We start from the raw sequence: 57671 nt of genomic DNA, 5'->3' as shown, positions 1-57671 counted from the left end.
TCGAGGTACGGTTCGCGCGCCACGGCCCGCTCGCGCAGCGCGACCTGCTGGTGCTGCCCGACACGCTGCTCGCGGGCGGCGTCGACGACGACACGATCGTCGGCCTCGTCGATCTCCATGCGGCGCGGGTCCGCTTCGGCGCGATCGATGACGTTGCCGCGCTGGCTTCGCCCGCGGTGCGCGCGATTGCGCAGGCGATCGACGACCGGCGCGCGGCCGCTTGCCTCGTTGCACACTATCCCGGCGCGAAGACGTTCCTGCTGCGGATGCGGGTGGCGTCGGCCGCCGACACGCTTCGAAAATGGCCGCAAATGGCATGGAGCGACAGGCTCGTATCGCGCATCGAACGTGCGCTGTGGGACGAACCGCCATCCGCCGTCGAGCGCATCCCGTCGCTCGACGCGACGCTCGCCGCGTCGGACGATCTCGTCGACGAAGCACGCGCCGCGGCTTCGACGGCCGACAGCATCCGTGCCGCGTACCGGATCGTCGAGCGCGTCCGCGCGCTGGCGTCGGCCGGTGCGAACAACATGATGTTCACGGCCGATCCGGGCAGCACGATCGACAGCGACAGCATCGCCGCCGAATTCGACTCGGACGGAACGGGCGCGCCGGACGATGCGCGTGCGCCGGTTTCGGCCGAGTCGGGCGCCGCCGCGATCGCCGACACGGAATCGTCCACGGCATCACCGACGCCGGGCGATGCGACACCCGGCACGATCCGCCTGTCCGCGGACCATCGGCCGCTGTTGTCGGTCCCGCTGACCACCGCATTCGACACGGTGACGGACTTCACCGGCAAGGGCGACGCGGCGCGCTGGCACCGCCTGCGAAGCGCGGCCCGCGCGCAGACCGAGCCGCTCAAGCTGCGACTCGAACGCGCGTTGAAAGTGGACGAGCAGACGCGCTGGAAGCGCGAACAGGAACGCGGCGAACTCGACCGGATGGCGCTCGCCCGCCTCGTCACGTCGCCCGGCTACCGCACGCCGTTTCGTGTCCGGCGTGCCGCGCCCGGGCGCGACGCGGCCGTCGGCCTGCTGATCGATTGCAGCGGGTCGATGGCCGGCAGGAAGATCGAGCTCGCCCGGCTGTGCGCGGCGGCGCTGTGCGATGCGCTGATGCAGCTCGGCTTCGCGTGCGAAGCGCTCGGCTACAGCTCCGTCGAAGACGCCGCGATGCGCGCGCATTACCAGCGCTGGATCGACGCCGGCCGCGACACGTTCGGCTACAACCGCTTCGTCGAACGGCTCGACCTGCGCGTCTACAAGCGGTTCGATTCCGACAACCCGAGCGGCCTCGCGTGCATCGAATGCGGCCACGAGAATCCCGACGGCGAGGCGTTGAGCTGGGCCGCCGAACGGCTGCTGGCGCAGCGTGCGCGGCGGCGGATCCTGATGGTGCTGTCGGACGGTTATCCGGCCACCGGCGACGGCAACCCGGCGATCCTGCGCACCGACCTGCGCGCACGCGTCGACGCGCTGCGCGAGCGGCGCGTCGAACTGATCGGCGTCGGGATTCTCGACGATTCGGTCGAAGCGTTCTATCCGGTCAGCAGCGTGGTAGAGCATCTGCACGAACTGCCGGCCGCGGCGTTCAGTGTCCTGGGCGATACGTTGCTGGACCGGCGCTAACCTCCGCCACGGCCGCGTTCTCGTTCGTGCCTTGGTTCACGCTTCCACCGGCCCGCCGGATCGGCAGCCGAACGCAGAACGTCGTGCCGCGCCCGGGCTCGCTCGTCACGTCGATGGTGCCGCGATGGCGCTCGACGATCCCGTGCGACACCGACAGGCCGAGCCCCGTGCCCTGCCCGACCGGCTTCGTCGTGAAGAACGGATCGAAGATCCGCCGGACGACGTCGGGCGTCATGCCCGTGCCGGTGTCGCTGATCGCGATCGACACCTGCTCGCCGTCGCTCGACGTGCGGATCGTGATCACGCCGCGCTCGGGAATCGCTTGCGCCGCGTTCACCAGCAGGTTCATGAAGACCTGGTTCAACTGCGACGGCAGGCATTCGACCAGCGGCACGTCGCCGTAGTCGCGCACGATCTCGGCCTTGTACTTGAGTTCGTTGTGGACGACGTTGAGCGTGCTTTCCAGCCCTGCGCGAAGATCGACCACGCTCCACTCGTCGCTGGCCGGACGCGAGAAATCGCGCAGGTCCTGCACGATGCGCCGCACGCGCAGCGCGCCGTCGATCGACTCGTCGATCAGCGTCGCGATCTCGCCGCGCACGTAGTCGAGGTCCGCCGCGCGGCCCAGTGCCGTCAGCGCATCGCGCGCGGCCGGGTCGAGCTGCGGCAGCGCGGCTTCATGCGCGGCGATCACATCGAGCAGGCTGCGCACCCACGTCTTCAACGTATTGAGGTTCGCGCTGACGAACCCGATCGGATTGTTGATCTCGTGCGCGACACCGGCCGCGAGCTGACCGATCGACGCGAGTTTTTCCGACTGCAGCAGCTGCACGTGGGTTTCCTCGAGCGCATGCAACAGGCGCCGCTGCTCCTCCTTCTCCTGTTCGAGCCGCGCCTGCGCGGCCTTGCGTTCGTCGATCTCGGTCGCCATGTTCTCGCGGGTACGTTGCAGCATCGCCGTCGTCTGTTCGTAGCGATGCAGCGCGCGTTCCAGTTCGGCGGTGCGCAAGCGCACGAGCCGCTCGAGCGTATCGGTCATCCCGCGCAGGAAGGTTGTGCGCGCATCGAATCGGCTGAGCAGCAGCGTGACGACCAGGGTTCCCGTCGTAAACAGCGCGACGGTCGTCGCGAGCCACGGCGTGTCGACTCCGTTCGCGGCCCCGCATCGCGCGTCCGGCGCGAAATGCGCGGCCGCCATCGCGGTGTAGTGCATGCCGGTGATCGCGACGCCCATGACGACGGCCGCGCCGACGCGCCGGGCGGTCGCATGGCTCGCCTGCCGCGCGCGCAGCGCCTGCGCGATCCACAACGCGGCGGTCGACGCGATCACCGCGATGCCGATCGACGCGGCGAACAGCACGGCATCGTAGCGAATCCCGGGCACCATGCGCATCGCGGCCATCCCCGCGTAATGCATGCCGGCGATCCCGCCGCCCATCAGCACGCCGCCCGCGAGCAGCCGCCGCCAGCCCAGCCGCGCGCGCGTGACGACATACAGCGCGAAGTACGACACGAGCACGGCAATCGCCAGCGACGCGCCCGTATCCGGCAACGCGTAGCCGAGCGGAATCGGCAGTGAAAACGCGAGCATGCCGACGAAATGCATCGACCAGATGCCCGTCCCCATCGCCGCCGCGCCGCCGCCCAGCCACATGCGCCTGAGCTTCGGGTTGTCGAGCAGCGAAATGAAGGCGGCGAGATCGAGTGTCGTATAGGAGGCCAGCGTCGCGATCGCGACCGACAGCAGGACGAGCGGAAGATTGTAGGTGCCGTGCATGATCGAGCGCCCGAATCGAGGTGAGTGCGTTGCCGCGGCGCGCGTGCGCACCGCGGCCGTCAGGCCGCGCGTCCGGGCTCAGGCGGGCGCCGCGCCCGCATTCGGCACGCCCTGCGCCGGCTTCGCCGCCTGGCCGGCCAGCACGAGGATGTCGAACGCCGTCCCTTCGCGCGTCTCGAAGCGGCGCACGAGCTCGATCTGGTGCGCGGACATCACGCTGCCCTTGGTCATCAGCAGCACGCCGCGATGCGTGCGCAGATCGTCGGCGAGCTGCATCCCCTCGCGCAGCTGCGCGGACTTGATCTCCGCGACGGACGCCGCGATGCCGAGGCTCGCCGGGTCCCGCATCAGTTCGACCAGGTTTTCGACGATGCGCGGGTCGTAACGCACGCCGGCCTGCGAACGCATTGCGTCGAGCGCCTGCTCGACCGAATGCGGCGCACCGATGTCGCCATTGCGCAGCCCCTCGAAATCGCGCGCGATCGCGACGATCCGCGAGCCGGGCGGGATCGAGTCGCCGGCCAGCCCGTCCGGCGTGCCGCGCCCGTTGAAGCGCTCGTACTGGTGCAGCACGATCGACGCGACCTTGTGCAATTGCGCGACCGGCGTCAGCACCATCTGCGCGCGCAGCGGATGCTGCTGGAACAGGCCGTGCTCTTCCGCCGTCATGCGTGTGAGCGGCTTGTGCAGCAATTCGTCCGGCAGCGACAGCTTGCCGATACCATGCAGCAGCCCCGCGAAGTAGACGTCCTGCGCATGCAGTTCGCTCATCCCGGAGGCCAGCGCGAGCCGTCGCGCAATCTCGCCGACCCGCATCGCGTGACCGCTGGCCGACCCGCAGCGCAGCTCGATCATGCTCGCGCACACCTGGACCATCGCGGTGAAGCTGCTTTTCAGGTCGCGCTGCGCGGCTTCGAGGAACATCACGGTCTGGCCGAGTTCCTCGGTGCGCGCGCGAACCTGCGTTTCGAGTTCCGTGTTGAAGCGGCGCAGCGCTTCGTTCTGCGCTTCCGTCAGCGCGGCGAGCCGCGCCGCCTCGTGCCGCAAACGGCGCTGCTCCAGCGCCTGTTCGATGGTCAGCAGCAGGTCGTGATCGTCCCACGGCTTGTTCAGGTAACGATAGACGCCGCCTTCGTTGACGGCCTGCATGACCGACGCGATCTCCGCATAACCGGTCAGCAGGATGCGCATCGTGTCCGGGTAGAGCGCCCGGGCACGGGCCAGGAACTCCGCGCCGCTCATGCCGGGCATCCGCATGTCGGACACGATCAGGTCGACTTCGGTCGACGCCAGCACCTCGAGGGCGGCTTCGCCGCTTTCCGCGGTCAGGATCTCGTAGCCGGCGGGCCGGAACACGCGCCGGAGCGCCGACAGCACGCTCGGCTCGTCGTCCACCAGCAGGATCGACGGCACGCCATCCGCGTCGTCGGATGTCGCTGCCGCTCCGGTCGTTTCAGGCGATACCGCATTCGGTCCGTTTGTTGCAGATGTCGTCATGATTGGCCTCGGATCATGTAGTTATATTCTCTCTGCATCATCGGCATGCGCCGCGCATTCGATATCCGGGAAAACGCTGATGCGCTCACCCGGATCACACCCCGCATGCGTCGTCACGACGCACGGGCATGTGCGATCTACGCCGTCGCCGAACCCGGTTCGCGCACGTAGTAGATGTCCCACTCCGCTTCGTCGGCCTGCACGAAGCCGTGCCGCGCATAGAAACGGTTCGAATCGCTGCCGCGCAGCGCGCCGACACGCACGGGCACGCGCTGCGCGTCCGCCTCGGCAAAGATCCGCTGCAGCACGGCCGCGCCGATGCCCTTTCCCTGGTGCGCGGGCACGATGTACAGATGGTCGAGCAACCAGTGGTCTTCCTGCGGCCGAACCACGAAAAAACCCGCGTTCACGCCATCGGCTTCGATGAAGCGGCATAGCGCCGGGTCGAACGACGCGAGAAAACGCTCGCGCGCACGCTGCGGATCGAAGCGGCCGATGCGCTCGAGGCTGTCGCGCATCGCGGCGATGCGAATCGCGACCAGCGTTTCGGCATCGGACCGGGTGGCGAGGGGAAAGGTCAGGTTCATGGGCAAGTCGTGCACACGTGGAGAAAACGCCCGGCGTCGCGGGGCAGCGCGACGCGACGCGGCCGCCAAAGCCTGCTCGCGATGCCGGCCGCCGGCCGGCACGCACGGCGCGCGTCAGGGCGTCTCGATGCCTTCCGCACGCGTGGCAAGGAATCGCAAGTACCTGGCATCCTCGTCCTCGAACAGCTCCGGCCCGCCCGCCATGTATGCGCGCATCAGTTCGTCGGCCGCGCGGTCGAGATTGCCCAGTTCGAACTGGCACTGGCCGAGCCGCAGATGCAGGAACGGGTTGCCGATCGCGTTGGGGAAGTGCATCGCCTGGCCGAGATTCTCGCACCCGGCCGCGTAGTCCTCTTGAAGGAAATTCGCGTCGCCGATCGCGGCCATCAACCACGTGCCGGCCTCCCAGTTCGTTTTCGGCTCGGGAAGCAGGTCGAATCCCGCGCGGAATTTCTCCAGCGCGCCTTCATAGTCGCCGTCTTCCATCAACGCATCGCCCGCGTCGCTCAGCGCGCCGATCCGCTCATACAGCTCGTTGTCCAGTTCCGCCATGTCGAATCCCTGTTCCTGAGTTGAAATCGGCCCGGTGCGGCCGGTGGTTGCGATGCGATCGCGTGTGGTGTGGCGTGCCGTGTTGCGGTCCTGCCTGCTCTTCCGCCCGGCATTCGTCCAGCATACCCGAGCCGTATGACGCGCGTGTCTCGACTTGCCGCGCACCTGTCCGGCATCTGCCGAACGATCCGCGGCGGCGTCGTGCGCGTGAATCCCGATGCCACGCCGACGGAGGCCTCGTGCCACCGTGCCCCACCCGTTTGCGCGGCCGACACGGCGATTCGCGGCGTCGGTGTCGCATGCGGCACGGCGATCTCGCGCGTGCCGCCCCGGCCGCCAAAGGCGGGGATAGTTGTGCCGCGACGACCACCGTGGCAGGATGCCGGGTTCATTTGCTCGGTGAAAGGGAGCTGGAAGCGATGTTGTCTTGCCGATTGAGGTGGTACGCACTCGCGACGTCGAACCTGCTGCGCAGGCATTGGCAGGCGCTGCTCCTGCTGGCCATGCTGTTGCTGCCGGCGATGCCGGTGTTTTCGCAGACGCGAATTCTGGGTGCGCCGGTACTCGCGGCACTGGCACCGTCGCATGGCATCGAATGGCGGTTCGCGTGGGTGCACCTGCTCGAAGCCGTGGGCATCCTGTGGGTGCTGGCGCAGCGTCGTGCGATCACCGGGGGGCCGTTCGTCACCTTCCTCGCGTCCTTGCCCGTCTCCAACGGCCGCCGTCGCGCCATCGACACGATCGTCGTGATCGTCGCGAGTACGCCGCTGCTGCTGCCCGTGCTTGCCGCCGCCATCGCGCTCGCCTTCCTGCCGCAAAAGGCGATCAACTATCTGTTCGTTCTCGACCTGTTCCTGATCACGCTCGGATGGCAATTGACCGCGCTGTCGCGCAACCTGCGCAATGCAATCGCGTTGATCGTTGCCAACGTCTTCCTGATCGGCGGCTTTCACGCCGAGGGCGCGTTACGTCCCGCGTGGCTGACCGTGGCATTGTTGCTCGCCGCTTTCACGATTGCGCATACGGCCCCTGCGCGGGCCGTCCGTTCGGAAATGCCGGGGGCGTTCTCGCGTCGTATCGCGGAAGCGATCCGCGTCCGCGTCCGGAGCGGGCTGCCGCCCATCGTGAGGCTGCAGATCGGCATCCTGCGGGACCGCGCCGCGAGCACCGCCGGGCACTGCCTGATGATGGGTGCGGTCACCGCTTCGACATGCTTCCTGCTTGCGCTCTGGGGGTTCGACCAGCGCGCCGTTCCGCTGACGCTGATCGCGCAGGCCGTCATCATGCTGATCGCGGCGACGACCTATCGCGATTTGCGAGCGGCGCACCTGCATGCGTCGCACTTCATGCGATCGTTGCCGCTGTCGACCTTGGCGAAGCGCCGGGCCGACTGGCTGACCGTTGCCGCGCTGGCGCTGCCGTTCGCCGCCGTCGCGCCGCTGTTGCTGGTGACGCACGGCGTGCTGTCATCGCGGATGGCGGCGGCGCTCGTGTGTTCGGGCGCACCGCTCGTCGCATTACACTATCTGCCGCAACGCTACGCGTCCCGACAATCCGTGTTGCCGGGCATCGCGCTGACCGTGGTCTGGGTCACGCTGGCCTGGCAAGTTTTCGTTTGATTACCCGATCCATGCTCCGCTTCGACAATCTCGGCAAGCGCTTCGACAAGCGCGTCATCTTCCAAGGGCTCAACTTCGCATCCGGCGCCGGGTGCGTGGCGCTGTGCGACGAAAACGGCAGCGGCAAGTCGACGTTGCTCGCCATTCTCGCCGGCACGATCGACGCGGACGAAGGCGAGGTCTGGCTCGGCGGCCATTCGCTGCGCACCGCGCCGCTCGCGGCGAAATCCGCGCTGGCGTACGTACCCGACGATTGCCTGACGTATCCGTTCCAGACCGGTCGCGCGTTTCTCGATCTCGTGGCGGCCGCCAAGAAAACCGTCGTCGACACACGCACGCTCGAGCTGGCCGATCGATTCGGGCTCGCCCCGCATATGGACAAGCGCTTCGAGCAGATGTCGCTCGGCACGCGCAAGAAACTGTTCCTGACGGCGACGACACTCGGCGCGCCCACCGTCGTGATCGCCGACGAACCGGGCAACGGGCTCGACGCCGCGTCGCGTGCGGTGCTCGTCGACCTGTTCAGGACGTTGGCTGCGGACCGTGCCGTCTTTTTTTCGAGTCACGACGTGGCGCTGGCGCGCGCATGCGACGCGAGGATCACCAGTTTCGCGGAACTGGGAGCGGCTGGGTAGGCGACATCGTCATGCGCGGTCGTGTGAAAAAACCGGCGCGGCTGCGTGACATGAGGAACGACGAGGAGAGGCGCCGGTAGCGTTCGCGGCAAGCTGCGGTATAGGCGGCTGGCAAGGACCTGGTGCCTGATTCGTGCGGTTACGCGCGATAGCACCTTCACACGGGACTGCGTTCGACCAGCACCATTCCGGAGGCCGGCCAGGCCCCGGCAATCGTCATGCCGATGATGGAGCCGCCGCCCGCTCCAACGGCATCATTGGCGTAGTTCTTCGATCCGCGCACCGACGATCGATCGCGCTTTTTTCCCGGAAGTGCGAAACACCCGATTCCGTCTCGCACTTCCGTGACCTTCCCGATACGCATGTCGGGCGTGCCGGGCCCCGATCAACCCGCCGTTCGACACCACGGCCGCTGACCGTTCGACCCGCGCACCCATGCGCCCACACGCCCGTGCGCCCCGATCGTCAGGCCTTCAACGCCCCGAAGACTTCGTCCAGCATCTTCTTGGCATCGCCGAACAGCATCCGGTTGTTGTCCTTGTAGAACAGCGGATTGTCGACGCCCGCATAACCTGACGCCATGCTGCGCTTCATCACGATCGAGGTCTTCGCCTTCCACACCTCGAGCACCGGCATGCCGGCGATCGGGCTGGCCGGATCTTCCTGCGCGGCCGGGTTCACGATGTCGTTCGCGCCGATCACCATCGACACGTCGGCTTCCGGGAAATCGCCGTTGATCTCGTCCATCTCCATCACGATGTCGTAAGGCACCTTCGCCTCGGCGAGCAGCACGTTCATGTGCCCCGGCATGCGGCCGGCCACCGGATGGATCGCGAAACGCACGTCGACGCCCTTCTCGCGCAGCACCTTCGTGAGTTCATGCACCGTGTGCTGGGCCTGCGCCACCGCCATCCCGTAGCCGGGCACGATGATCACGCTCTTGGCATCGCGCAGCAGCTCGGCCGTCTCCAGCGCGCTCACCGCCACCACTTCGCCGGCCGGCTGCGCGCCGGCGCCCGCCACCGCGGGCGCACCGCTGCCGGTGCCGAAGCCGCCCGCGATCACGCTGATGAAGTTGCGGTTCATCGCGCGGCACATGATGTAAGACAGGATCGCACCCGACGAGCCCACCAGCGCGCCGATCACGATCAGCAGGTCGTTGCCGAGCATGAAGCCGGTGGCCGCCGCCGCCCAGCCCGAGTAGCTGTTGAGCATCGACACCACGACGGGCATGTCCGCGCCGCCGATCGCCATCACCATGTGCACGCCGAACAGCAGCGACACCACCGTCATCACGATGAGCGGCGTCATGCCGTCCTGGATCGTCTCCGCATGCAGGAACGCACGACCGTAATAGATCACGATCAGCAGCGCGGCGAGGTTGAGCCAGTGCCGTGCCGGCAGCAGCAGCGGCTTGCCGCCGATCTTGCCGGAGAGCTTGCCGAACGCGATGACCGAGCCCGCGAAGGTCACCGCGCCGATCAGGATGCCTACGTAGATTTCCACTTCGTGGATCGCGTGCTCGGCACCCGTGAACTGAACCGACGTATCGATGTAGCTCGCGAAACCCACCAGGCACGCCGCCAGACCGACCAGGCTGTGCATCAGCGCAACCAGTTCGGGCATCTGCGTCATCTGCACCTTCTTCGCGGCGACGAGGCCGACGGCGCCGCCGACGACCAGTGCAGCCACGATATAAGGAATGCCCTCGGCCGACACGCGCGGGCCGAGCACGGTGGCGAGCACGGCGATCAGCATGCCGATCATGCCGAGCAGGTTGCCGCGGCGCGCGGTCTCGGGGTTCGCCAGCCCGCCGAGGCTCAGGATGAAGAGGATGGCCGCGCCGATATAGGAGACGGTAGTCAGGTTGGAAGTCATTGTTGTCGTCTCCTTACTTGCGGAACATCGCCAGCATGCGGCGCGTCACCGCGAAGCCGCCGAACATGTTGACGGCCGTGAGCGTCAGCGCACCCACCGCCAGGCCGAGGATCAGCCCCGAAGGACGGCCCTCCGCGGCGGCCTCGCCCAGCGGCGGCGCGACCTGCACCAGCGCGCCGATCGCGATGATCGACGAGATCGCGTTGGTGACGCTCATCAGCGGCGTATGCAGCGACGGCGTGACGTTCCAGATCACCATGTAGCCGACGAAGCAGGCCAGCACGAACACCGTGAAGTGCGACAGGAACGTGGCCGGCGCGAACTGGCCGACCAGCAGGAACACCAGTGCGCCGACGGCGAACGTGATGGCGAGCGACTTCGCCGACATCGGCGCGCCGCTGCCGTGCCCGTGGCCCTTGGACGCGGCTGCCGCGACCGGCGGCGCGGCGGGTTTCGGTGCCGCGGCCGGCTGCTGGATCGGCGGCGGCGGCCAGGTCACGTTGCCCTCCTTGATGACCGTGAGGCCGCGAATTGCGTCGTCGTTGAAGTCGACGTTGATCGTGCCGTCCTTCGCCTTGCACAGCTCCTCGATCACGCGCAGCAGGTTGGTCGCGTACAGCGTCGACGACTGTCGTGCCAGGCGCGACGCGAGATCCGTGTAGCCGACGATCGTCACGCCGTGGCGGACCACCGCCTCGCCCGGCACCGTCAGCTCGCAGTTGCCGCCTTGCTCGCCGGCCATGTCGACGATCACGCTGCCCGGCTTCATCGACTGCACCATCTCGGCCGTGATGAGCTTCGGTGCCGGCTTGCCGGGAATCAGCGCGGTGGTGATGATGATGTCCGCATCCTTGGCCTGCTGCGCGTACATCGCGCGCTGCGCCTGCTGGAAGCCTTCGCTCATCACCTTCGCGTAACCGCCGCCGCCCGATCCCTCTTCCTCGTAGTCGACCTTGACGAATTCGCCGCCGAGCGACTTGACCTGGTCGGCCACTTCCGCGCGCGTGTCGTTGGCGCGCACGATCGCGCCGAGGCCGGCGGCCGTGCCGATGGCCGCGAGCCCGGCCACGCCCGCGCCGGCGACGAACACCTTGGCCGGCGGCACCTTGCCCGCGGCCGTGATCTGCCCGTTGAAGTAACGGCCGAACGCATGGGCCGCCTCGATGACGGCGCGGTAGCCGCTCACACCGGCCATCGACGTGAGCGCATCCATCTTCTGCGCGCGCGACAGCGTGCGCGGCAGGGAATCGATCGCCAGCACCGTGGCCCGCTTCGCGGCCAGCTGCTGCATCAGTTCGGGGTTCTGCGCCGGCCAGACGAAACCGACCAGCGTGCTGCCGTCACGCATCAGCGCGACTTCCTCGCTGCTCGGCGGACGCACCTTGAGGACGATATCGCTGCGGCCCCACAGATCGGCGGCCGTCGCCACGACTTCGGCCCCGGCCTTGCGGTAGTCGTCGTCGCTGAAGTTCGCGCCGGTGCCTGCACCGCTTTGCACGGCCACCGAGAACCCGAGCTTGATCAGCTTTTCGACCACGTCGGGAACCGTCGCTACGCGCCGTTCCTCGTTGGCCGTCTCCAGAGGGACCCCAATCAGTAATGTCATATCCTGAACTGTCAGTAGTGGCCGTCGCTAGGAGTTACGGCCTGCGTTTCAAGTCACCCAACTCAATCCGTGTACGACGCTGTTCCGCGGGCAGCTTCGCACTGCCGCGCCGAATTCACAAACTGTTCATCCTCTAAACAATCGGCTTGTCAGATCCGGGCGGTTCATGTTCATGCTCCTGCCTGATTTCTCCGACGAATAGCCGGCGCATGATCCATTGGGATAAGAACTGCGAAGCATATCCCGTGCCAAAGTCTTTCCGAAATTTATATTTTGAATCGGCGCGCATTCAATCCATGAATCCCCTGTCTGGACACGGCGGGCGCATAACCTGGCGTTTACCCGCTGGAACCGCTCCACATGGCCTGTCGGCGCGTAAATCCGCTTGAAATTCGCTTTCAATCCGTTCGAAACATGAAAAAGCGGTTATCGGCACAAACGCTTCGGAATCGGTTTCATCGCGAATGTCCCGTTTCTCCGCACAATGCGATTTGTCGCGTGCGAACGACATCATCCGCGTGGCCGATGACATTCGTTGCCGGCGAGTTTAAGGGAGAACGCGGCCTGTCACGATCGAGCGCGACGACGATCACTCGCGCTGCGCGTCGACGTGGGCACGGATGCGGCGCGCGCCTTCTTCCGGCGTGCATGTCGACGTGTCGATGCGCAGCGCGTAAGGCCGCGAATAAGCCGGATGCCCGAACTGGGAGCGGGCCATGCCCTCGCCGCGATCGGGCCTCGCGCGTTCGCGCTGTTCGAGGATGTCCAGCGGGCACGTCACGCCGATGACGAAGGTCTGACGCGGCGACAGCGCGGCAACGCATGCGTCGAGCGCGGCCGGATCCCGGAGCACGAGATCCAGCACGATCTCGAAATGGCTGGCCGCGATCCGTGCGAGCGTCGACTGCAGGTTGAGCTGATGGAGTCTCAGCGCCTGATTCAGCTCCTCGTCCGATCGCATGTCACGTCGGCGCGACATCTCGACGAACGCGTCGAGCGAGACGTGAAACGTCGGCACGTCCGACCCTTGCTGGAGCGCCCTGGCCAGGCTGCTCTTCCCTGCACTGGTCGGGCCGTGCAATACGACGGCAACGGGTTTCATGGCGATGGTCGATGGGCGAGGTGCCCGGTTGCCGCGATGAATCAGGATGCTAGCCCAATTTTCGCCGCCCATCGACACGCCCGGTCGGCGCTTCGGCGAGCCCGCGCAACGCCGCCGCGTTCCCGGCGCCGTCCGCGATCTCGTCCAGAGCCCGGTTGTTGGTACGCGGCCCGAACACGCCGATCGACACCATCACGATCAGCATGCTGCCGCCGATCAGCACGAACACGGCCGGCACCCCCGCGCGCTCGAGCAGCAGCGCGACGATGAAACTGCTCGCGATCCCCGTCAGGCGGCCGATCGAATGCACGAAGCCGAGCGCGCGCCCGCGGATCTCGGTCGGAAACACTTCCGACTGGTACGCGGTGCCGTTGCTCGCGAGCACCGTGTTGGACAGCGTGACGAGCAGGCCGAACGCGATCACGAACGGCGCCTGCGCCGACATCGCGAACGCGGTGCCGAACAGCGCAACGCCGAACGCCGACGCGACGATCAGCCATTTGCGCTCGATCCGGTCGGCGAGCAGGCCGGCGACGAACGGCGACACCGGATACGCGAACGCGATCACGAACGCATACCAGAGGCTCTTCGTGACGCTCGCGCCCTGCGCGGCGAGCAGCGTCGGCAGCCACTGGCTGAAGCCGAAGAAACCGATGCTCAGGAAGGCATTGAACGCGATCAGCATCGTCGTGCGGCCGCGATGCCGCGCATCCCACATCGACGGCGCGCGCTGTGCGGCAGTGGCCGTGGCCGCGGCCGCCGCGACCGGCGTCGGGACTGCGGGCAGCGGCCGGCCGGATTCCCGCTCGACGGCCTGCTCGAGCCGCTGCAGCACGGCTTCGGCCTCGGCCTCGCGGCCCGTGTGGGCGAGCCAGCGCGGCGACTCCGGCAACCGCGACTGCAGCCACCAGACGAAAACCGCGCCGCTGCCGCCGAGCAGCACGACCCAGCGCCATCCGGACATGCCGAGCGGATCGTGCGGCACCCATAACCACGACACCAGCGCCAGCACGGGCATCGCGAGATAGCCGACCGCGAAGCACAACGCGAACGCGCGGCCGCGCACCGCCTTCGGCACCAGCTCGGTCAGGAACGCGCCGATCGTGATCAGCTCCGCGCCGATGCCGCAGCCCGCGATGAAACGGCACACGAGGATGCCGAGCGCATGCGTCTGCACGCACATCGCCAGGCTCGCCGCCGTGTAGAGCAGCAGCGCGCCGGTGAACAGCGCGCGCCGCCCGAAGCGGTCCGCGAGGCGCGACACGAACATCTCGCCGACGAACAGCCCGGCGAACGTCGCCGCGCCGAGCGCGCCCTGGTCCGACATGCCGAGCACGCCGTGCGAGCCCGCGTGAAAGATGCCGTCGCGGATCAGCCCGGGCGGCAGGTAGGTCATCTGGAACAGGTCGTAGACCTCGAAAAACCCGCCGACGCTCAGGAACAGCACGAGCGTCCAGATGGTGGCCGTCGCGGGCAGGCGGTCGATGCGGGCGGCGATCGACGCCGCATGGGAGTGGGACATGGCGATTCCTCGATGATCCGCCCGCGCGGCCTGCGCGAAGCGGCGAAGCGGCACACCCGGCGCCGGCGCGGCATGCGCGCGGCGCCGGCGTTCATACGGTGGCGACCGGATTGACCGGCGACCCGACGAGCCCGCGCAGGTGCAGCGGCGGCGCGGTCAGCAGGAAGCGGTTGCGCCGGTGCGCGTGCAGCCAGTCGGCGAGCGGCGTCAGGTGCCATAGCTCGCCGAGGTGAATGCCGAGCTTGAACAGGCACAGCTCGTGCAGCGGCATCAGCGCGCCGGGCCGCTCGCGCGCCCGCGCATCGCGCGGACGCTCCTCGACCGCGTGGTTGTCCGCCGCGAGCGCGGCGAGCCCCGACGCGTCGATCCATTCGAGCAGGCGCGCGTCGTTGCCGTCGAGCACGCAGCACATGTCCGGCGCGGTGGGTTCGCCGCGCGCGTCGGCATCGAGCAGGCGATCGGCGAAGCCCGTATGCACGCACACGATGTCGCCGCGCTCGACGATCACGTCGTCCGCGCGCAGCACCGCCATCCACTCCGCGTAGCCGATCTTGCGCCGCTCGTCGCCGAAGTGGCGCCGCAGGTCGACGAGCACGCCGCGCCCCTGCACGCCCGTCTGCGCCATCACCTCGATGCCGAGCGCACGCGCGCCGCCGCGCGGCGCACCCGCTTCAGGCACCTGGATGTGCTCGTCCATCCGGTAGCCGTTGTAGAACACGCGGGCCCGCTCGCCGTCACCCGCCGGATCGAACAGCGAGCCGACGTGCGACAGCGCATCCCACTGCGTCGAGAACTGCGAATGCATGCAGAACGAATCGTCGCAGACCACATCGGTTGCGTTCGCAACCTGTTCATCCGCCCGATAGCCGAAATACGGCTTGTCGCCCAGCAGCGCCGGCATGATCGCCGGCGGCCGGCGCCGTGCGTTCAACCCGCCGCCGCGCGGCACGTCAAGCGGCAGGCTCAGCGAAAACACGCGGCCTGCGCGCACCTCCGCGACGCCGCGCAGCACCGCGTCGGCGGTCAGCCAGTTCAGGCGCCCTTTCTGATCGTCCGGGCCGAAATCTCCCCAGTTCGAGCCGGGCGGCCGATGGGTCCAGCGTGGTTCCATGGTGTCTCCTCCATGCAATGTCCAGGGTGCGGCGGCCGTCCTTCGCGGCCGCATCGCACGTCGCACGTCGCGCCTACCGCGTGCGGATCACGCCCAGCCCCGCGAGCCGCTCGTATTCGCGTTCGCCGAGCAGCGGCAGCAGGATCTCGCGATTGTTCTCGCCGAGCGCGGGCGCGGGCCGGCGAAACGTGCCGGGCGTGGCCGACAGGCGCGGCGTGATGTTGTGCATCGGCAGGCTGCCGACGTCGTCGTCCGGCAGCTCGACGAGCGCCTCGCGCTCGATCACGTAGTGATCCTGAACGATCTGCGCGATATCCTGGATCGGCCCGACCGTCACGCCCGCTTCTTCGAAGAACGCGAGATTGTCAGCGAGATCGCGTGCGGCGATGAATTCGCCGACGATCGCATCGAGCGCCTCCGCGTGCTGCACGCGCTGCACGTTGGTCGCGTAGCGCGGATCGTCGATCAGCTCCGCGCGGCCGATCGCGCGGAACAGCCGCTCTGCCATCGCCTGCGTCGAGCTCGACAGGCACAGCCACTTGCCGTCGCGGGCCCGATACGCGTTGCGCGGCGCGGTGTTCGACGAGCGGCTGCCGGTGCGTTCCTTGATCTTGCCGGTCATCACGTAGTTCGCGGCGACCGGGCCGAGGATCGACAGCAGCGGCTCGAACAGCGACACGTCGATCACCTGCCCCGCCGCGCCGTGCGCGGCGCGCGCATGCAGCGCGACCAGCACGGCGATCGCGCCGGACAGCCCGGCCGTCATGTCGCCGAGGAACATCGGCGGCAGCACCGGCTCGCGATCGGCGAAGCCGTTGATCGCCGCGAACCCCGCATAGCCTTCCGCGAGCGTGCCGAAGCCCGGCTTGTGACGGTACGGCCCGGTCTGCCCCCAGCCGGAGATCCGCGCGATCACCAGCTCGGGACGGATCGCGAGCAGGTCGTCCGGGCCGAGCCCCATCTTCTCGGCGACGCCGGGCTTGAAGCTTTCGACGAACACGTCCGCGTCGCGCACCAGCCGGCGGACGATGTCGATGCCCTCGGGCGCGCGCAGGTCGACGCACACGCTGCGCTTGTTGCGCCCGTATACCTTCCAGTTCGTGCTGATCCCGCCCGCCCCGACCGCGCGCAGCGTATCGCCGCGCTCGCTCTCGACCTTCACGACGTCCGCGCCGAAATCGGCGAGCTGCACGCTCAGCATGTTGCCGGCCATCAGGCGCGACAGGTCGACGACGCGCACACCCGCGAGCGGCCCCTGCGCGCCGGCGTCGAACGGTTTCGGATGAATCGGGCCGGTGGACGCGCGACGGTGCGCGCCGGCCGCGTGAGCGGCCTGCGGGTCGGTAACGAACATGCTTGTCTCCTGGTTGGTGTATGCGTCGTGCGAGACGGACTGCAAGGCGGACTTCGAGGCGGACTTCGAGGCGGCCTTCGAGGCGCGCTCAGCCGCGCGCGGCGCTACTCGAGCAGCGCGCCGAGCTGGTCGGCCGCGCGAAATGCCGCGCCGGCAGCGGGCAGATCGCCGCCGAGCGCATGCGTCAGCTCGGCGGCGGCCGCCTGCACGCGCGGCAGGTAGTCGGCCAGCACCTTCTTGTTGAAGCGGTAACGCGGCACGCCGAGCGAGATCGCGCCGCTGAGCACGCGGCCGACGCCGAATGCCGGGCACGCGATCGCCGCGCTTTCCGGATCGCGCTCGGCGATCGACACCGCGTAGCCCTGCTCGGCCGTCTTCTCGTAGTCGCCGCCGCGCGTGCCGCTGAACGCAAGCAGCACACGCCCGGCCGCGCCGACGTCGAGCGGGAAGCGGTCGCCCTCGCGCAGGTGCGTGCGCACCGAGCGCTGCGCCTGGATGCGGAACAGGCACACGCGCTGGTCGCTTTCACGCACGTAGAACGCGGCCGTTTCGCCGGTTTCCGCCGACAGCCTCGACAGGATCGGCATCACGTACTCGCGCAGCTGGAACGACTCGCGATACATCATCCCGAGCTGGAACACGGCGGGCCCCAGCACATAGCGCCCGTCCGGCAGGCGCTTGATGAAGCGGAACTGCTCGAGCGACTCGAACATCCGCAACAGCGTGCTCATGTTGAGCCCCGTCTCCTCGCTCACCTGCGCGAGCATCAGCCCGCCTGGCGCGTTGCCGAACGCCAGCAGCGCGGTCAGCGCGCGGTTGACCGCGGCCACGCCGCCCTCTGCCGGACTGCTTGTCTCCACCTTGTTCATGTCCACCTCGTGCGATGCCGGGCCGTTCGTGTCAGGTCGGTGCCACGTTACGGCGGCCGGCATCTAAAAATGAAAGTCACTTTCATTATACGCAGATCGTCGATGACATCAACATGAATCCGCACAGCTTCGTTCGGTCATCATCCTGCAATGTTCCTTGATACTAGGCGTTAACGATAATCTTGACGAATGCGGTCATCCACCACAAAAATGAAAGTGACTTTCATTTTATGAGACCGTAGATGAATTCATCGTCACAACCCGTCTGGCGCTCGCTGCTGTACGTCCCCGCGCACGTCCCCCGTTTCGTCGCATCGGCCGCCGCGAGCGACGCCGATGCGCTGATCCTCGATCTCGAGGACAGCGTCCCGCCCGCATGCAAGGCAGCCGCCCGCGACGGGCTGGCCGACGCGGTGCCGGTACTGCGCGCGCCGGGCCGCGACCTGCTGGTACGCGCCAACGGCCCGCTCGACCAGCTCGTGCCCGACCTGCGCGCGGCCGTCCGGGCCGGCGTGGACGGCGTCGTGCTGCCGAAGGTGCGCGGCGGCTCGCACATCGAGGCGATCGACGAACTGCTGGCCGCGCTCGAAGAAGAAGCCGGCGCGCTGCCCGGCCGCACGCGGATCGTCGCGATCGTCGAAACGCCGCGCGCGTTCCAGGCAATGGACCGGATCGCGCAGGCGTCGCCGCGCGTCGTCGCGATGATGCTGGGCGGCGGCGACTTCGCGCTGAACTGCGAAAGCGGCGCGAGCGCCGATGTGCTGCGCGTGCCGAAACAGTTGCTGATCATCGCCGCGCGCGCCGCCGGCATCCTGCCGCTCGGCCTCATCGGCGGCCTCGACGAACTGCGCGATCTCGACGCGTTCGAGCGCATCGCGCGCGCGTCCGCGGAGCTCGGTTATGCGGGCGCGACCTGCATCCACCCGCTGCAGGTCGGCGCGCTCAACCGTGCGTTCCGGCCCGACGACGCCGCGGTGCGCGACGCACACGCGGTGCTGGCCGCCTACGACGACGCACGCGCGAACGGGCGCGGCGCGCTGCGCGTCGACGGCCGGATGGTCGACGCGCCCGGCGTCGCCCGCGCGAAGCGCGTGCTCGCGCGTCACGCGGCGGTACAGGCACGCGCCGACGGCGTGCCCCGGTAATGCGGGCACCGCCCTTCATCGCTGCGCGTCCATGCGCGTGTCGCGCGGTGCGCGCACGCGTCCCGTCACGATGCCGTCTGTTCGCCACCCGGCCCGGATAGCGTCGCCCCGCAGTACCGCCGCACCGCTCGACCGGCGCGGCGCCGAACTCAAACAAAAAACAAACCCTGGAAGGAGACAAACCATGGGCAAGCGGATGTCCGCACTGTGCGGACTGGGCCTCGTATCGGCCGGCGCCTGCGCGCAGAGCACGATCACGCTGTATGGCGTGGCCGACATCTATACGGAATTCCTCACCCATCAGGCCGCGCCCGGCGACAAGTCGTCGGCATCGCTCGTGCGGATGGTGTCGGGCGGCAAGAGCGGCTCGCGCTGGGGCCTGAAGGGTGTCGAGGACCTCGGCGGCGGCTGGCAGGCCGCGTTCCGGCTCGAAAGCGGCATCAACCTGAACAACGGTACCGGCACCGGCGCGGGCGGCTTCGACCGCTCCGCATGGGTCGGGCTGCAGCACGAGCGCTGGGGGGCGCTGCGGCTCGGCCACCAGTACACGACGCTGTTCGACGTCATGGAGCGCTATTCGCCGACGGGCGCGTACTCGACGCTGTACGAGCCGGCCGGCGCGATCGTCGGCGTCAACTTCCGCGAGAACAACGTCGCCAAGTATCTGGCGAAGATCGGCCCGCTGACGCTCGAAACGCACTATTCGTTCGGCGGCATACCCGGCGCGTTCCAGTCGAACGCCGCTTATGGCGCCGGCTTCGACTATGCCGGCGGCGCATTCTCGCTCGCCGCCGCGTTCGACAACGTCAACACCCCGCAGCCGGGCGGCTTCGCGCATTTCCGCCGCTATGCCGCCGCCGCGATCGCGTCCATCGGACGTGCGCAGCTGCTGGCCGGCGTCACCCACGGCCAGAGCGGCGTCGCCGCGCCGTCGGTCGTGACGCGCTACACGTTCTGGTGGGCCGGCGTGCGCTACGCGATCACCCCTTACCTGCAGGCGGTCGGCGCGTTCTATTACGAGGACATCCGTGCGCAGAATGCGCTGAACGCGCAGACACCCACGCCGCACCCGGCCAACCCGCAGCAGGTCACGCTGCAGCTGAACTACTTCCTGTCGAAAGCCGTCACGCTGTACCTGGCGGGCGGCTACGCGCGCCGCGCCGCGCTCGATTTCGACAACTACAACTACAACTTCCTCCACTACACGCTGGCCGGCGACCGCGCCAGCAGCGCGGGCCTGGCACTCGGCCTGCGCAAGCTGTTCTGACCTCGCCTCTCCCCAGTTTCAGGAACCTTCGGAGTCTTCGCACAATGAACCGCCGCCACTTCCTTTCCACGCTGACCGGCGCGGCGCTCGCGCTGCCGTTCGCCCACGCCCGCGCGGGCGTGCTGCCGGTCGCCGGCGCCACCCCCGGCCCCGATCTCGCGCAGCAGCTCGCCGACTACGCGGCCGGGCTGCAGTATCGCGACCTGGACGCCGCGACGATCGAGACGATCAAGGCGCACCTGATCGACGCGCTCGGCTGCGCGATCGCCGCGCACGACGAACGCCCGGTACGCATCGCGCGCGACGCGGCGCTCGCGTCGCCGGGCGGCGTGTCGACGATCGTCGGCACGAACCAGCGCACGAGCCCCGATCTCGCCGCGTTCGCGACCGGCACCGCACTGCGCTACTACGACTTCAACGACGCGTACGCCGGCAAGGAGACCGGCCATCCGAGCGACAACATGTCCGCGTGCCTCGCGGTCGCCGAAGCGCAGCACGCAAACGGCCGCGACCTGATCCTGTCGATCGCGATCGCCTACGAGATCGCGTGCCGGCTGATGGACGCCGCCGCGATCAGCCCGCGCGGCTGGGATCACACGTGCTACAGCCTGCCCGCCGTCGCGCTCGCCGCGGGCAAGCTGATGCGCATGCCCGCGCCGCAGCTGGTGCAGGCGGTGAACCTGTCGATCAACAGCCATCTCGCGCTGAACCAGACGCGCGTCCAGGAATTGTCGAACTGGAAGGCGCTCGCCGATGCGGACGCGGCACGCAACGCGGTGTTCTCGACGCAGCTCGCGCGCGCCGGGCTGACCGGCCCCGCGCCGATCTTCGAAGGCATGGCGGGATTCTTTCCGCAGGTGTCCGGGCCGTTCGCCGTCGACACGCGCGAATTCGGCGGGCGCGGCGGCGCGTTCCGGATCGGCAAGTGCTTCGTGAAGTTCTATCCCGCGCAAGGGCTCACGCAAACCGCGATTCCTGCCGCGCTCGACGTCGCCGCGCAGGTCGGCGACCTGCGCCGCATCCGGCGCATCGAGATCGACACGACCGAAGTCGGTTATGTGACGGCCGGCCGCGACCGCGAAAAATGGGCGCCGTCGACGCACGAGACCGCCGATCACAGCCTGCCGTACATCGTCGCGCGCGCGATGCTCGACGGCGACATCACGACCGAGAGCTACCGGCCCGACGCGCTGCACGATCCGGCGCTGCGCGCGTTGATCGAGCGGATCACGGTGCGCGAGGACCCGGCGCTGACCGCCCGCTGTCCCGCGCACGCGCCGAACCGGGTGACGGCCGTGTGCGAAGACGGGTCGACCTGCACGAAGCAGGTGGACGACCTGCCCGGCTCGCCGACGCGGCCGATGCGGCGCGACGACTACGATGCGAAGTTCACGAAGAACTGCCGGCGGCACTGGGGCCCGGCGCAGATCCGCGCGGCGCTCGATTACCTGTGGCGGCTCGACGAGCAGCCCGACATCGCGACGCTGCCGCCGCTGCTCGTCGTCGGCTGACCGACGTGAATGAACCCTAAGCTTCCGCCGCGACGCCGTGCCGTTCGAGCGCTTCCGCGACCTCGACGATGCGGCTGCGCAACCACGCGTGCGCGTTGCTGCCGTCGTAGCGCCGGTGCCAGTACAGCGACCACGCGACGGGCTCCATCGCGAGCGGCAGGTCGCGGATCACGAGCCGCGCGTCGTCGAGGCTCAGCGCATGCCGCTCCGACATGATCACCGCATACGGCAGCGCATCCAGCATGTTCGGCACGACGAGCCAGTGCGGCACGTTGAGCGCGATGCGCCGCGTGCAGTTCATGTTCGCAAGCAGGTTGTCGACCAGGCTGTGGTCGACCGGATTGATCGTCACGTTGAGGAAGTCGAGCGCGAGGAACCGTTCGAGCGTCAGCGGCATGCCCGCTTCCGGATGGCTGCGGCTCATCACGCAGACCATCCGGTCATGAAACACGATTTGCGACGACAGCGTGCCCGAATGTTCGAGGCCGGCACTGATCGCCAGGTCGAGCAGCCCGGATTCGAGTGCGTCGGCGGTCTTGGCGGCACTCATGTGCACGACGTCCATGCCGATATTCGGGCTGGTCAAGCGCATGCAGCGCAGCAAAGCCGGCAGCAAAAGCAATTCGGTGAGATCCGACATGCGCAACGTGAAATGGCGCTCGGACGTAAAAGGATTGAATTGATAATCCGATTCAAATAATTCCTCGATTTGTTGCATGATCTGTCGAATCGGCATCGCCAGCGCCTGTGCGCGCGGCGTCAACTCCATGCCGACCGCGGTGCGCGCCAGGATCTCGTCCTTGAACAGGAACCGCAGCCGCGCCAGCGCGTTGCTGACGGCCGGCTGCGTGAGGCCGACCTTCTGGCCGGCCCGGGTGACCTGTTTCTCCGTCAATAGCGCATCGAGTATGACCAGCAGGTTCAGATCGATCGAACGTAGATTCATGTTTGCGACCATCCACTAAACAGGTTAAACACCGCCTCCGATTGCGATTGCAAAATTCCGCAATCGGAGCAATCCCCTGATATTTAGTGCAATGCACAAGAATAGTCCAATCTTGACGTATCTATATTTTTAGGTATCGAGCGGTATTGGTTAATTTTTTAAATTAGTTGGTCCGTTTCGCGTCGATTCTTCCGGATACCGTACCAATCGGTCATTTGATTCGCGATTTTTGAAAAAAGGTCGCATTGCAAAAAAATGCGGGCGAACGCCGCCCCGGCGGCCGCCCGCAAGCTCAAACGGTCGCGACCGGATTCGCCGGTGCGCCGACCAGGCCGCGGATATGCAGCGGCGGCGCGGTCAGCAGAAACCGGTTCCGGCCGTGTGCATGCAGCCAGTTCGCGAGCGGCGTCAGGTGCCACAGCTCGCCGAGGTGAATGCCGAGCTTGAACAGGCACAGTTCGTGAAGCGGCATCAGCGCGCCCGGTTGCGCGAGCGGCTGCGCATGTTGCGGACGTTCCTCGATCGCATGGTTGTCGGCCACGAGCGCGGCCAGCCCCGATTCGTCGATCCATTGCAGCAGCCGCGCATCGCTGCTGTCCAGCACGCACGCGCTCGCGACCGTCGCCGGCGATCCGCCGTCGTCGTTCAGCAGCAGATCCGCAAAGCCGGTGTGAATGCAGACGATGTCGCCGCGCTCGACCTGCACCCGGTCCGCTTCCATCACCTGCATCAGTTCCGCGAAGCCGACCTTCGTGCGCGCGTCGCCGAAATGACGCCGCAGGTCGATCAGCACGCCGCGCCCCTGCACGCCCGTTTGCGCCATCACCTCGATGCCGAGCGCGTGCGCGCCGCCCGTCGCGTCGCCCTCTTGCGGCACCCGCAGATGCTCGCCCATCCGGAAACCGTTGTAGAACACGATTTCAGGCACGCCGTCGTCGTCCGCGTCGAACACGCCGCCCACGTGCGACAGGCCGTCCCATTGCGTCGAGAACTGCGAGTGCATGCAGAACGAATCGTCGCAGACCACATCGGTTGCGTTCGCAACCTGTTCGTCCGCGCGATAACCGAAATACGGCTTGTCGCCGAGCAGCGCCGGCATGATCGCCGGCGGCCGCCGCCGCGCGTTCAGCCCGCCGCCGCGCGGCACGTCGAGCGGCAGGCTCAGCGAGAACGACAGCCCTTCGCGCACTTCGGCCGCGCCCTGCCGCACCTTGTCCGGCGTCAGCCAGTTCAGCCGTCCCTTCTGATCGTCGGGACCGAAGTCGCCCCAGTTCGAGCCGGGCGGCCGCTTTTTCCAGCGGGGTGCATTCAAGATCGGTGTCCTCCTTCAATGCCCGACGTCAGCGCCGCGAGCACATCGAGCGGCGCATCGTCGGCGAGCGACCGTACCGCATCGCGCAGCGCGAGCGCGCGCTCCATGCCGAGCGCCGAACTCGCCGCCAGCACGAATTTCGCGGTGAGTTCCTGCTCGGTCAGCGGCCGCGAATTCGTGCCCTTGCTCGACTCGATCCACGCTTCGCGCACTTGCCCGTCGCGCAGCTCGACGCGCAGCACGGCCGGCAGGAAATGCGGAAAGCGCGCATCGCACCATGGATCGGCCACGCAACGCACCTTCGCGGCCAGAGCGCGCCGTGCGGGGTCCCGCGCGAGCGCATCGTCGAAATCGTCGAACCAGACGCCGAGCCCGCCGCCGCCGAGCAGCGCCGCCGCGACCGTGTACGGCCCCGAGAACGCCGCCGCATAACCGTTCGGCGGATTCGCCTTCAACTCGGCCGGCTCGCCGATCGTACGCAGCGTCGACGTCGCGACCCGCAGCTCGGCCGACACCACGTCGTCCGCCGTCACGCCTTGCGCCTTCAGTTGCAGCGCCGCGTCGATGCCCGGATGCGTGAAGTGGTTGCACGGATACGGCTTGAAGATGATCCGGCTCGTCTCCCATTCGTCGCCCAGGTCGCGCAGCACCGCGTCGACGTCGGCGAGGTCGCCGCACCATGCGTGGAAGAAGCCGAAGCGGCCTTCGAGCGCGGTCGGCGGCGCGGTGACGCCCGCGCCCGCCAGTTCCGCCGCGCTCACGCCCGCATGCGCCGCCCAGCCGCAGTGAATCCGCTTCACCGAGCCGCCGGTGCGGTTCGCTTCGAGCAGGCCCGCGCCCATGCTCGCGGCAATGCCGAGCGCCGCCGCGATCTGCGCGGCGTCGAGCCCGAGCAGCATCGCCGCGGCCGCCGCCGCGCCGACCGTGCCGCAGATCGACGTCGCGTGCTGGCCGCGCTCGAAAAACACCGAATTGCCGAGCCGCTCGTTGTAGGCCGCGACGCCCAGCCGGATGCACACCTCGGTGCCGACCGTGATCGCATCGAGCAGCGCCGCGCCCGACGCGCCGCTCGCCTGCGCGGCGGCGAGCGCGGCCGGAATCACCGACGCGCTCGGATGCAGCACCGACAGCATGTGCGAATCGTCGAAGTCCATCGCATGCGCGAGCGTGCCGTTGACGAGCGCGGCACTCGCGGCCGGCAACCGGTCAGGCGCGCCGATCACGCTCGCCGGGCCGGTGCCCGCCCAGCGCCGTGCAACCTGCAGCACCGACTGCACGACCGGTTCGTCGTGCGCGATCAGACTGTTGCCGACCACGTCGAGCACGCGCGCGGCGGCCTCGACGCGCAGCCGGTATTCCAGCCCTCCGGCGCGCACCTCCGCCGCGAAGCGGCCGAGCGCGCCGACGATGCCGTCGGGCGGCGCGGGCCGGGCCGGTGCCACCGGATCGGCGGCGGCCGCCGGAGCGGAAAGCGTCTCGGGCGTGCTCATGCCAGTGCTCCACTGAGTCGAAGATTGTTCGCGAGCGCGAGCGTCACGCGCGCGTTGGCGATCAGCGGCGGCGCGACCACGCGGCCGTCCGGCAGCACGAAGACCGACGACGCCGAGGCCTTGCCCGCTGCCGCATCGACTGCCTCGAGCACCCGCTCGGCCGCGCGGATCTCGTCTTCCGACGGCGTGAACACCTCGTTGATCACCGCGAGCTGCGACGGATGAATCGCGAAGCGGCCGAGGAACCCCATCGACTTGGCGCGCAACGTCGATTCCCTCAGCCCGTCGAGATCGGGCAGCGTGTGATAGACGGTCTGGATCGGCCCGGCGAGCCCCGCCGCGCGAGACACCACGACGCAGCGCGCGCGGCACACCTCGAGCGTGAAGTTGTCGACGCCGATCTGCAGGTCCGCGCGCAGGTCGCTCTCGCCGAGCCCGATCCGTTCGAGCCGCGGCGACGCGGTCGCAAGCTGGTAAGCCGTCTCGACACCGTACGCCGACTCGATCAGGATCTGGATGCCCGCCTCGCTGCCGAGCGCGTCGAGCCAGCCCGCCACTTCCTGGATATGCTGCGGCAGGTCGCATTTCGGCAGCCGCAGCGCCTGCAGCGCCGGCTGCGCGATCGCGTCGACGTCGTCGCGACACCACGGGCTGCCGATCGGGTTGATCCGCACGTAGGTCGGCTTCGGCGGGCCTTCCGCGAGAATCGCGGCGGCCGCCTCGCGTGCTTCGGCCTTGTGGCTGGCCGGCACGGCATCCTCGAGGTCGAGCACGATGGCATCGGCCTCGCTTGCATACGCCTTGTCCACCACCTGCGCCTTGTGCGCGGGCACGTAGAGATAACTGCGGTAGGTTGCGCTGGTTTTCATACAATGCCCCGTTCGGTCAAATCGGCGATCTCGTGCCGCTCCAGCCCCAATGCGCCGAATACTTCATCGTTGTGCGTGCCGCGCGCCGGCCCGCCCCAGCGGATCGCGCCGGGCGTGTCGGACAGCCGGAACGGCACGTTGTGCGTGCGGAACGCGCCGAGCTCCGCATCGGGCACCGACACGACCGAGCCGAGCGCCGCGTACTGCGGATCGCGGAGCACGTCGGCGACGTCGTAGATCGGTGCGACCGCCGCCTGCGCGCGCTCGAACTCGGCGATCACGTCGTCGCGCGAGCGCTGCCCGATCCAGCCGCCGACCGCCGCATCCAGTTCGTCCGCATGCTTCGCGCGCTCGGCGCCGTTCGCGAACCAGGGTTCGTCGATCAGGTCCGCACGGCCGACGAGGCGCATCACGCGCTCCGCGATGCTGTGCGCCGACGTCGACAGCGCGACCCACTTGCCGTCCGACGTGCGGTACACCCCGCGCGGCGAATTGTTCGGCGAACGATTGCCGGTGCGCTCGGGCACCCGGCCCGTCTGGTCGTAGCTCGCGACCTGCGCGCCCATCGCGGCGAGCATCGTCTCGATGATCGCGAGATCGACGACTTGGCCGCGCCCGGTGTGCTCGCGCGCCTTCAGCGCCGTCATGATCGCGAACGCGGCGTTCAGCCCCGCGACGGTGTCCGCGAGCGGGAACGACGGCAGCAGCGGCGGCCCGTCGGCCTCGCCGGTGACCGACGCGAGCCCGCTCATCGCCTCGGCCAGCGTCCCGAAGCCGGGGCGGCTCGCATACGGGCCGAACTGCCCGAAGCCCGTCACCCGCACGAGCACGAGCCGCGGGTTGATCGCGGACAGCACGTCGTAACCGAGCCCCCAGCGTTCGAGCGTACCGGGCCGGAAATTCTCGACGACCACGTCCGCCTGCGCCGCCATTTCGCGGAAGATCCGCTGGCCGTCGGCCGTGCCGAGATTCAGCGTGACGGCCCGCTTGTTGCGCGCGAGCACCTTCCACCACAACGGCACGTCGTCGCGACGCGCGCCGTACTTGCGCGCCGGATCGCCGTCCGGATGCTCGACCTTGATCACGTCGGCGCCGTAGTCCGCCAGCATCGTCGCCGCGAGCGGCCCGGCGAACAACGTCGCGGCGTCGATCACGCGAATGCCGTCGAGCGGCGCCGGTTTGGACGCGTCCGACGCCGCACCGGTGTCGACGCCCCCCATTTCCACAGTGGCCATGCCGTTCTCCAGTCAGATGGATTGCACGGCGCGCCGCACACCGACATCATCTGCATGACTAATCGTCTTGCAGCGATGCGGGCGCGGCGCGCGACCTGCCGCTCAGACGGCGTTGATCCGGTAGATCGGGAAATACGTCTGGATCTTCCCGTTCAGGTAGTCGGACGCGAGCTTCGGCACCTCGTCGAAATCGAAGATCTCGGTCGGCTCCTCGCCGATCCAGCCGCTCGTTTCCTGGAAATCGCGGATCGTGATGCTGTCGTCGTAGCGCCACGCGTGCGTGTGGATGTGCAGGCGGCGGTTGATGCATTCCGTCGCGCGCAGGTTCCACAGGCGCATCCCGGTCTTCCAGCCGACCGTCGTAACGATACCCGTGCGGCCGACCACGCGCATCGTCGCGCGATACAGTGCGCCGCCGAGGTTGTCGAGGAAGATCGCGACGCCGCGGCCGCCGCTCAGCTCCGCGATCGTCTCCGCGAACACGCGCTCCGACTCGCGATAGCTCGCCTGGTACTCCGGATCGGTCTTGTAGCGTTCGTCGTCATACGCGAGGTTCGGGAACTTGCGGCGATCGACCGGCGTGATGCCGAGCTTCGCGAGCTCCTCGAGGCGCCGGTCGTTGCTCGCCGTCATCGCGACGCGAAAACCCTCGCGCTTCGCGAGCTGCAGTTCGGCGAGCGTCGTGCCGCCGCCCCAGCCGAACACCAGGTAGTCGGCCGGATCGACGTCCGGCAGCTGCGAGCGCCAGCACGTCGACGCCACCTTCCAGTTGTCCCACGCGGTGAAGTAGCGGCCGTACGTCGCCCATTGCAGCAGCGAATGCCGGCTGTCCGTCGGCACCGCCACGAGGTTGTCGGCGCGCATCTTGGTCCGCTGCGCCATCACGCCGATCGTGCCCGGCGCGTCGTATGCGTAGACGAGCTCGGCGAACCCGTATTCGTCGCGCTTGCCGAACGGCATCACCATGCAGATCTCGCCTTCCTTCAGCGTCTTCACGCCGCTGCCGCGCTCGACGATGCGCACCAGCGCACCGTTGCCAAGCACGATCTTGTCCTCGCGGCGCTGCCGGCAGATGTCGACCGGATTGCGCGACAGCGCGTGGTCGAGGTTCGCCTCCCACGATCCGTACAGCGGCTCGACCAGCACCTCGTCGGCTTCCAGATCGGAGAATTCGAAGGTCTCGCGACGCAGTTCGCCCGCCACGGGCGCCTGCTTCCTGCTCGGTTCCGGTCCTGCGTAGAGAACCCATGCATCGGTCTTGATCATCGTCATGCCTCGGTAAATGACTCTGTTTGAATGGTGCACGCCGAACACGCCGCTTCGTTCAGCGCGAATACGCCTGCTTCAGTGCCGCCTCCACGTCGGCCGTCGCGGCGACCTGCCCGAGCTTCGGGAAGATCTGCGTCAGCGCGAAGGTCTGCGCGTCGGCGGACGACGTGCTGACCGCGTCGTTGACGACGACGACGTTGTAGTTGTTCTCGTATGCCTGGCGCGCCGTCGATTCGACGCCGATGTTGGTTGCGATCCCGGTCAGCACGATGTCCGTGATGCCGCGACGACGCAGCTGCACGTCGAGGTCGGTGCCGGTGAACGCGCCCCACTGGTGCTTCGTCACGACGATGTCGGACGGCCCGACGCCGAGCGCCGGTGCGAACGCGCTCCATTCGGGGTCGAGATTCGGCGGCGCCGACGGCGCATCCGTCCTGACCTTCAGCGCGACGCCGCCGTCCGGCTGGTAGCTCGTGTGCACGTAGATCACGGGGAGCTTCAACGCGCGGAACGCGGTCGCGAGCTCGACCGTCTTCGCCACGACCTGCGCGCCGCTGTAGGGCACGACCGGCAGCGACACGATGCCGTTCTGCAGGTCGATGGCGACCAGGGCGACCGTGCGATTGAGCGTCGGAGTGGACATGTCAAAACCTCACTTCTGTTGGGGGATGGAAGAAGCGGCGGTATCCAGGTGCCGGCTCGACGCTGCGTTGAGCAGCAGCAGCACGCTGATGACCGCCAGGACGATGGCCAGCTCGCGCAGGCCGCGATCGCTCGCCGGATGGCCGAGCGCCAGCCCGACGAGCGCAAACGACAGGCTGCCGCCGACATACTGCGCAGTGCGGTACAGCCCCGAGGCCGTGCCGATCCGGTCGTGCGGCGCACTCTGGTAGAGCGCGGCCTGGTTGCCGAGATTGTTGAAGCCGTTCGGCACGCCGAACACGATCGATAGCAGTACGATCGACCAGACCGGCATCGCGCTGGTGAGCAGGCTCATCACGACGCTGCCGACGCACAGCATCGCGGAGCCGATGATCAGCACCGGCCGCGAGCCGTGACGGTGTGCGAGGCGGGTCGCGAGCATCGTCGCCACGGTGCCGATCCCGGCGACCGGCAGCATCACGAGGCCGGCGTCGGCGGCGGACAGGTGCTTGGCCTCCTGCAGCCACATCGGCAGCGCATAGAAGATCGCGTAGAACACCGCGTAGGTGCCGACGCAACGCAGGTACGTACTCGTGAGCGCACGGTTGTCGCCGAGCATGCGGATGTCGATCAGCGGCGTCGCCGCCCGCCGCTCGTGCCCGACCAGCACCGGGCACAGCACCAGCGTCGCGACGAGCAGCAGCCAGTCCGGATCGTGCGTGACCGATTGCAGGAACAGCAGCAGGCTCGCGAGCGTCAGGACGAACAGCACGACGCCCGGCAGGTCCAGCTCCTTCAGCGTGCCCCGCAGCGTGCGGCGCTGCTGCGCGCCGCGCGGTACGACGTCGGCCGGAATCCACAGCCACGCCAGCACGAACGCGAGCAGCACGATCGGCACGTTGATCCAGAAGATCGCGCGCCAGCCGGCAAACTGCACGAGCGCGCCGCCGAGCGGCGGCCCGAACGCGACGGCCACCTGTGCCGCCACCGAGATCGCGCCGAGCCCGCCCGTCGGCGTCGCGCCGTTCGCGTGCCGCTGCGACCACGTGCGGATCATCGCCATGCCGGCCGGATACGCGGCCGACGTGCCGATGCCGAGCGCGACGCGCGACGCGATCAGCCACCCGAGCGACGGCGCGAACGGCGCGAGCGCGGATGCGATCAATACGATCGCGAGGCCGATGCAGAAGATCCGCTTCGCGCCGAACCGGTCGGCGAGCCGCCCCATCGTCGGCTGGCCGACGGCCGTCGCGAGATAAAGGCCCGACACGAGCCACAGGGTGTCGATGCGTTCATGCCCGTGCGGGTTGAACGCCTGCTGGATGCTGACGAGCGCGACCGCGATCATCGACGAATTCAGCGCGTTGAGCAGCGTGCCGAGCACGATCGGGCCCACCAGCCTGGCCGGCAGGCGCGGGCCCGCCGCACGCGCATTGCCGCCTGCCGGCGTGACACCGGAAGTCGGGGCTGACACTTTGGCAGGTCGATCGCGGTTCGTTGTCATGGCATCGTCACAGGGTGGTTTCGCATCGCTCGATCAAATTCGAACGTGCGTTCACCTTACCGTTACGATTGCCGCGAATGAAATGGATTGTTGCGATGCACACATTCGTCGCTTGAATGCGGATCGCGAACCGCGATGATCGAGCGTGTCGCCGGCGAGCGGGGAATGACATCGTCAAACGCCCTGCATTCCTTGCTGGACGGTCATATTCTCGGGTCGAGATGAATTTTTCAGTTGGAGTACGAATCGATTTTTCTCGTGCACTTCCAACGACTGATGATCGTTTTATGCGGCGGCGCAACGGGAATTCAGAGCGGTGGCTCTAGACCGGCACCACACCCGCGAGTGCGGGGTAATCGATGTCGTTGCGCCCTGCGCCAGCAGGGTTGAGATCCTGACGCGTTCGAGGCTGACGGGGCCGCATGGCCGATTGCCGTCACGACTGCGCGCCGACGCCTCTGGAACGATTCTGTGATGAAGCGCATTTCGACCGCGCTGAAGCACGGATAAGCCACGCGCTGGTGACCGTTATCGACGACGCGCCAAAGAAATCTCTCGATGCACGACGATCCGCCCGATCACGGCAGGCGCGACGCCGGACATGCCGGCGTCGCGCGATGCCGCGCTTGCTCCCTGTCATCGATTACACGCCTTGATTCTTCAACCGGTTCGCGTGCGTGCGGATTACCGCAACCGGATCCTCCACATTCGCGCCGAGCACGCCGAGGATCTGGTTGATCGCATCGGTGTGATTCCAGTGATACGTGCCGAGCACCTGGCCAAACCTCGCGCTGCATTGCGACACGACGCCGTCGTTCGGACCTGCGCTGCGATTGATCATCACCGTGCCGCTGCCGAGGAGTGCCAGCGTTGACGGATCGAGCGCGTTCGCCGGATCGGTGACCCCGCTCACGCTCGTATCGACGGCCCCCGTCACGCCGGCCACCGTCGCTGTCGGCTGGATCGCCGTGCCGCCCCACGAATAAAGCAGATGCGTATTGCCGCCGACAGTCTCCGTTGGCGCGCCGGTTTGACACGAGCCCGGCGCACCGAGACCGGCGCTCGGGAATTTCTGGTTGTATGCGGCGGCCTTTGCCGTCGTCAGCACCGACAACGCCTGAATCGCATTCTGGTTCGTATTGAAGTTGCTGCTCGTCAACGTGCCGAGCGCATTCGCGAATGCGCCGAGCACGGTCGACGACAGGCCGGTCGGGTCCGTCTGCAACAGTTGCTGGACGAAGTCCGCGAATTGCGAGCCCCAGTGCGGCGTACTGATCGTCGTCACCGACGCGACCAGTTCCGGCGCAACGGACGCAACATAACGCGATGTCAGGCCGCCCTGGCTATGGCCGATCAGATTCACCTTCTGCGCGCCCGTTGCCGCAAGCACCTGCTTCACGAACGCAAGCAATTGCTCGCCACGCCCGTTCGGGCCATCGTCGCTCTGGAAGCCGGACAGGTTGGCAACGTATACCGCCGCACCGTGCGCCCGCAGGTCCTCCGGAATGCGATACCAGTACTCGACGACGCCACCGTACTTGTCGGTGCCGGTCAGCCCGTGCACGAGAATGATCGGGTACCGGGTCGCCGCGTAGTCGTCAACGGCGGTCGTCGCGGCGGAAGCGGCCTGTGCGCCGGCCAGCGACAGAACGGTTCCAACACTCGCGGCCGGGGCCGCGTTCATGGCGATCGCCACCACGGTCGCCACTGCCTTCGCTCGTATCGATCTGCTCATCTTGCTCTCCATTTTTTACGTACATGTCAGTTGCTCGAGGATGAGGATGCGGAAATCGCTGATGCAGCGACGCTTTCGGCACTGAAGCGTCGCCCGCGCGCGGGATGTCGGCTGTACCCCACTCGACGGCTCGGCGCGACGGGACTCCGATACCGGAAAACGAATAAAAACGAACACAAACGAACGTTTTCGCACCAGCACGCGAAGTGAATCACGTTCAACAACGCTGTGCAGGTTGTTAGACAGGGCCCTCCAGTCAGTTGACAACGGGTGCATCAACCACTAGATCCATCGATCTTCCTCGACGTCTTGTGATCCCGGCCGTTGCGGCTTTGCACCGACAAGCACCACGCGGATCACACGTTTCCGGCCACAGGAGACCGCAACGCCGGATGCCACAACCGCACCGGCACCTCGACCCGCCCGACGTGCCTTATCGCGTTGCCGTCATGAAGCAATGGTCATCAAGGATGCAAAGGAGACCAAACGATCATGTGGAAGAACTCGCGTTGCGCGGGTGGAACCGGTTTTCAGTGCCGGCAGCACTGTTGGTCCTGGGGCTTTGCAGGCCCGTCGGTTGGGCGCATACGCCCGACTGACGGGAGCATTCGGCAGGCGGTGTCTCGCCGAGCGCGGCGTACCTGATCGCGGCCTGCGTGCGGCGAATCAACGTGGAGAGGAAGCACCGCGCTGACGTCTGACTCGCGCTGTGCGTCGGGCGTTACCGTGCGGCGCCAGGCCCGGCGCGTCATTCAGCATCCACGTCGCGAACGCCCGCAACGGCCCCTGGACCAGTTCGATCGGTTCGGGCAGGACGAGGCAGAAGTTTTTCGTGACGGACTTGCCCGCCGGCCAGGGTGCGACCAGCCGCCCCTGCTCGAGCTCCGCGTCGACGTAAAGACGCGGCACCAGCGCGACACCCAGGCCCGCGAGCGCCGCTTCGATCAGCATCGAATGGAGATCGTAGCGCGCGCCAATCGCCGAGTTGCCCAGCACGATGCCGGACTCCTGCGCATAGGCCTGCCACGCGTCCGGGTTCTGCCGCCGGTGAAGGCGTGGCAATGCGTCCAGCGACGGGTTCGCCCCGGCGCCCGCCAGCAACGCCGGACTGCACACGGGCACCAGCACTTCCTCCAGCAGCGGATGCAGATGCATTCCCGCCCATGCCGGATGCTCGAAATGGATGGCGGCATCGAAACCGCTCCCGGCCAGCAGGAACGGTTCCATGCGCTCGGCGATATGGACCGTGACGTTCGGATGCCGGTCCTGAAAGTGTTTCAGCCGGGGGATCAGCCAGCGCGTGGCGAAGGTCGGAATGGCCGCGATATCGATGCTCGCGCCTTCGACGGGCTGCCCCATCAGGTACAGGCTGTCCCGTTCCAGCCGATCCAGGATCTCGCGAACCTGCACCGCGTACCGCGCACCGTTCGGCGCCAGCCGTACCCGGTTGCCGATCCGCTCGAACAGCGTGACACCCAGGAACGCCTCCAGCCGGCCGATCTGACGGCTGACGGCGCCCTCGGTTCGGGCGAGTTCATCGGCGGCTCGGGCAAAGCTGCCGTGTCGGGCCGCGGCTTCGAACGCCTGCAGCGCGGAATTGCTCGGGATCTTGCGGGGCATGCGTGGCTCGCCGGTCAGGGTGGGCTCGACGTCAGCTTGAGCAAATATCACTGAAGGCTGACTTTATTTCGTTTTATGGGGTGCAAATGCGAGCTTAGCATTACGTTACCGCACTGACCATCAAGCGCCCGCCGTGGGATGTGCATCTTGCTCAAAGGACGATCCGATGATCTACACCGTGGAATGCAGCTTCGCCGACGTCGACAGCGAAGCCGAATGGAACGACTTCTACAGCCTTGAAAAGCTGCCTGCCCTGATCTCGGTGACGGGATTTCACACGTCGCAGCGGTTCAAGGCGATCGGCAGCGATTGCCCCGTCTATCTGGCGATTCACACGATCGACGGTCTCGATGTGCTGACCGGCGACGAATATCGCCGGAAAGGCGGCGGCAATTTTGCGAAATGGCAGCAACACATCACCGACTGGCATCGCAATCTCTATTCCGATATCGGACTAGCTCCGGCGGTGGCGGAAGGCGAACGCCTCGCGCTGTGCGCCGGCGGCCCTGATCCGCTGATCCGGTTGGGCCTCCGCCCGCTGGCCATGCAAGCCGTCGCGCTGGAGCAGTTTCCGGCACGACGCTGGCTCGCCGTCGTGCCGCGCGACAGCGTGCCGCTTGTCGAGGAGCGCGCGGAAGGCATTCACCTTTATGCGCCGATGACAAAGCAACTGACGAGCGCACGTGCCCTTTCGACTGCCCAGGAGTGAGCCCACGATGCCGAACGTCACTTTCTCGATCGATGCACAGCGGATGCCCGCTGACGAAAATCTTGCCGAGCTGTCGCGCGACTGCGTCGAGCTCTGTACGCATGTGCTCGGCGCGGAGCTCAAGAACGTCCACGTCATTTTTCAGGCGGTTCTGCACGGGCATGGGCATCCTGTCTACGCGGACATTCGGTATCGCGCCGGCACGGCCCGCACGTCGGCGGTCATGGACCGGTTCATGGAAGCGCTGGATCGTGCGATCGTCCAGCGCACCGGCCTCACCGCGCGCATTCGGTGTTTTGGTTACACCGAATCGAACATTCACGCCCGCAACTAACCCACCATTCGCCGATCCGGAGAAGCACGATGGCCACGCTTACCTTTCCCCGCCAGCAAGTCGGGGATTTCACGATAACCGCCATCAGCGATGGCTACCTCACCGCGAGTCTCGACTTTCTGTCGAATATCGATCCGGCCGACGCGTCGAACATGCAACGCGATGCCGGGCAGAAGGCGCCAGAAGCCGTGCACATCAATTGCTACGTCGTACGCGGCGCGGGCCGCACCGTGCTCATCGATGCCGGGGCGGGCGGGTTCAGGCAATGGGGCGGCCAACTCGGGACGAACCTCGCGCTTGCCGGTATCGAGCCCGCCGCGATCGACACCATCCTGCTGACCCACGCGCATCCCGACCATGTCGGGGGGCTCGTGAGCGGTGCAGGAGAGATCGCGTTCCCGAATGCGGAACTGGTCGTGCATCGACGCGAGGTCGGGTTCTGGCAGGACGACGGGAATCTGAGTCGCGCCAGCGAACGCGCACGGGGAAATTTCGCGGTGGCGCGTCGGGTATTCGATGCTTATGGCGACCGGCTTCGTCTTTTCGAAGACGGGCAAGTGCTCCCCGGCATCGACGCACTGCCGATACCGGGGCACACCGATGGACACACCGGATATGTGCTTGAATCCCGCGATCAGGGGCTTCTTGTGTGGGGAGACGTGGTGCATTTCCCGCATATCCAGATTCAGCGACCGGAGGTGTCGATTGCCTTCGATCACGATGCGTCGTTGGCCGCTGCTACGCGGTCACGGCTTCTGGACCAGGTCAGTTCGGAGGGGCTGTTGATCGCCGGCATGCATCTGGGGGAACGCGGGTTCGCACGCATCGAGCGAATGAATGGGGGATACCGTTTGCGCTATGAGCGCGAGGAGTGAAGCAGACGGCCTCCAGATACTGGCCACTCGCCGCGATCGCTCGGACATCCGCATCGCGACCACTGCGCGTCCGACCTTCGCGCACGCCTGCTCCACACGCCACTCGCCGCCAGCGAGACCCCACATGAAGCGAGCGAACGGGCATTGCCCCCGCCAAACACCGAGCCGCGTTATTCACCCGTTTTAACCGAGTGGCGCTTTTTGAGGGTTATACGATCTTTGCGCCATACACCTCGCGTTCCATACTGCACGTGGAAGATCGAGCCGGAAAAGGCACATGAACGCGATCGCGTTTGAAGCCTTCGGCCTGATCAGTCACGACGTAAAAATGGAGCAGAAGATGAGGCTTAAAGACAAGTCAGTGTTGATCACCGGTGGTACCAGCGGCATCGGCCTCGCAACCGCGAAGCTGTTCATTGCGGAAGGCGCCCGCGTAGCGGTGACGGGCCGCGATGACACGGTGTTCGAGCGCGTGAAGGCCGAGCTTGGCGAGCACGCGCTCGTTCTCAAGGGCGACGTCCGTTCGCTCGACGACATGCGGGCGATTGCCGCCGAGGTCAAGGAGACGTTCGGCGGCCTGGACGTCGTGTTCGCGAACGCGGGCTGGGCGTTCCCGTCCGCGGTCAACGACATCGACGACGCGCTTTATGGCGAGATCATGGACATCAACGTCAAGGGCGTGGTGTTCACGCTTCAGGCGGTGCTGCCGGACCTGCGGCCAGGCGCCTCGTTCATTCTCAATACATCGTTCGTCGCGCAGACCGGCAAGCATGGCATCTCGTTGACCGCGGCAGCGAAAGCCGCCGTACGATCGCTCGCCCGCAGCTGGTCCTACGAGTTTCTCGACCGCAAGATCCGCTTCAACGCGATCGCGCCCGGTGTGATCGACACTCCGCTGCTCACCAAATGGGGCATGCCCGACGAATGGGTTCGCGAGCGCAAGGCCGAATTCGCCGAAACCATTCCGGTGGGCCGCATGGGCCACGCGATGGACATCGCGTACGCGGCGCTCTATCTCGCCAGCGACGAATCGTCGTATGTCGTCGGCACCGAACTGGTCGTCGATGGCGGCGCTTCGCAGCTTTAAGCCTGCGGCGCGCAATGCCTGAGCCCTGCAAATCATCCGGGCTCATCCCCATCCCGATCTCACGTCCGCCACGCCGTTCGTCGCGGCGGCCATTCAATCCGGCCCAATCTGGTTGCGCCCGCAGAGGGGCCGAAGTGCAAGGAGAAACGATCTTGACCGACCGTAGCGAAGACAATGCTTCCGGAACACCGCTCACGAGAGCGGGCCGTTCGCGCCGCGATGCCCTCAAGCTGGGGGGCGCCGCCACCCTCGGCGCCATCCTGGGCGGCAGCGCGTTGCTCGCGCATACCACCCCTGCTCGTGCGCAGGCCGGCAGCAAGGGCGAACTTGCGCCGAACGAACCGCTCAACATCCTGATCGTCAACTACGACGGCGGGACGCTGCTCGACTTCGCCGGCCCCAGCGAGATCTTCCATCGGCTGCCGAATACGAACGTTCGCTACGCGAGCCTCGATGGCGGCAACGTGACGCTCGAATTCGGCGTCGTGTACGGCAAGACCGAGCGGCTGGCCGACATCGACAAGACGGACGTGCTCCTGGTCCCCGGCGGGTCTAATTTGACGGCGCCGATGCAACCCGCGTATCAGGCGCAGATCCGGCGCCTGGCGGAAAGCGCCAGGCACGTTACGTCGGTCTGCAACGGATCGCTCGTGCTCGCCGCAACGGGCGTGCTCAAGGGCAAGCGAAGCGCGTGCCATTGGGCCTTCGTCAACAAGCTGGCCGAATATGGCGCGATTCCCGTTCCCGACCGCTTCGTGGAAGACGACAACGGCCGGTTCATGAGCGGCGGCGGCGTGACGGCGGGCATCGACTTCGCGCTTCGCGTGGCGGAGAAGCTGCGCGGCCGACAGGCGGCCGAATTCACGCAACTCGTGATCGAATACGATCCCGCGCCGCCGTTCCACTCCGGCCATCCGAGGGACGCGCGGCCGGAAGTCGTCGCGATGGTCGACAAGGAATTGCCCGGCGCCTCCAGGGGGCTCGCACGCATTCCAGGCGTTCGGTGAAACTTGGGCCGGCAATGCGCGCGGGCCGTCTGCAGGCCTCGATGATCACCGGCTCCGACATTGCCCGCCCGCCCTTTAAATTTTCGTAGTCCTCTCAATTCGAGCTATAACCGGAAATCACCCGATGCAACAGAATCGTACTTTCGCTACCGCACTTGCAGCAGCCTGCGTCACCTTTTTCGCGTTTGCGACGCCGGCATCTGCCGGTGGTTCGCAACATCCGCCCGAAGCGGCCATCAAAGCCGAGAATGCACGATGGGCGGATGCCTTCGCGCGAGGCGACTACGAAGCAATCGGTCGCCTCTATACCCGCGACGGCACCCTCTTGCCGCCCGGCGGCGACAAGGTAACGGGGAGCCGCGCGATCACCGAATACCTCACCAAAGGGTATGCCGGATCGAAGCCTGTCACCGTATCGTTCAGCAACTACGAGTTCTACGGCAACGACCGGGTCGTGACCGAGGTTTCGGATACGGAGATCCATGACCACGACGGAAAGCTCAAATACCGCGGCAAGCAGACGCTCGTCTTTCTGAAGCAAGGCGGCGCGTGGAAACTGCATCGCGACATGTGGAACGATTACGGTCCGCTGCCGACGAACGACCAATGAGCATCCGGCGAAACGGATCATGACCTGCGCGAAGCACGACTGATCCGTCAGACGGACATTCATGGGCAGTGCGCTGATCGGCCGGCAGCCGATCAGCGCGCGCCGTTCGATCGGCTCTCGCGTCGAATCGCTTGCGGTGGATGTCCATGCAGTTTGATGAAGGCCCTGCGCATCCGCTCCGGATCGGTGAATCCCACCGCCAGCGCAATCTGTTCGATCGGTTCGCTACCGCTCTGCAGGCGCAGCCGCGCCGCTTCGACTCGCAGGCGCTCGACCGCCTTGGCAGGTGTTTCACCGGTTTCCCGGCGAAATGCGCGTCCAAACTGCCGCACACTCAATCGTGCGGCATCGGCGAGCCGTTCGACGGGCAACGCTTCAGCCAGGTGCTCCCGGGCAAAATTCAGCGCGATGCGGATCCGGTCCGATTCCGGCTCCATCTGCGACATCGCCGAGAATTGGGACTGGCCGCCCGGTCGACGATACGGAACGACCAGATACCGGGAGACGGCACGCGCAATCCCCGCACCCATATCCCGTTCAATCATGCCGAGCGCCAGGTCGATTCCGGAGGCGATGCCCGCCGACGTCCAGATGCGGCCCTCCTCGATATAGATACTGTCGCCTTCGACCCGCGTGCGCGGGAAGCGCGACTGCAACTGGGCCGCGTACAGCCAGTGCGTCGTGGCTCTTACGCCATCCAGCAAGCCGGTTTCGGCCAGCAGAAACGCCCCCGTACAGACGCTTGCCACCCGCGAGGCGCGGGCGCCGAGTTTCCTGGCAGCGGCGATGTTTTCCGGAGCCCGCATCGGCTCGATTTCCCCGCCCACGAAAATGACGGTGTCGAACGTACGGCGTCCGATCGGCCGCGTTTCGATCGAAACGCCCGTATTGCCGGGAACCGGGCCGCCGGACTGCGAGATGACCTGGAGATCATAGGGCGTGTGGCCCGCCGCGGTGGCCACCTGATTGAAGGCCGACAGCGGCCCACCCAGATCGAGCACATCGTAGCCACGGCAAACGAAGAATCCGATTCGATGCATGACGAAGTCGTTAACTGAAAACCCGGAAAGTCGCATTTTATCCGGAACCCTCAAATAACGACATGCCGCCTGAAACGAGGGAAAAACGTCCTTTACGCGCCGATCGATTGTCCGTATGTCCAATCGCCGACGTCGACCCGGCCGGGACGGGCCGGGACAGGAGTGAGGCCCACGTCACGCCGTATTCACGCTCTGCCACTGCATCGGCGACACACGACGCACGACGCACGCCAGCCAAATATTGCTTTGATATACTTCGCCGCCCCATTCTTCACGTTCCCGCGGACTTATGACTGCCGCACAGTCGGACAACGCATCATCTGATTTCATGCCGGCCGACCTCAGGCAAAGCGTCGTCACACAGACGTTGCCGCACTCACAGGTCAGCATCAGTCGGCTCAAGACATCTCGCAGAAATATTGGCCGAACCGCGCCATACGAACTGGAAGACGCCGATCTCGTCGTGCTGCAATTACGCGCGTTCGGCGAACAGGAATTGTGGCTCGACGGACGTGTCGCTCGTTTCGTCCCTTATCAAGCAGGAACCGTCACGATCCATGACCTCGATCGCAGATGGGTTTCCGACCTGAAGGGAACGTTCGACTGCATCCATTTTCACCTCCCCCGCCGGACGCTGGAGGAGACAGTCGATGAAATCGGCGGCAGGCAGCGGCCACAGCTTTACCTGCCACCGCATTTGAGCAAGGTGGACCCGATCATTCATCGCCTGGGCCAGGCCCTGCTCCCCGCTCTGGCGCAGCCCGGGCATGCGTCCCGGCTCTTCGTCGACCACGTCGCACTCGCCTTTCAGGCACATGTCGCGCGCCAGTACGGCGGCGTCAGCGAGCGGCGGGAGAAGTCGACGGGCAAGCTCACGGCGTGGCAGGAACGAATGGCGAAAGGGTTTCTTCTCGAGCACCTGACCGGGAACGTCACGATTGCCGATGTCGCCAAAGCGTGCGGCCTGTCTCGCGGCTACTTTGTCAAAGCCTTTCATCAGACGACCGGGTTACCGCCCCATCGCTGGCTGATCAATCAGCGCATCGAGCGCGCAATCACGTACATGCGCACGTCATCCATGCCGCTGCACATGATCTCGGATATCTGCGGCTTCGCGGATCAGAGCCACTTCACCAGGACATTTACGCGCGTTACCGGTGTGTCACCGCGTCGTTGGCGCGCGGACAACATCTGAGGCCCCCGCGATACTCATCGCATCCCGGCCCGGGCATCCTGCCCGGCACGCACGCTGCCCGTTCGGGCAAAATCGGAAACCTTCAGCGAAACCGTATCGGCTTTCGCATTCGAGCGCGTCTTCCGGGCGACTGCCAGGATCGGGGCCAGATGCTCGTAAAAGCATTCGAGCTGCCGCGCATCGGATGCCAGTCGCTCGAGGTCGCATGCCTTCTCGAGAATCAACCGGGAAACATGAAAGCGCTGAAGCCCGCGGCCGACCCGAGCCTGAAACACGACGCCATCGCTGTTATGCGGTACCCCCGCCCACACAAGCGAACTGCGGTCCATGAAGCCTCCGAACATTCTTAATCGTCACATCAATATGCCAGCCATCGGCGACGCTGCATATTTGTATTTCAAAATTGTGGCGCGCCGCACATCGGCATGTTCGCGTCATCCGGATATTGCGCTGCAGCAAAAGTGCTCGTAGACTGGGTTCGCGCATCCGATGTCGTTGCCCAGCAGTCGCCCCATGACGGGAGAGCACGCCATGACGACTTTTTCATCAGCACTGAATCAGGCACCCCCTGCCCTTCACGTGTTCCAGCAGGACGGTGGCTGGCACTGGGGTATCACCGTCCCTCGTCCCACGGGGTCCGGCTTCAAACTGATCGCATTCAGTCACCACATCTTTTCCACTGAAGACACGGCCCAGCACGACGGCGCTCGAGCGTTGGCGTCCATCGTCGCAAATGACGTGCATTGAACCTCGCGGATCGGGCCCCGATCACGCTTCCCGATTCGGTGGGATCCGAAACCCGCAAGCAAGGGAAAACGGAAATCACGGCTGCCGCCGGCAACGCGATTGCGAACCGAGGGCGCCGGAGAAAGCGCCATCGCGAACACCGCATGACCCGCGATGAACGCAGTGCGATTTTTTATCGCATTACGGCAGATAAGGCGTGATGTTCGTCAGCGCACGGGAAACGTATTCATCCTTCTCCCCGACCGGCGCAACGTAATGAAGCGCGCTGCGCGCGGCTTCCTCGCCCTCGAGGCGCGCGATGACCCACGCGGCCAGGTATTGCGAAGCAAAACAGCCGCCTGCCGTCGCGACGTTATCTCGAGCGAAGAACGGCTGATTGAGGACTTCGACGCCCGCCTCGACTACCCACGGTTTGGTCGTGAGGTCCGTACAGGCCGGGACGTTGTCGAGGAAGCCGAGCCTGGCCAGAACCAGCGTGCCCGAACACTGGGCACCGATCAGCTGCCGGGCGGGATCGAGTTTCAACTGCTCCATCAGCGTCGCGTCGTTGACGACTTCCCGGGTTCGAATGCCGCTCCCGACGATGACGGCATCCGCCGTGCAGGCGTCGGCCAATGTCGACTGCGCCTGCACGGTCACCCCGTTCATCGATGTGACGAAATGCTCCGGGCATGAAAGCGTGACCCGCCAGTCGGGCTTCTTGATGCGATTGAGCACGCCCAGTGCGATGAGGGAATCGAGTTCGTTGAAGCCCTGAAAGGTCAGAATCGCGATGTGCATGGGGTGCCCGTATCTGAAGTCCGTCGGTGCATATTGCCAGATCGCCGACGCGAACGGCCTGGCGTTACGCCGGATTCACCCCGTCGATGCAACCGCCTTGACGCTGCCGGCGGCCCCCGAACCGCCCGCCAGGTTCAATGACCGGCGTGACTCGTCCCGACACGTCAAGGCTGCCGCTTGCCACGGCCGCCGGCGGGTTTGCCGGCGGGTTTGCCGGCCGGCTTGCGCGATCCCGCAGCCGGCTTGCCCGCCGGTTTGCCGCGCGGTTTCTGCACGCTGAACGGGCTGCCGATGGTGTAATCCGGTTCGTTACCGGCCGGCTTTGCGTGCGCCGCCGCAGGCTTGTGCCTGCTTTCCCCACCTTGCGCTGGCGGGCGCGGTTTTTTACCGGCCACCGGCCTGGCAACGGGCGCCGCCTGCTGCACTTTGGGCTTCTTCGGCTTTTTGGGTTTCTTGATGATCTGACCCGTCGCGCTGGTTTCCGGCACGCGGTGTTCGGCCTCGAATCCCGGCTCTTCTTCACGACGCAGCGTTTGCCGGATCAGCGCTTCGATCGCGGCCAGTTGCGGCGCTTCGTCGGCACACACCAGGGACACCGCGACGCCGCTGGCGCCCGCGCGCCCGGTACGGCCGATCCGGTGCACATAGTCTTGCGCGACGATCGGCAGATCGACGTTGATCACCAGCGGCAGATCGTCGATATCGAGCCCGCGCGCCGCGACATCGGTGGCGACCAGCATCTGGACTTCGCCCGTCTTGAAGCGCTCCAGTGCGCGCAAGCGCGCGGGTTGCGGCTTGTCGCCGTGGATGGTGTCGACCGCATAACCCGCTTCGTCCAGCATAGCCGCCAGGTAATCCACGCCGTTGCGCGTCTTGACGAACACCAGCGCATGCTCCCACTTGTTCTCGGCCACGAGGTGCATGAAGAGGTCGGGCTTGTTGCGCTTGTCCACCGGCACCACCCACTGCTTGATCTTGCTGGCCGTGGCGTTGGGCGGGCTGACGCTGATGTTGACCGGGCCGCGCAGAATGCTCGCCGCCATCGCGCGGATCTCGTCGCTGAACGTGGCCGAGAACAGCAGCGTCTGGCGCTGGGCGGGCAACGCGGCAAAAACGGCGTTCAGTTCGCGCGCGAAGCCGAGATCCAGCATGCGGTCGGCTTCGTCCAGCACCAGCGTTTGCACCTGATCGAACTGCACCGCGTTCTGGCGATTGAGATCCAGCAACCGGCCCGGCGTGGCCACGAGCACATCCACGCCCTTGCGCAACTTCATCATCTGCGGGTTGATGCTCACGCCGCCGTACGCGGCCAGGAATCGCAGGTCGAGGCCCTTGCCGTAAGCGATGAAGCTTTGCAGCACCTGTTCGGCGAGTTCCCGCGTGGGCACCAGCACCAGGACGCGCGCGCGGTTGCTGGACACCGCCGGGCCGTGCTGCACGAGCCGCTGCAACAGCGGCAGCGCGAAACCCGCCGTCTTGCCGGTGCCGGTCTGGGCCCCGGCCATCACGTCCTTGCCGCCGAGCACGGCAGGAATCGCCTTGGCCTGCACCGGCGTAGGAGCCTGGTAATTGAGGTCCTGCAGGTTACGCAGCAAGGGATCGATCAGGCCGAGCGAGGCAAAAGACATGGACGTATTCCGGGCTAAAACCGCAATTCTAGCGGTTGCCGGGCGGACCAAGGCCCGCCGCGGCCGGCCGGAAGCCCGCGACGCGGCACGACACGGCAAACCGGAAGCCGCCACGGGCGCAAAGCAAAAAGCGATTCCAGCCTTGACCTGCGGCGGGATTCCGTAGCCAATCAGGCAGTAAGTCTCGCGTCGATATTGTCGGAATCCAGCCAGACTCGACGGACCGTGGCCGGAGGTTGGTAGCGATGAGCGCTGTGGGGCCGGCGTTCGGAAAAGAAACGCGTGCTTTCGATCCTCCAGGAACAGGTAAAGCAACGGGGAACTACGCAGCAAGAAATCCTCAGCGCGTTGGGCTGCATCGGCAGCCGGAAGAAAACGCACAGGACGCCGGCAAAGTATTGCGACCCGAAGTCGGGCAAATCGTGGTCCGGCTACGGCCCCAAGCCGAAGTGGATCGAAGGCAAGGATCTCGACGCGCTTCTGGTCGATCGTGGACAACCGCAGCCCTGGTGGCCGGAGCGCGATTCGCAAGTCTGAGAGATTGTCCGAGCTGGCCAGCGTACCCCGTCGAGATCCCGTTTCCCTGTTCTACACGTCGATGTACGACGTCGATTGCGACGCCACGAGTTTCGGCGGTGTCGGGCATGCGCACACGCATAGATCGTCACTTAACGCTGCCTGCCGACCATCCGGTCCCGTCGTGGAAATCCGCGGTCCATCGGTTGAAATCTTTCCGACCGTCTTGCAGACGGGACACCAGACCGGATCGTGCTCGTAGGCTTGTTCTCGGCCGCCGATCAGATCCGTATGGTCCCCGCCCTGGACGATGCCGCCCACCGTCGTCGTGTCGCCTTTCACGATGTCGAAGCGTCGCATGGCGGCCCCGTTTAGACCGCGCCCGGCCGCAGGCGCAGACTGTTCAACAACGTCTCCCAGGTTTGCAGCGCGCCTGCCTCGTCGACCGGCGAGGTCGCCTCTTCAGGCGACAAGTTCGGGCTGCTCGCGCCGAGCAGCAGTTGAATGGCCGTATGCGGCTTCGCCAAGGTGCTCGGATCGCCCGGCGCAAGCAGGTAGAACCGATAAGATGTAACTTCGCCTTCCTTCAACGCGAACAGCACTTCCTCGGCGTCCATACCGGCCACTGTGCGCTTTCCTTGTCGCAAGATCCGGTAGCTCCCGCTCGATATCTGGTCCATCTTCGCGCGTAGGTCCGGAAGCGTCTTGGTTAGCGGGCGCCCCTGATCCGAACTGACAGAATCTCGCATTTCGATGACAAGTAGCGCAGGCCTTCCAGGCAGCAAGGCAAGCGATTGTGTTACTTCTTCGCTATAGGTCGATGCCCCCGTGACCAGTCCTCCGTCAAAGCAAAATCCCGATTCGGTCGGAACCGTCCAGTTTTCCCGCGCTTTGATTCGCCGATACGTGTCATTATAAATATCTTCGGCACGTCCAATCGCAGCTGAACCAATTCGACCTACCGTATGAAATAACGTCGAATTCTCGTAGATGTATCCTTCCGTATCGAACGGTAATTTTGCTACCTTTGCCACGCCCTTTTGGTAGACGAAAACCATCGAATCTTTTTTTGGAGAGAACGCTTTTTCGAGCCAAGCATGCCCCATCTTGTTATTCGGATCTGACGGATCGAATCTCTTTTTCGTTCGATACTCTTTTTCCAACGCATCGATCTTGGCTTGATAACTGATCATCGACGCGTTGTGTTGTGTCTCCAGTTTTTCTCCGCGAAATTTGTACTCTTGATTTGTCAACTCACTGGAAATTGGTCGGTCGAACACGAAGCGCCCGATGCACCAGGGTCGCGACTTGGACAATAATGGATTCGTCATGATGAGTTCATTCGCAAAGGTCAATGAGCAGGCCGAGAGGCCTGCTACCAGAAGTACAAGATGGCGAATTCGGTTCAATTCTTCGGCTCCGGTGCGTCCTGCGCAATCTGGACAATACTATAAAGTAACGCCCAACGTGCCCACGGATGGTTGTAGCTTTCCTGGTGCACATAGCCCCCTTGATCGAATATCATTTGTACACCCTTAGCCGCTCCGCCACTTGCACTACGTGCAGGCGATTCGGCAGACCAAACCGGCACAGTTCCGTCTCCCGGCACGATACCGTTCTTTTCCGGATCCGGGACTTTGCTTCCGTCCGGCAATACAGGTTTTTTCTGTACCTCAAACTCGATGGTAACGTTGCGAGTATCCAGATGCACGCGTACCGTCCCTCGGTGCGAGTCGCTCAAAAATCGGGCGGATTTCAACTCCTCTTCTGTCACACCCGGCGGCACATTACCCTTCCAGATCACAGTACCCCACGCCAGCAAGTCATCTAGTTTTTTGCTTTTCTCCGTCTTGCTTTTATGGCCGTCCTCGCTCGAGTCCACCGCCCCCTTTGCTACCAGGGCGCCGTCCCCATATGAGAGATACGTCTTTCGGTGATACGAATCCTTGATTTCTAGCTGATTGTTCACAACGGAAAACATTGTCGCCGCAAAATTTTCGAAGACGTCGTTATCTTTGGCGTCTGCGCCAAGCCGCTCTTTTACGATGCCTGCTGGATCAAGTAGCCCAGTAGACTGCCTTGGAACCAACCCGTACCAGTTTGGATTTGTAAAGATGTCGTTATAGGCGTCACCATTCTTGGGCAACGTCATTACCGGGGTACCGTTCAGCTGCGAGAATATCCACCACGCCTTTCCGTTGTGGTAGTCCGGCATCGGCAGCAGTTCCAGCGGGCCAGGCGCGTTCGCCGCCACTGCAACAAATTCGTCCGCGTTGCTGCCGAGCAGCGCGCCGTTGATGAACCCGTTCAGCAACCCCTCATTGCCGCCACCCGTGCGAAATCGTTTTGCCGCAATCGGTGCGCCGGTCGCCGGCAGCACGTTGTGGAATACGCCGTGCATCAAACCCTCTGCACCGTGCATCGCAACCGCCATACGGGCAACCAGGCCGCCCATCGAGTGGGTGAGAATGATCGCCTTGCCGCTGTCGTTCTCGGCGATGATCTCGTTGATCCCCATCAGCCGCGCTTTCTTGCCGCTCTTCTTGTCCGTGAAGGTCAATCCCTCGATCACGTCCTTCGCCGACTGTTCATTCGACTGCAGCCAGTTGTAGCCGATCGCATACACCCGGTAGCGGTACTTCAGGAATCGTTTGAAGACTTCCGAGTCTTCGGTGATCGCCTGCCCCCGGCCTTGCTCACCCACGCCCGTCGCACCATAGTCGGCGGGCTCGGTGCCCAACAAGGGCTTGAGCGTCCAGTCCTTGCCGTCAGGATCGGTCTCGATCCACGCGCCTTTGTTCTTCCCCATGCATCGGGGCTCGTTGAGCTGCTCCTCGAGCCAAGCCAGCATCGGCTGGTAGCTCGACCGGTAGACCGAACCCCAGCCACGTCGGAGTGCCTCGGCTTCGTCGACATACTGGTCTTCGCTATCGTCCTTCTGGACCTTGCCCGCACGAACAGGTCCGAGCGGTGTCACGACTGCCTTGGTCGGGTCGTATCGCGTCTCTCGCGTGGATGCGCCCTTGAACCACATGCCGAGCAGCGCCGGCAGCGCCCCAAAGTCACCCAACATGCCGTCCGTGTTCGGTGGGAAAAAGATTGGGTCCCCGGTCTCCTTGTTGACCAATGGGGAGCCCATCACGCCCGGCAGGAAGATCACCGGCATGATCGGACGGACGTCGCACAGCAACTCCTTTTGCCGCGTATCGCTCGCCGGCGTCAACGTGAAGTGCCCGACCGACGCGCCGTCCTTGTCGGTGCGGCTGGTCACCCGCACGACATCCTGTTCTGCACTATCGCTGAACGGCGAACCGCCGGCGGAATCGTTCGTGTTGTCAGTCATCGTCGTTGTTCTATTTCGCGTGTCGGTTGTCGAATTCACTCAGCAGCACCGATCGGCCGGCGCCGTAATGCGCGTACCGCCAGCTTCTCGATATCCTCGCTCCTCTGCTCGGTGATCTGCCCCAGCTCGTCCGTCGTCCCGGACAACTTTGTCCCGTCGCCACGAATCAGCTCGTACGGATGGTTTTTCAGCACCTCGCCGGTGATGCGATCACGCAGTACGTACGGGTCGTTGAACCTGGCCGTTGGCATACTGTTCATTCGCTGGGCCACCGAGCTCGGCCCCTGCCGACTGAAGGACGCCGACTTGATCGTGCGGCCGGCTTGCGTGCCGTCCTCGATCCCGGACGCCGACCACTGCGTGTACGATCCGCCGGCCTTGATCCAGATCTCGTCGGCATCGAGCACGATGCGCTTGGCTTTCACGTTCACTTCTTTCCCGGCGTTCACGCGCACGTCGTCGGTGTGGGCCGAGATCTCGACCTTCCCTTTCGCAGCAAACAGCTTCATGCCGGCCTTGTGAACGAACAGGCTGATCTTTTCTGCGGCCGCAACGATCAGTGACTTCCCGCTTCCCAAATGCGTGTTCTCGCCACTGATCACGTTGACTTCCTTGTCGGCCACCACGTGGGCCGAATGATCGGCGATAGCGGCAAAGTCCGCGGGAGTCGCGATGACGATCACCGGTTTCGCGAATCCGTTGGCGTTGCCGGTACCGCCGCCGGCAGTGACCCCGCCCGAATTTCGGCCCGACACCGCGTGCTCCGCATCCTTGGCCAGCGCGTTGAGCGCGTCCTGACCGGCTTGCAACGATTCGGCTTGTGCTGTCGTGCTGGCGCTCGACAGCGATTCCGCCAGCATCCCGGCTTTCTGCAATTGCGTACGGGCTTCTCCGACACTCATCTGTTCGTCGTCGTAGGCTTTCCGATGCGTGCTGATCGACAGTCCCTTGCTCGCACGAACCGCGCCGTATTCGTCGGCGTGCAGCACGAACCCTTGCCCCAGATAGCGGCCACGCGTATTGCCGTCCTGCTGGATCAGGTAACCCTGGGTCAGCGCTGCATAGCTCTGCCCCGTGTAGCTGATCAGTCGCGTGCCGCCCTGGTTCGTGGCGTCGTCGTGGATGAATGCGTTATACGCTCCGGTTTTGCCGAAGCCCTGCGACTGAAACCCCGACAGCAGCACATTGGTATGCCAGGGCGCGGGTGTCGTGCCACCGCTGGCGCGGCCCAAGATGAAGGGTTTGTCACAGTCGTTTCCCCAGTAGCCGACGAGCACCCATTCGCCGGCGCGGGGAACATGCACCCCACCGTAGCCGTTCCCGGTATCCGCCTGCATCGACGAAAGCAGGGGCGAGGCATTGAACGCACCCGGCGGATTCTTCCTGTCCCAGGCGAAATGGACACGGACCTGATTGCGTTCGTTCGACCACGCTTCGAATCCTTCCTGCGTGACCACCAGCGCATGCTCGATCGGCATCGCGGGCTTCGGATGCTCGAAGGGGCTGCGATACTCCAGGCGCACGTCCTGCGCTTCGACCTCAATCACGTAAAAGCCGGTTGTTCCGTCCTCGCCATGACCCGGAGTCGAGAAGCGTGCGCCGTGGGCTGCCTGTTGTTCATCCAGTGTCGCGCGCAGACTCAGCGGAAATTCCGCCAACGGCTGGCCGATCGGCACATTGTTCTCGATGAACCAGCGCGCTTCGACCACCAGGAAGGTCCGGGCATCGCTGTCGTGTTCCGGATGGCGTGGATGGTCGTTCAGGACGAAGCGCGATCCCGCATCGAGCCAACGCAACCCTCCAACCCCGAAGTATCGGCGCGCTCGCGCATCCCAGCCCTGTACACGCCTGCGTGCACGCGCTTCGCCACTGGTCTCATCGGGGTAACCGTAAGCGGTCGGCTCATAGACCGTCATCGGTGCAGCCGGTATCGATCGTTGCTCCGCCTGATGGCGACCGTCGTCGGCCGCGTAGCCGACCGACTGGAGCGCACTGGCCACTTCAAAGCGAGCGGTCGGGCGCTTGTAGTCGAACGAGCTCGATTCGTTTCGCAAGCTCTGCATCGTCTGCATGGCCGCCCAATGCGCAAACCCGCTCACTACTTCACCGTCCCCGGCATCGCGAACAAAATCGGCTGCCTTCGGATCCGGCAGCGCGGCAACCCGGTCGACGATCACCAGTGTGGTCTTGGGCGTCTCGCCGTTACGGACCGGATCGTGGACCCAGTAGCAATACCAGCCCTCGTCTTCGAGCAGCCGATGGAAAAAGTGCAGATCCGTCTCACTCTGGCGGCACCACGAGCGCACTGCCGGTTCGCGATTCAGGTCGAAGCGGAAGTTGCCATGCAGCTGCGGATAGCGATTCAGGATCTCGGAAACGATTTCCTGCGCACTTTGTTCGGTCCAGCCTTCGTCGTTGCGGGTGCCGCCCAGGAATACCAGCGCCGAGGAAAACTCGAGCTGGTATGTCGACAGCCCACCGTCCCCGCCGAGGTAGCCGACTTTATGTACAAAGCCGTGGATCGGCCGATAGACCGCGTCGGCGAAAGGGGCACCGGGCTGTTGCAACCAAAGCGTCACTGGCTGATGCATCAGCGAGAGCAACGCCGTATCGTCGCGCAGGGACGCGACATCGATCGTCCAATGGTAGTCGCGGCCAATCCGCGCCGAACCACGCGCGCGCAGCGGGATCAGCGCGTTTTGGCCGAGCGGCGTGTCCAGTCGCAACAGCCGGTTGTTCTGCAATAAGCCCCGATGGATCGCGTTATAAAGCTCGCGATATTTAAACTCCCCCGGCGCGGATGGTCTAAGTACCATTGTTCTCTCAGGTTCGTTTTAGAGTTTTTCTTCGAAAGTGCGACAACGCTTGCTCGCGCGTGTCTAGTCGCGGCGCATCATCATCGCTCCATTCTCACGACCGGATAGTGAATTTTTCGTGTCTCGATGTGGCGCGTCGTAATGATCGCCCGTACTACGATTGGTCGCACCGCACTCACATACAGCTGCATAAACAAACGTCCGGGAATTGCAGTGCCATAACCCTAACGCTTCACCGTCATAATCGCCAACGATCGCACCATTGTGATTTGAAGATTTTTCACATTGCAATTCATTATCGATACCCTTTGCTTTGCAGGTTGATAATATTAATCTCGTCGACAAGGTTAATTTCACAAATCAGCTAACAAAGTCACGGTTCCGATTTGATCTTGTTCCTTCCTGTTTGCCCCGCTTAGTATCGTGACGTCAGCTATTGCCAAGGGTCATCGCTGAGGTTCGGCGAGTCGTTGTCTACCCCCGGCCCGCGACTCGATTCAGCCATCGACTCCTTGCGCCGACGGTTCTTTCTCTCAAGCTTGCAAACACCATGGTGCTTCGACCATCACAGGGATGCAACGCCGTGCCCCCGGAACACTGTTCGTCAAACCAGGTGAATCGATGCACGATCACCTCGACCTCGGTCCGCACGCGCTTCTCGGTGTCATTGGACGCGAATTTCAGGACGGACGGTTTACGATCGGACAATGTGCGGCTCACCTGCCTCATCCAGCAGGGTTGAATCGCATGCACGCGCGGATCCAGATGGCCGTTCGATTAGGTTTGATCGTCCGGGACGGCACACGCGAGGGCCACGGCTTCCGGCACGCGCCACACGCATGGGAGCCGGTGCGTCGCCGGCTTGAAGAATGTTGAGAATCGTTATCGTGACTTTCGTTTTCCCGACGAAGGGATAAGACGCGTGTGACGCGCTTCTTTGCGTTTGGCTCCCTGAACCGGATAGCTCACTTGCGGCAGCAATAGCAAATGGTTCTCGATCGCCCGTCCTGCCCGGCCCCGGCCGATGCGTCCCGACGCCCACCGCCGTCGTCGATTGGCCCAGCTGGCACAACCGCTGGATGGCCTTCCGGCCGTTTGCCGCGAGGCATACTTTCTGTGTCGCGTGCGCGGGTTCAGCATCGAACAGGCGGCGCGCTCGCTCGGGCTCGAGCCGGCCGTCGTGCGCACCTATCTCGTACGGACGCAACGCGCCTGCCACGCCGCACTGTCCTGAACTGTGAGCCGCTGCGAAGAAAAGAATCGCAGGCCATGCCAAGAGCCCTCGAAAAAAACCGGAGAAAACGATGTCGCTTGCAGAGATTGATCGGGACGGGTGGGAACTGGATGATGCCGAGCCGATCGCTTTGGCGCACCCCGCCACCTTCTGGTTACCCGAGCGTCAGCGACGCGAGTCCCTCGTTCCGGGCGACATCGTGAAGCTCATCTTTCGTATCCGGACAGTGGATCGGGAGAGAAACGAAAAGAACGCATGCGGGTAATTACAGAAGGAATCGTGGGAGGGGTGTATGTTGGGCGGTTCGATAACGACCCATCGTGTACTCGCGACATGGTTGCCGACTTTGAAGTCAAGTTCGAGGCTCGTCACGTGATCGATACGCCTGAAGATATTCCAACAGACAAGCGGGCAACCGGGTTTCAGGAATGCCTCGTGAATGTCAGCCCGTCGCTCGAAGCAAGTGCGTAGGCGACGAAAACTGTAGAGCCAGAAATGAGTGCGTTCGACCATCCAACGATACTTGCCGAGTTCGCTGCCGTGTCCGGCCCGGCGCTTCGCGATCACTGGCTGGATACCGCGATTGCGCAGGGCTGGCCGATGCCGCTCGGAGTCGTGGCCGCGATCGATAGACCACGCGAGGCCGTTGAATCGCTCGATGCTGCCCCGTCACGAAAGCCGGGTGATAAGCTCGATGCCGGCGCGCTGTCGTGCTTCGACTCGCATCGACACGCCCGGAACCCTGACCCTACGACCGCAACGAGCCACCCATGCCTCTCGCCCCTTCCGTCCTCTCCGCGTTCACGCCAACCGGCAAGCTGCGCGCGTCGATCAATCTCGGCAACCCGATCCTCGCGAACCGCGACCCCGAAACCGGCGAACCGTTCGGCGTGTCGATCGACCTCGCGCGCGCGTTCGCCGAACGCCTGTCGGCCGAGCTGGAACTCGTGGTGTTCGACACCGCGGCCAAATCGGTGCAGGCGCTGACCGACGAGCGTGCCGATTTCGGTTTCTTCGCGGTCGACCCGCTGCGCGGCGAAACGGTCGCGTTCACGGCGCCGTACGTGCTGATCGAGGGGTTCTATCTCGTGCGCGACGCGTCGCCGATCCGCACGAACGCGGACGTCGACCAGCCTCACAACCGCGTGACCGTCGGCAAGGGCAGCGCGTACGACCTGTTCCTCACACGCGAGCTGAAGGCCGCGCAGATCGTGCGTGCACCGACGTCGCAAGCCGTCGTGCAGACCTTCGTCGACCAGCAGCTGGAAGTCGCGGCGGGCGTGAAGCAGCAACTCGAAGCCGATGCGGCGAAAACGCCCGGCCTGCGCCTGCTCGACGAGCGGTTCATGGTGATCCGGCAGGCAATGGGCGTGCCGAAGCGTCGCGGCGAAGCCGCCGCTGCGGCACTGAACGCATTCGTCGAGGAGATGAAGGCGTCGGGCTTCGTCGCGGATGCGCTGCGACGGCACGGCATCAGCGGCGCATCCGTCGCGCCGCCGGGCTGATCGCAAGCGGCTCGGCAGCATGACCGGCGGCGGCAAGCCGCCGCGCGGCGCGTGAGCGTCGGCGCGCTGCCGTTCAAAGGCAAACGCAACGACCCTCAGAACCGGTACGTCGCCCCCACCTGCGCAAATCGCCCGACGTACGTATAGAGCGACGAATCGTAGCCGGTCGGCCCCGCCATCCACACCGGATCGAACGGCGGCTTGCGATTGAAGAGGTTGTCGATCCCCGCGTACAGCGTCCAGTGCTTGAATCCCGTATAGCCGATCATCAGGTTGAACTGGCTGTACGACGCAACACCATCCGCCATGCCCGGGTACGTGCCCGGCGCGAGAATGGCCTGCGCGTAAGGGCCGACATAGAGCCAGCTCAGGGTCGCGTTCCACTGGTGATGGTTCCAGCTCAGGTCAGTGTTCCCTTTCCAGCGCGGGGAGCTGCCGCCGAACGGCTGGTGAAGTGCGCCGTTGTTGCCGGCGTAATCCCTTTCCACGCCGCCAACCGGCATCTTGAAGTGCCACATGTACGCCCAATCGCCGGACAACGTGAAGGTGCCGATTTTCGTCGCGACCGTCTGGCGGAACGTGGCCTCGAAGCCGTCGGTGTCCAGCGACGACAGATTGCGATACGGCAGCGTGACATAGGCGATGCTGCCGTTGGCATTGCGAACCACCTGCGACGGATCGTTCTGATTGACCACGACCTGCACGTCGTCCGTGCCGATCACGTTGTCGATATGAATCTTGTACCAGTCGAAACCGATATCGGTGGTACGCGTCGGCGAAAACTGGAAGCCGACGTTATAGTTCTTCGTGCGCTCGGGCTGCAGGCCGCGATTGCCCGCGCGAATTTCCTCGACGATGTTGTACGAACCCGGATTGTTCGGATCTCGCGCATCCACCACGCCTTGCGAGCCGAACGTCCGCGACGACGTGTTCTCGATCAGCGTCGGCGCACGGAAGCCGCGATTGTACGAACCGTACAACGTGAGTTCCCGCACCGGCTGAAAACGCAGCGCGAACCGCGGCGAAAACGCGCCGCCGAAATCGCTGTAGTGATCGTAGCGGCCCGACTGGCTGAACGTCAGCGTCTTCAGCAGCGGAATGTCGAGCTGATAGTAGACGGCCGCGACATTGCGCTCGCCGTCGACGGACTGGATCGACGGCGACGTCAGCTGGCCGCTCGCCCAGCCCGCTCCCGTGCCGATGTACTGGCTCTGATGCATGAACTGCGCGCCGAGCCCGAGGCCTACGTTGCCCGTCGGCAGCCTGAACAGGTTCGGGCTCGACAGCGTCGCATCCAGCACGCCGAGCTTCGTGATCGCCTGGTTCGACGTGCTCTGGTAAAGGCCGTTCAGTCCGTTCGGCGTCGCGGACGGGTTGGAGAAATCGAACGTGCCGTTCCGGATGATGTTCGTCAGCGCGCTGGCGCTCATCTGGTTCGAATAGTTCTGCGAGACCGTGTCCTGCGAATGCGCATACGACGCGCTCCAGTCCCAGTCGCCCGCGGACGGCACCGCGAACGTTCCCTTCACGCCCGTCGCGGCGCGCCAGTAGTTCGAACTGACATGCACCGACTGCGACGCCGGAAACGCATAGCGCAACTGCGTCGGCACGCCGAACGGGTTGTAGGGATTACCTGCCGGCACGACGTTCGATACCAGCGCTACGCTGCCCGTCGCCGGATCGTAGGTCTGCGTGCTGGTCGTCAGGCGGCCGACGCCCCGGTTCGCGACCGTCGTGTTGTTGCTCTCCCACAGATCGGCGAACGCCTGCATCGCGTCGTCGATCCTGAACTCGCCGTGCAGCTTCGCGCTCAGGCGCTCGGTCCACGGCGAGAGCGACGACGCGCCTGCCGTGTTGCGCTGGCAGATCGTGCCGCCTGCGCCAAACGATTGGGAATTCGCGTTGCCGGGTGCGACCTTGCCGCCATACGCACAGGGGTCGAGCGGCACGTTGCCGTTCGCCCTCGCCCAGTACGACGTCGACTGGTTGGACAGGCCGCCGGGATAGTTCGAGAAATTCTGGTTCTCCGTCATGTTCCGGTCGGAAGCGAGCACGCCGTTGTTCTTGTAGTAGCTGAGCGCCGCCGTCACGTTGAAGCGATCCGCGTTGATGTCGCCGAAGCCGCCCAGCAAGCCGAACCGGGTCGTGCCCGCGCCGCCGCCGCCGTTCGTCGCGCCGCCGTAGCTGCCGGTCAGCTCCAGGCCCCGATAGTTCTTCTTCGTGATGATGTTCACGACACCGGCGACGGCATCGGAGCCGTACTGCGACACCGCGCCCGTCTTGACGATCTCGATCCGGTCGATGATGTTGAGCGGCAGCGTGTTGAGGTCGAAGAACTGATCGGTGCCGTTGGCCGCGTACGCATACGGGGCGGCGCGCTGGCCATCGATGAGCACCAGCGTGTATTTTTCGCTCAGCCCGCGCAACGCGATCCCCGATCCGCCGACCGCGAAGTTGGCCGTCGCGGTCGAGCCGTCCCCCCAGCTGCTCGATGAATTGGCCGTCACGCTGCGCAGATAGTCCGCGACCGTCGTATGGCCGCTGTTCACGATGTCCTTCGCCGTGATCGTCTGGACTTGGTTGAAGCCGACCTTGTCCGCACTGCGGATCAACGACCCCGTCACTTCGAAACGCTTGACCGTCAGCGCGTCGTGCGCGCTCGATGCCGGCAACGCCGGCGCCGCGGGCACGGCCACTGCCGACGCCGGCGCGTCGGGTGCCGGCTGCGACTGCGCCCATGCGGACGCTCCCGGTACCGCCGTGGACGCGCAGAACCACGCTGCGGCAATCCCCCTCACCACGCTTTGCTTCATCTTTTTTCCCGCCCACAATCGCCGGCCTGGCCGCGCGTATTCTTTAAACGGTATCTATTTAGATATCCGAATTCATTTTCGAAAATTAGATCGTTCCGGCTCGACGAGGTACCTGCCACGTTTCGGGCACCGTGCACGATTTCACGTCTGACCGGGTCGCGTGGACGCCGCACGGGAATCGCCCGCGGCGTCAGGTCGACGTTGTCTCGAAAGCGCGCATGCGCGAGCGCGCCCCGCGCGATCCAGGCCGCGCGCCTGTCGGGCAAGACGACGGATGCCCGGCAACCGCCCGGACATCCGCCTGCTTTCGATGGGAACCCGTTTGAGCGATGCGACTCCGGCGCCGGTCAGTCGATGGCCACCGCCACCGACTCGCGCGACAGCACGTGGTACAGCGCGCCGGCGGCGAGGATGATGGCCGCGAGCGCCAGCATCAGCGTCTGGTAGCCATGCCGGAAATCGCCGACCTGCCGCATCAGGAAGATGGCGAACGCAATGCCGCTCGCGCCGCCCACGTTGTGCACGGTCCACGACGTACCCATCGCCACGGCCGCCTTTTCACGCGGCAGCGCACCCAGCGCCACCAGCGTCGAGGGCCCGAGTATCGCGCCCCAGCCGATGCCGAACAGCAGCAGCGGCACGACGAACCAGGCTGCGTCAGGCTGCCCCGCGACGATCGACAGCAGAACCGACGCGACGACGAACAGCGACAGGCCGGTCACGATCACCCGCGACGGGCCGAGCCGTTCGCTGCGGCCGCCGATCCAGGACGACGCAATGGAGAACGTGATGGTCGCCGGCAGCAGATACAGCCCGATGGTGATGTCGCTCTTGTGGAGCTGGGTCGAAAAGAAGATCGGCAGGGTGAGCAGCACGATGCAGTAGAAGAACGCGAGAAAGAACGTCGCGAGCAGCGCGGACAGGAACCTCGGTTCGCGGAAGAAATGAAACTCGACGATCGGGTCGCGCGTGCGCAACTCATGCCAGACGAACAGCGCCAGCGCGACGAGCGACACCGGCAACAACCAGAGATTGAGCCCGCCGCCGTCGACGGAAAGATAGCTGACGAGCGTGGTCAGGCCGACGACCAGCAGCAGGCACCCCGTCACGTCGATGCGCTTGCGCGCCTGCACCTTGAACTCCGGTA

General features: G+C 65.5%; 50 protein-coding genes and 1 pseudogene (2 of these 51 cut by a window edge). 18 read left to right on the top strand and 33 right to left on the bottom strand.

What is annotated here, in order from left to right; translation table 11 throughout:
• Positions 1-1631, top strand: partial view of a cobaltochelatase CobT-related protein gene (locus L810_RS01705; RefSeq protein WP_021156621.1) — the 3' portion only. It extends 73 nt beyond the left edge of the window; only the last 1631 of its 1704 coding nucleotides appear in the window; its start codon lies beyond the left edge, outside the window; its stop codon occupies positions 1629-1631.
• Here the strand turns inward: L810_RS01705 and L810_RS01700 are convergent.
• The 4 genes from L810_RS01700 to L810_RS01685 all read right to left on the bottom strand — a co-directional run bounded on the left by L810_RS01700 (position 1594) and on the right by L810_RS01685 (position 6044).
• The gene (locus L810_RS01700; RefSeq protein ID WP_021156620.1) at positions 1594-3408 is read right to left on the bottom strand and encodes a histidine kinase; all 1815 of its coding nucleotides are present in this window, start codon (positions 3406-3408) and stop codon (positions 1594-1596) included. The genes L810_RS01705 and L810_RS01700 overlap by 38 nt on opposite strands.
• 78 nt (positions 3409-3486) lie before the next feature.
• Entirely contained in the window at positions 3487-4905 is a 1419-nt protein-coding gene (locus L810_RS01695) for an HD domain-containing phosphohydrolase (RefSeq protein ID WP_021156619.1), read from the bottom strand.
• A 137-nt stretch (positions 4906-5042) separates the two neighbouring features.
• Positions 5043-5492, bottom strand: coding sequence for a GNAT family N-acetyltransferase (locus L810_RS01690; protein WP_021156618.1), 450 nt, complete (start codon positions 5490-5492; stop codon positions 5043-5045).
• Positions 5493-5606: 114 nt separating this feature from the next.
• Complete coding sequence (locus tag L810_RS01685; protein ID WP_021156617.1) at positions 5607-6044, bottom strand: tetratricopeptide repeat protein; 438 nt, start codon at positions 6042-6044, stop codon at positions 5607-5609.
• Positions 6045-6463: 419 nt separating this feature from the next.
• Between L810_RS01685 and L810_RS01680 the strand changes: the two genes are divergently transcribed.
• Both L810_RS01680 and L810_RS01675 read left to right on the top strand, forming a co-directional pair.
• On the top strand, positions 6464-7663 hold the full coding sequence (locus L810_RS01680) for a DUF6136 family protein (protein WP_021156616.1): 1200 nt from the start codon (positions 6464-6466) through the stop codon (positions 7661-7663).
• Between the two features lie 11 nt (positions 7664-7674).
• Positions 7675-8298: an ABC transporter ATP-binding protein gene (locus L810_RS01675; protein ID WP_021156615.1), complete on the top strand. Its 624-nt coding sequence runs from the start codon at positions 7675-7677 to the stop codon at positions 8296-8298.
• 157 nt (positions 8299-8455) lie between these two features.
• On the opposite strand, the gene L810_RS46805 is transcribed toward L810_RS01675, so the two are convergent.
• The 8 genes from L810_RS46805 to L810_RS01640 form a co-directional block, all read right to left on the bottom strand.
• Entirely contained in the window at positions 8456-8662 is a 207-nt protein-coding gene (locus L810_RS46805) for a hypothetical protein (RefSeq protein WP_155836093.1), read from the bottom strand.
• Positions 8663-8763: 101 nt separating this feature from the next.
• Positions 8764-10176: a Re/Si-specific NAD(P)(+) transhydrogenase subunit beta gene (gene pntB, locus L810_RS01670; RefSeq protein WP_021156613.1), complete on the bottom strand. Its 1413-nt coding sequence runs from the start codon at positions 10174-10176 to the stop codon at positions 8764-8766.
• 13 nt (positions 10177-10189) lie between these two features.
• A complete protein-coding gene (locus tag L810_RS01665) occupies positions 10190-11782 on the bottom strand; it encodes a Re/Si-specific NAD(P)(+) transhydrogenase subunit alpha (protein ID WP_042972797.1) in 1593 nt (530 codons plus the stop codon).
• A 589-nt stretch (positions 11783-12371) separates the two neighbouring features.
• Positions 12372-12956 (bottom strand): chloramphenicol phosphotransferase CPT family protein, encoded by a 585-nt coding sequence (locus L810_RS01660; protein WP_081071767.1) that lies wholly within the window; start codon positions 12954-12956, stop codon positions 12372-12374.
• Entirely contained in the window at positions 12934-14406 is a 1473-nt protein-coding gene (locus L810_RS01655; protein ID WP_063625713.1) for an MFS transporter, read from the bottom strand. Before L810_RS01655 ends, L810_RS01660 begins: the two co-directional genes overlap by 23 nt.
• A gap of 91 nt (positions 14407-14497) precedes the next feature.
• Positions 14498-15517 carry a cyclase family protein gene (locus L810_RS01650; protein WP_021156609.1) on the bottom strand — a complete coding sequence of 340 codons (1020 nt, stop codon included), beginning with the start codon at positions 15515-15517 and terminating at the stop codon, positions 14498-14500.
• Between the two features lie 73 nt (positions 15518-15590).
• Positions 15591-16871, bottom strand: a complete 1281-nt coding sequence (locus L810_RS01645; protein WP_021156608.1) for a CaiB/BaiF CoA transferase family protein — start codon at positions 16869-16871, stop codon at positions 15591-15593.
• Between the two features lie 104 nt (positions 16872-16975).
• Positions 16976-17740, bottom strand: a complete 765-nt coding sequence (locus L810_RS01640) for an IclR family transcriptional regulator (protein ID WP_021156607.1) — start codon at positions 17738-17740, stop codon at positions 16976-16978.
• Positions 17741-17982: 242 nt separating this feature from the next.
• On the opposite strand from L810_RS01640, the gene L810_RS01635 reads away from it, so the two are divergent.
• The 3 genes from L810_RS01635 to L810_RS01625 all read left to right on the top strand — a co-directional run bounded on the left by L810_RS01635 (position 17983) and on the right by L810_RS01625 (position 21663).
• Positions 17983-18885, top strand: a complete 903-nt coding sequence (locus L810_RS01635; protein WP_021156606.1) for an HpcH/HpaI aldolase/citrate lyase family protein — start codon at positions 17983-17985, stop codon at positions 18883-18885.
• 184 nt (positions 18886-19069) lie between these two features.
• A complete protein-coding gene (locus tag L810_RS01630) occupies positions 19070-20152 on the top strand; it encodes a porin (protein ID WP_042972796.1) in 1083 nt (360 codons plus the stop codon).
• A 44-nt stretch (positions 20153-20196) separates the two neighbouring features.
• On the top strand, positions 20197-21663 hold the full coding sequence (locus L810_RS01625) for an MmgE/PrpD family protein (RefSeq protein WP_021156604.1): 1467 nt from the start codon (positions 20197-20199) through the stop codon (positions 21661-21663).
• Positions 21664-21679: 16 nt separating this feature from the next.
• Here the strand turns inward: L810_RS01625 and L810_RS01620 are convergent, their stop codons facing one another.
• From L810_RS01620 to L810_RS01575, 10 genes are all read right to left on the bottom strand, one after another.
• On the bottom strand, positions 21680-22609 hold the full coding sequence (locus tag L810_RS01620; RefSeq protein ID WP_021156603.1) for a LysR family transcriptional regulator: 930 nt from the start codon (positions 22607-22609) through the stop codon (positions 21680-21682).
• Positions 22610-22901: 292 nt separating this feature from the next.
• On the bottom strand, positions 22902-23921 hold the full coding sequence (locus L810_RS01615) for a cyclase family protein (RefSeq protein ID WP_021156602.1): 1020 nt from the start codon (positions 23919-23921) through the stop codon (positions 22902-22904).
• Positions 23918-25411 (bottom strand): MmgE/PrpD family protein, encoded by a 1494-nt coding sequence (locus tag L810_RS01610; protein WP_021156601.1) that lies wholly within the window; start codon positions 25409-25411, stop codon positions 23918-23920. Before L810_RS01610 ends, L810_RS01615 begins: the two co-directional genes overlap by 4 nt.
• Positions 25408-26280, bottom strand: a complete 873-nt coding sequence (locus tag L810_RS01605; RefSeq protein ID WP_021156600.1) for an HpcH/HpaI aldolase/citrate lyase family protein — start codon at positions 26278-26280, stop codon at positions 25408-25410. The genes L810_RS01610 and L810_RS01605 overlap by 4 nt, the downstream gene beginning before the upstream one ends.
• A complete protein-coding gene (locus L810_RS01600; protein WP_021156599.1) occupies positions 26277-27515 on the bottom strand; it encodes a CaiB/BaiF CoA transferase family protein in 1239 nt (412 codons plus the stop codon). Before L810_RS01600 ends, L810_RS01605 begins: the two co-directional genes overlap by 4 nt.
• 102 nt (positions 27516-27617) lie before the next feature.
• The gene (locus L810_RS01595) at positions 27618-28781 is read right to left on the bottom strand and encodes a quinone oxidoreductase family protein (protein WP_027792762.1); all 1164 of its coding nucleotides are present in this window, start codon (positions 28779-28781) and stop codon (positions 27618-27620) included.
• A 58-nt stretch (positions 28782-28839) separates the two neighbouring features.
• Complete coding sequence (locus L810_RS01590; RefSeq protein ID WP_021156597.1) at positions 28840-29427, bottom strand: hydrolase; 588 nt, start codon at positions 29425-29427, stop codon at positions 28840-28842.
• Positions 29428-29436: 9 nt separating this feature from the next.
• Positions 29437-30930: an MFS transporter gene (locus tag L810_RS01585; protein ID WP_021156596.1), complete on the bottom strand. Its 1494-nt coding sequence runs from the start codon at positions 30928-30930 to the stop codon at positions 29437-29439.
• Between the two features lie 643 nt (positions 30931-31573).
• Complete coding sequence (locus L810_RS01580; protein WP_021156595.1) at positions 31574-32665, bottom strand: triacylglycerol lipase; 1092 nt, start codon at positions 32663-32665, stop codon at positions 31574-31576.
• Between the two features lie 666 nt (positions 32666-33331).
• Positions 33332-34285, bottom strand: a complete 954-nt coding sequence (locus L810_RS01575) for a LysR substrate-binding domain-containing protein (RefSeq protein WP_021156594.1) — start codon at positions 34283-34285, stop codon at positions 33332-33334.
• Between the two features lie 166 nt (positions 34286-34451).
• Here L810_RS01575 and L810_RS01570 point away from each other — a divergent pair, with 166 nt between their 5' ends.
• From L810_RS01570 to L810_RS01545, 6 genes are all read left to right on the top strand, one after another.
• Positions 34452-34994: a hypothetical protein gene (locus tag L810_RS01570; RefSeq protein ID WP_021156593.1), complete on the top strand. Its 543-nt coding sequence runs from the start codon at positions 34452-34454 to the stop codon at positions 34992-34994.
• A 7-nt stretch (positions 34995-35001) separates the two neighbouring features.
• Positions 35002-35328, top strand: a complete 327-nt coding sequence (locus tag L810_RS01565; protein ID WP_021156592.1) for a hypothetical protein — start codon at positions 35002-35004, stop codon at positions 35326-35328.
• Between the two features lie 29 nt (positions 35329-35357).
• Entirely contained in the window at positions 35358-36203 is an 846-nt protein-coding gene (locus L810_RS01560) for an MBL fold metallo-hydrolase (protein ID WP_021156591.1), read from the top strand.
• A 340-nt stretch (positions 36204-36543) separates the two neighbouring features.
• Positions 36544-37290, top strand: coding sequence for an SDR family oxidoreductase (locus L810_RS01555; protein ID WP_042972815.1), 747 nt, complete (start codon positions 36544-36546; stop codon positions 37288-37290).
• Between the two features lie 14 nt (positions 37291-37304).
• Positions 37305-38297 carry a DJ-1/PfpI family protein gene (locus tag L810_RS01550; RefSeq protein WP_373453088.1) on the top strand — a complete coding sequence of 331 codons (993 nt, stop codon included), beginning with the start codon at positions 37305-37307 and terminating at the stop codon, positions 38295-38297.
• A gap of 124 nt (positions 38298-38421) precedes the next feature.
• Positions 38422-38907 (top strand): YybH family protein, encoded by a 486-nt coding sequence (locus tag L810_RS01545; protein ID WP_021156588.1) that lies wholly within the window; start codon positions 38422-38424, stop codon positions 38905-38907.
• A gap of 92 nt (positions 38908-38999) precedes the next feature.
• Here the strand turns inward: L810_RS01545 and L810_RS01540 are convergent, their stop codons facing one another.
• A complete protein-coding gene (locus L810_RS01540) occupies positions 39000-39947 on the bottom strand; it encodes a GlxA family transcriptional regulator (RefSeq protein ID WP_021156587.1) in 948 nt (315 codons plus the stop codon).
• A gap of 289 nt (positions 39948-40236) precedes the next feature.
• Between L810_RS01540 and L810_RS01535 the strand changes: the two genes are divergently transcribed.
• Positions 40237-41142 (top strand): helix-turn-helix domain-containing protein, encoded by a 906-nt coding sequence (locus tag L810_RS01535; protein WP_042972789.1) that lies wholly within the window; start codon positions 40237-40239, stop codon positions 41140-41142.
• Between the two features lie 14 nt (positions 41143-41156).
• Here L810_RS01535 and L810_RS01530 read toward each other — a convergent pair whose 3' ends face one another.
• Complete coding sequence (locus L810_RS01530) at positions 41157-41471, bottom strand: hypothetical protein (protein WP_042972813.1); 315 nt, start codon at positions 41469-41471, stop codon at positions 41157-41159.
• 202 nt (positions 41472-41673) lie between these two features.
• Here L810_RS01530 and L810_RS01525 point away from each other — a divergent pair, with 202 nt between their 5' ends.
• Positions 41674-41889, top strand: coding sequence for a hypothetical protein (locus L810_RS01525; RefSeq protein WP_034196292.1), 216 nt, complete (start codon positions 41674-41676; stop codon positions 41887-41889).
• 180 nt (positions 41890-42069) lie between these two features.
• On the opposite strand, the gene L810_RS01520 is transcribed toward L810_RS01525, so the two are convergent.
• Both L810_RS01520 and L810_RS01515 read right to left on the bottom strand, forming a co-directional pair.
• The gene (locus L810_RS01520) at positions 42070-42669 is read right to left on the bottom strand and encodes a DJ-1/PfpI family protein (RefSeq protein WP_021156583.1); all 600 of its coding nucleotides are present in this window, start codon (positions 42667-42669) and stop codon (positions 42070-42072) included.
• 164 nt (positions 42670-42833) lie between these two features.
• The gene (locus tag L810_RS01515; protein WP_021156582.1) at positions 42834-44297 is read right to left on the bottom strand and encodes a DEAD/DEAH box helicase; all 1464 of its coding nucleotides are present in this window, start codon (positions 44295-44297) and stop codon (positions 42834-42836) included.
• A gap of 282 nt (positions 44298-44579) precedes the next feature.
• Between L810_RS01515 and L810_RS01510 the strand changes: the two genes are divergently transcribed.
• Positions 44580-44834 (top strand): H-NS histone family protein, encoded by a 255-nt coding sequence (locus tag L810_RS01510; protein WP_257008768.1) that lies wholly within the window; start codon positions 44580-44582, stop codon positions 44832-44834.
• Positions 44835-44885: 51 nt separating this feature from the next.
• Here L810_RS01510 and L810_RS44515 read toward each other — a convergent pair whose 3' ends face one another.
• Genes L810_RS44515 through L810_RS01495 form a run of 4 tightly spaced genes read right to left on the bottom strand, consistent with a single transcriptional unit; the run spans position 44886 to position 50972 of the window.
• Positions 44886-45173: a PAAR domain-containing protein gene (locus tag L810_RS44515; RefSeq protein WP_021156580.1), complete on the bottom strand. Its 288-nt coding sequence runs from the start codon at positions 45171-45173 to the stop codon at positions 44886-44888.
• An 11-nt stretch (positions 45174-45184) separates the two neighbouring features.
• Positions 45185-46222, bottom strand: coding sequence for a T6SS immunity protein Tli4 family protein (locus tag L810_RS48040; RefSeq protein ID WP_306415619.1), 1038 nt, complete (start codon positions 46220-46222; stop codon positions 45185-45187).
• Positions 46219-48156: an esterase/lipase family protein gene (locus L810_RS01500; protein WP_042972782.1), complete on the bottom strand. Its 1938-nt coding sequence runs from the start codon at positions 48154-48156 to the stop codon at positions 46219-46221. Before L810_RS01500 ends, L810_RS48040 begins: the two co-directional genes overlap by 4 nt.
• Before the next feature lie 35 nt (positions 48157-48191).
• Positions 48192-50972 (bottom strand): type VI secretion system Vgr family protein, encoded by a 2781-nt coding sequence (locus tag L810_RS01495; RefSeq protein ID WP_042972780.1) that lies wholly within the window; start codon positions 50970-50972, stop codon positions 48192-48194.
• 1024 nt (positions 50973-51996) lie between these two features.
• Between L810_RS01495 and L810_RS49700 the strand changes: the two genes are divergently transcribed.
• Together L810_RS49700 and L810_RS48325 are read left to right on the top strand one after the other, a co-directional pair.
• Positions 51997-52206 (top strand): sigma factor-like helix-turn-helix DNA-binding protein, encoded by a 210-nt coding sequence (locus L810_RS49700; protein WP_081712780.1) that lies wholly within the window; start codon positions 51997-51999, stop codon positions 52204-52206.
• Positions 52207-52276: 70 nt separating this feature from the next.
• Complete coding sequence (locus tag L810_RS48325) at positions 52277-52471, top strand: hypothetical protein (RefSeq protein ID WP_051392125.1); 195 nt, start codon at positions 52277-52279, stop codon at positions 52469-52471.
• 110 nt (positions 52472-52581) lie between these two features.
• Here the strand turns inward: L810_RS48325 and L810_RS44495 are convergent.
• Positions 52582-52858, bottom strand: a pseudogene (locus tag L810_RS44495) (IS5/IS1182 family transposase); the annotation flags it as partial.
• Between the two features lie 118 nt (positions 52859-52976).
• On the opposite strand from L810_RS44495, the gene L810_RS01485 reads away from it, so the two are divergent.
• Positions 52977-53711, top strand: coding sequence for an ABC transporter substrate-binding protein (locus L810_RS01485; RefSeq protein WP_021156574.1), 735 nt, complete (start codon positions 52977-52979; stop codon positions 53709-53711).
• Between the two features lie 95 nt (positions 53712-53806).
• On the opposite strand, the gene L810_RS01480 is transcribed toward L810_RS01485, so the two are convergent.
• Positions 53807-56524: a TonB-dependent receptor gene (locus tag L810_RS01480; protein WP_021156573.1), complete on the bottom strand. Its 2718-nt coding sequence runs from the start codon at positions 56522-56524 to the stop codon at positions 53807-53809.
• Positions 56525-56871: 347 nt separating this feature from the next.
• Positions 56872-57671, bottom strand: partial view of an MFS transporter gene (locus L810_RS01475; RefSeq protein ID WP_021156572.1) — the 3' portion only. 559 nt of this gene lie beyond the right edge of the window; 800 of the gene's 1359 nt are visible here — the last part of the coding sequence; its start codon lies off the right edge, out of view; the stop codon is at positions 56872-56874.

Source organism: Burkholderia sp. AU4i (genome assembly GCF_000466765.1).
Taxonomy (GTDB): Bacteria; Pseudomonadota; Gammaproteobacteria; order Burkholderiales; family Burkholderiaceae; genus Burkholderia; species Burkholderia cepacia.
The sequence above is the reverse complement of the archived record's forward strand: the minus strand, read 5'-3'. Positions and strand labels throughout refer to the sequence as shown.

Excerpts from the sequence above, each read along its gene's own strand:
- L810_RS01620 (WP_021156603.1), bottom strand. The coding sequence starts at position 22,609 with ATGAATCTACGTTCGATCGATCTGAACCTGCTGGTCATACTCGATGCG.
- L810_RS01565 (WP_021156592.1), top strand. The coding sequence starts at position 35,002 with ATGCCGAACGTCACTTTCTCGATCGATGCACAGCGGATGCCCGCTGAC.
- L810_RS01515 (WP_021156582.1), bottom strand. The coding sequence starts at position 44,297 with ATGTCTTTTGCCTCGCTCGGCCTGATCGATCCCTTGCTGCGTAACCTG.
- L810_RS48325 (WP_051392125.1), top strand. The coding sequence starts at position 52,277 with ATGTCGCTTGCAGAGATTGATCGGGACGGGTGGGAACTGGATGATGCC.
- L810_RS01525 (WP_034196292.1), top strand. The coding sequence starts at position 41,674 with ATGACGACTTTTTCATCAGCACTGAATCAGGCACCCCCTGCCCTTCAC.
- L810_RS01650 (WP_021156609.1), bottom strand. The coding sequence starts at position 15,517 with ATGGAACCACGCTGGACCCATCGGCCGCCCGGCTCGAACTGGGGAGAT.
- L810_RS01655 (WP_063625713.1), bottom strand. The coding sequence starts at position 14,406 with ATGTCCCACTCCCATGCGGCGTCGATCGCCGCCCGCATCGACCGCCTG.
- L810_RS01545 (WP_021156588.1), top strand. The coding sequence starts at position 38,422 with ATGCAACAGAATCGTACTTTCGCTACCGCACTTGCAGCAGCCTGCGTC.
- L810_RS01665 (WP_042972797.1), bottom strand. The coding sequence starts at position 11,782 with ATGACATTACTGATTGGGGTCCCTCTGGAGACGGCCAACGAGGAACGG.
- L810_RS01600 (WP_021156599.1), bottom strand. The coding sequence starts at position 27,515 with ATGGCCACTGTGGAAATGGGGGGCGTCGACACCGGTGCGGCGTCGGAC.
- pntB (WP_021156613.1), bottom strand. The coding sequence starts at position 10,176 with ATGACTTCCAACCTGACTACCGTCTCCTATATCGGCGCGGCCATCCTC.
- L810_RS01660 (WP_081071767.1), bottom strand. The coding sequence starts at position 12,956 with ATGGGCGGCGAAAATTGGGCTAGCATCCTGATTCATCGCGGCAACCGG.
- L810_RS01610 (WP_021156601.1), bottom strand. The coding sequence starts at position 25,411 with ATGAGCACGCCCGAGACGCTTTCCGCTCCGGCGGCCGCCGCCGATCCG.
- L810_RS01550 (WP_373453088.1), top strand. The coding sequence starts at position 37,305 with ATGCCTGAGCCCTGCAAATCATCCGGGCTCATCCCCATCCCGATCTCA.
- L810_RS01695 (WP_021156619.1), bottom strand. The coding sequence starts at position 4,905 with ATGACGACATCTGCAACAAACGGACCGAATGCGGTATCGCCTGAAACG.
- L810_RS01690 (WP_021156618.1), bottom strand. The coding sequence starts at position 5,492 with ATGAACCTGACCTTTCCCCTCGCCACCCGGTCCGATGCCGAAACGCTG.
- L810_RS01680 (WP_021156616.1), top strand. The coding sequence starts at position 6,464 with ATGTTGTCTTGCCGATTGAGGTGGTACGCACTCGCGACGTCGAACCTG.
- L810_RS01500 (WP_042972782.1), bottom strand. The coding sequence starts at position 48,156 with ATGACTGACAACACGAACGATTCCGCCGGCGGTTCGCCGTTCAGCGAT.
- L810_RS01625 (WP_021156604.1), top strand. The coding sequence starts at position 20,197 with ATGAACCGCCGCCACTTCCTTTCCACGCTGACCGGCGCGGCGCTCGCG.
- L810_RS01555 (WP_042972815.1), top strand. The coding sequence starts at position 36,544 with ATGAGGCTTAAAGACAAGTCAGTGTTGATCACCGGTGGTACCAGCGGC.
- L810_RS01645 (WP_021156608.1), bottom strand. The coding sequence starts at position 16,871 with ATGTTCGTTACCGACCCGCAGGCCGCTCACGCGGCCGGCGCGCACCGT.
- L810_RS01635 (WP_021156606.1), top strand. The coding sequence starts at position 17,983 with ATGAATTCATCGTCACAACCCGTCTGGCGCTCGCTGCTGTACGTCCCC.
- L810_RS01585 (WP_021156596.1), bottom strand. The coding sequence starts at position 30,930 with ATGACAACGAACCGCGATCGACCTGCCAAAGTGTCAGCCCCGACTTCC.
- L810_RS01595 (WP_027792762.1), bottom strand. The coding sequence starts at position 28,781 with ATGATCAAGACCGATGCATGGGTTCTCTACGCAGGACCGGAACCGAGC.
- L810_RS01485 (WP_021156574.1), top strand. The coding sequence starts at position 52,977 with ATGCCTCTCGCCCCTTCCGTCCTCTCCGCGTTCACGCCAACCGGCAAG.
- L810_RS01570 (WP_021156593.1), top strand. The coding sequence starts at position 34,452 with ATGATCTACACCGTGGAATGCAGCTTCGCCGACGTCGACAGCGAAGCC.
- L810_RS46805 (WP_155836093.1), bottom strand. The coding sequence starts at position 8,662 with ATGCGTATCGGGAAGGTCACGGAAGTGCGAGACGGAATCGGGTGTTTC.
- L810_RS01520 (WP_021156583.1), bottom strand. The coding sequence starts at position 42,669 with ATGCACATCGCGATTCTGACCTTTCAGGGCTTCAACGAACTCGATTCC.
- L810_RS49700 (WP_081712780.1), top strand. The coding sequence starts at position 51,997 with ATGCGTCCCGACGCCCACCGCCGTCGTCGATTGGCCCAGCTGGCACAA.
- L810_RS01630 (WP_042972796.1), top strand. The coding sequence starts at position 19,070 with ATGGGCAAGCGGATGTCCGCACTGTGCGGACTGGGCCTCGTATCGGCC.
- L810_RS01575 (WP_021156594.1), bottom strand. The coding sequence starts at position 34,285 with ATGCCCCGCAAGATCCCGAGCAATTCCGCGCTGCAGGCGTTCGAAGCC.
- L810_RS01540 (WP_021156587.1), bottom strand. The coding sequence starts at position 39,947 with ATGCATCGAATCGGATTCTTCGTTTGCCGTGGCTACGATGTGCTCGAT.
- L810_RS01590 (WP_021156597.1), bottom strand. The coding sequence starts at position 29,427 with ATGTCCACTCCGACGCTCAATCGCACGGTCGCCCTGGTCGCCATCGAC.
- L810_RS01495 (WP_042972780.1), bottom strand. The coding sequence starts at position 50,972 with ATGGTACTTAGACCATCCGCGCCGGGGGAGTTTAAATATCGCGAGCTT.
- L810_RS01675 (WP_021156615.1), top strand. The coding sequence starts at position 7,675 with ATGCTCCGCTTCGACAATCTCGGCAAGCGCTTCGACAAGCGCGTCATC.
- L810_RS01685 (WP_021156617.1), bottom strand. The coding sequence starts at position 6,044 with ATGGCGGAACTGGACAACGAGCTGTATGAGCGGATCGGCGCGCTGAGC.
- L810_RS01535 (WP_042972789.1), top strand. The coding sequence starts at position 40,237 with ATGACTGCCGCACAGTCGGACAACGCATCATCTGATTTCATGCCGGCC.
- L810_RS01700 (WP_021156620.1), bottom strand. The coding sequence starts at position 3,408 with ATGCACGGCACCTACAATCTTCCGCTCGTCCTGCTGTCGGTCGCGATC.
- L810_RS01480 (WP_021156573.1), bottom strand. The coding sequence starts at position 56,524 with ATGAAGCAAAGCGTGGTGAGGGGGATTGCCGCAGCGTGGTTCTGCGCG.
- L810_RS01560 (WP_021156591.1), top strand. The coding sequence starts at position 35,358 with ATGGCCACGCTTACCTTTCCCCGCCAGCAAGTCGGGGATTTCACGATA.
- L810_RS01640 (WP_021156607.1), bottom strand. The coding sequence starts at position 17,740 with ATGAACAAGGTGGAGACAAGCAGTCCGGCAGAGGGCGGCGTGGCCGCG.
- L810_RS01530 (WP_042972813.1), bottom strand. The coding sequence starts at position 41,471 with ATGGACCGCAGTTCGCTTGTGTGGGCGGGGGTACCGCATAACAGCGAT.
- L810_RS01580 (WP_021156595.1), bottom strand. The coding sequence starts at position 32,665 with ATGAGCAGATCGATACGAGCGAAGGCAGTGGCGACCGTGGTGGCGATC.
- L810_RS44515 (WP_021156580.1), bottom strand. The coding sequence starts at position 45,173 with ATGCGACGCTTCGACATCGTGAAAGGCGACACGACGACGGTGGGCGGC.
- L810_RS01605 (WP_021156600.1), bottom strand. The coding sequence starts at position 26,280 with ATGAAAACCAGCGCAACCTACCGCAGTTATCTCTACGTGCCCGCGCAC.